Source organism: Sphingomonas sp. RS6 (assembly GCF_054489705.1).
Genome location: NZ_JBTMWM010000005.1, coordinates 227,632 through 283,480, shown reverse-complemented (window position 1 = coordinate 283,480; position 55,849 = coordinate 227,632). Strand labels below are relative to the sequence as shown.

Genomic DNA, 55,849 nt, shown 5'->3' with positions numbered 1-55,849 from the left:
CTCGGCGGGGCGCTGACCCTGCTGATGATCTTCGGGTTGGGGCGCGAGCTGTTCTCGTCCGGGCTGGGCGGGCTGACCCGTGCGCTGCCCGTCAATCCGATCTTCTACGTCGCCTTCGCGGCCTATTATCTGGGGCCGCCGACGTTCGACTATATCATCTTCCGGCGGCTCTGGCGGATCCCGCTGGGCGGCATGGCCGCGCTCCACAAGAAGCGCATCTCGAACGAAGTGCTGCTCGGCTATTCGGGCGAGGCCTATTTCTACGCCTGGGCGCGCCAGCGGACGCAGATGGTGGCGGCACCGTTCGGCGCGGTGAAGGACGTGACGATCCTGTCGGCGATCGCCGGCAACGCGATGACGCTGGCGGTGGTCGCACTCGCGCTGCCGTTCGGCGTCGACCTGCTCAAGCCATCCGAATTCAACACGCTGATGGGATCGATCGCGGTCATCTTCGGCATGTCGCTGCCGTTCCTGATCTTCTCGAAGCGAGTGTTTTCGCTCCCGCGCGCGCAGCTCTGGTGGGTGTTCTTCATCCATTGCCTGCGCATCCTGTGGGGATCGGTGCTGATCGCATTCGCGTGGCATTTCGCGATGCCGCAGATTTCGATCGGCGTCTGGCTGTTGCTCGCGGCCGGCCGTCTCCTCGCCTGGCGTCTGCCGCTGGTGCCGAACAAGGAACTGCTGTTCGCCAATTTCGCCATCATGGTGATCGGGCAGGGCGAGGCCTTGTCGGAACTGATGGCGCTGATCGCGGGTCTGACGCTGGTGGCGCACGTCGCGCTGATCGCGGGCTTCAGCCTGCACGCCCTGATCAAAAGGAAAGAAGCATGAAGTGTATCGCCCTTCTGACCCTGTCGGCGCTGCTCGCGTCGACGCTGCCGATGGCCGCGAGTGCCCAGATCCTGGGGGAAGACGCCGCCGCTTGCGCCAACCGCGCCGGCCCCGCCATCCAGGTCAACGTCACCGGCCTCAAGGATCGCAGCGGGCGCCTGAAGCTCGAACTTTATCCGGCGACCGAGGCGGATTTCCTGAAGGACGACCGCGACCTGATCAAGGAAGGCAAGACGTTCCGCCGGATCTGGGCGAACACGCCGATTTCGGGCCCGGTGGTGATGTGCATCAAAGTGCCGGCCCCCGGCACCTATGCGCTGCTGTTCACCCATGACCGCGACGGCAAGAACAAGTTCAACTTCTGGTCCGACGGCGCCGGCTTCGCTTCCGACCAGCGGCTCGGCCGCAGCCGTCCCAAATTGCGTCAGGCGATCGTCAAGGTGGCCGGCGACGGGGTTACCATCGTGAACATTCGGGCGCAGTATCTGCGCGGCTTGGGTGGATTCGGCCCGCTCAATTGAGGGGCAGGCGCATGCGCATCGTCGACGTCAACGAATTCTATTCGCCGACCGGCGGTGGCGTGCGCACCTATCTCGATCGCAAGATGGGGATCATGGCCGATCTGGGCCATGAACTGATCGTCGTCGCGCCCGCGCTGGAGGGCGGCATCGAAGAGCGGCCCGGCGGCGGCCGCATTCACTGGGTCAAGGCGCCGCCGCTGGTGCTTGACCGGAACTACTGCATCTTCGTCAAGGACGAGCCGGTGTGGGAACTGCTCGACCAGCTGGCGCCCGACATCGTCGAGACGAGCTCGCCCTGGCTGCCGGCATGGACGGTGGCGCGGTGGAAGGGCGACGCGCTGAAGGTCTATTTCGCGCATGGCGATCTGGTTGGCGCCTATCCGCAGCGCTGGCTCGACAGCGTGGCGACGCCGCTGCAGGTCGAGCATGCCTTTGCCTGGTACACGCGCTACATGGCGCGGTTCCTCCAGCATTATGATGCGTTCGTCACCAACGGGCCGGCGCTGGCCAAGCGGTTCAGCCGGCGCGGTCTCAAGGTCGATGCGTCGATGCCGCTGGGAATCGAGCGCGGCTGGTTCTCGCCCGAGCTGCGCGACGAGCGGTTGCGCGTGTCGATGCTGGCGCAGCTCGGCCTGCCGCCCGAGGGGCATTTGCTGCTGGGGCTGGGCCGCCATCACAAGGAAAAGCGCTGGCCGCTGGTGATCGACGCGGTCGAGGCGGCCGCCAACGATTTGCCCGTCGGGCTGATGCTGATCGGCGACGGGCCGCAGCGCCGCCGGCTGGAGGAGCAGATCGCCGGCAGCCCGCACATCCGCATCTTCCGCCCGGTCTATGACCGTGTTCGCCTGTCGCGGATCATGGCGAGCTGCGATGCGCTGATCCACGGATCGGATGCCGAGCCGTTCGGGCTGGTCGCCTCCGAAGCGCTCGCATCGGGGCTGCCGCTGATCGGCCCGGACGAAGGGGGCTTCGTCGAGATCGCCGATCCGCTGTTCGCCGAAACCTATGTCGCGCGCGACACGCTGTCCGCCGCCGACGCGATCCGCCGCTTGTTCAGTCGCGACCCGGCGATCCTGCGCCACGCCGCCCGGGTCGCCGCCGGACGGGTGCGCAGCGACGCCGACCACGCGGTCGAGCTGATGGCCTATTACGAATCGCTGCTCGAACGCCGCCGTACCGCAACCGAGGCATCCGCGGGGGCGGCATAGACCGAGATCAGGTCGTCGCCGAGCGGATAGCGGCCCCGCAGCCGATAGCCGCCGCGCTGCATCAGCCGCATCACCCGCTCGCGCACGGCGATTCGCTCGCCCGAAAAGGCGCGTCGCATCACCACGACCGCGGGGTGGCGGCTGAAAATCCGGTCAACTTCATCGATCTGGTCGACGCCGACCGCCCCGTTCTCGCGCTCGCGCGAAAGATGGCTCGGGAACAGCCGGGACGAAAGCGCGCAGCGGCCGGAATAGCCGTAGAACATCGAGTCGCCCGAATAGACGTAGAGACAGCCCGGGCCGCGGCCGATCGCAGCAACGATCGTCTTAAACTGCGCGGGGCTGCCGCGATGCCAGGCGGCCGTGACCAATGCGACCTCGCCCCCCACCAGCGCCAGTATGAGCAGCAACGGCGCGACGACGCGGCGACCGATCGGCGACAGAGCGAAGAAGCCGGCACAGCACAGGCTGGCGGGCGCCATCACCGGCAGCGCATAATGGTTGAACCAGGATCCGAACAGGATCAGGCCGATCACGGCGCTGGCAAGCCAGCCGAACAGCAGCGTCCGTCGCTGCCGCGCAAGGGCGCCTTCACAGGGAAGCCGCAGCGACAACAGGCTGACGACGAGCAGCGGCGCGAGGAACAGCACCAGCTTCAGAAACGATTCGATCAGTTCGGCGGGCGGGTCGCTCCCGCGGTTCAGCACCGACGCGAAGTTGGCGAAGAACCAGGCGTCGAAATGGCCGGCGGCGGCATAGGCGAGCCCGGCCGCCACGGTCGGCAGCAGCGCCGCCGCCGCATAGCCTGCGCCGCGCATCAGCAGCGTCGCCCGCGCCGTGCCCAGTCGCCATTCGCGCGCAAGCAGCCACAGGCCGAGAAACAGCCCCTCGAACACCGCCGAATATTTGATCTGCATCGCCAGCCCGACGAGCAGCATCGCGGCCAGGGCGCGGCCCACGCGCCAGCGATCAGAGATGGCGTCGGCGGCGCGCGGCACCAGCAACGCGATCGCCGCGACCATCGGCAGGTTGTAGAAGACGGGCGCCTGGCCGCCCTGTCCGTCGGCGACGTTGAGCATGAAGAGATAGAGCAGCGCCGCCGGCAGCGCGCCCCGTGCCCAGCCCGCCCGATCGGCGATCCGCGCGATCAGAACGGCGGTCAGCACCGCGCTGGCCAGCGCCATCAGCTGATAGGCGATGATCCCCCACGGCACGCCCAGCGCGGCGGCCGGCGCATAGACCAGGAAGAGGCCGATCGGCTTGCGGTCGAAAATGTCGACGAACGGCAGCGCGCCCTGCAGCATGCGCTGCGCGGTGACGAAATAGAATTGCTCGTCATAATGAACGATCGGATTGCCGAAGGTGGCGCAGCGCACGAGCAACGCCGCGACCAGCAGGGTCAGCCAGCGCGGCGCCGCCGCCAGCCCGGCGATCAGCGACGTTTCCGATCGTGCCCATCGCGGTCCGGCGGCGGCTTCGACGCTAATGGCTGCGCCGCGCCCGTGCGGCGGCGATGATCGATCGTTGAGCAAAGCCGGACCCGTACCCTCGTTTGGCAAGGCCATCGTGCGTAGAGGAGCGTCGCGTTAACGGCAACCTGCGGGGCTTTACCGAGCGACGGCCGTTGGCGCTTGTAACGCAGGTGCCACGAAGTGGCGGCAAGTGCCGTTCGACCAGAAAAGGGACACCGCCCATGACCGTTCGTATCGACCGCCGCTCGCTCCTGATTTCCGCCACGTTCGGCATCGGCGCGATGGCGGTGCCGCAGATCGCGCTGGCGCAGGCGGCGGCGCGCGGCTTCACCCACTCGGTCGCCAGTGGCGAGCCCGGGCCGGACACGATGCTGCTGTGGACGCGCTACGTCCCCGCCGATCGCGGCGCGGTGACGCTGCGCGCACAGATCGCGACGACCGAGGATTTCGCGAAAATCGTCGCCGAGGGCGAGCAGATCACCGGCCCGTGGCGCGACCATACCGCCAAGGTGACGGTGGACGGGCTTTCGCCCGACACGCGCTATTTCTATCGCTTCGTCGCGCCGGACGGCAGCATGTCACCGGTGGGCCGCACCAAGACGCTGCCGGTGGGCGATGCCAGCCGCTTTGGCATCGCGATCTTCTCGTGCTCGAACCTGCCGTTCGGCTGGTTCAATGCCTATGGCCATGCGGCGGCGCGAGACGATATCGACCTGTGGATCCACCTCGGCGACTATCTCTACGAATATGCCAAGGGCGGCTATGCCCCCGCAGGCGGCGCGATCGGCGGACGCTGGCCCGAGCCGGCGGGCGAGATGATCCACCTCGCGGATTATCGCCTGCGCTACGCCAGCTACCGCGCTGATCCCGACCTGCAGGCGCTGCACGCGGCCAAGCCGATGCTGATCCAGTGGGACGACCATGAAAGCGCGAATGACAGCTGGGAAGGCGGCGCGCAGAATCACCAGCCGGACAGCGAGGGCGACTGGAGCACGCGCAAGGCGGCGGCGATGCAGGTGTTCCGCGAATGGATGCCGGTTTCCGAAACGCCCTGGGGCACCTATGACATCGGCACGCTGGCGACGTTCTTCCGCACCGAGAGCCGGTTGCTCGGCCGCACCCTGCAGCCCGATCTGGCGCCGCTGTTCCAGTCCGCCGATCCGATCAAGGCACTGACCGCATTCCGCGACGGCGCGTGGCACGATCCGGCGGCGACGATGCTCGGCAGCGAGCAGGAAGTGTGGCTCGACCACGCGATGCGCCGCTCGGTCAAGGCGGGGCAGCGCTGGCAGGTGGTCGGCTTCGGCACGATCATGGGCAACACAGTGACGCCTGCCGATGCGATGGGCTGGCTTGCGCCCGATGCCGCGCCGCGCGCCAAGGCCTATGTGCAGGCCGGCGTCACGGCGGCGAAGCTGGGCCTGCCGATGAACTTCGACAATTGGGGCGGCTATCCAGCGGCGCGCGAGCGCTTCCTGAAGTCGTCGCAGGCGATGGGCGCCAATCTGCTGGTCGTGTGCGGCGACAGCCACAATGCCTGGGCGTTCGATCTGGGCCAGGACGGCAAGCCCGCCGGCGTCGAATTCGCCGGCCAGGCGGTGACCTCGCCGGGCTTCGAAAGCGCGACCAGGACCGATCCGAAGGTCGTCGCGGCGGCGCTGGTCAAGGCCAATCCCGAGCTGAAATGGTGCGATACCAGCCGTCGCGGCTATATGGCGCTGACGCTCACGCCCGATCAGGCGCGCAACGACTGGGTGTTCGTCGAGACCGTCGCCGAGCGCAACCTGAAGGCGAGCATCGGCTACAGCGCGATCGTGCAGCGCGGGCGCAACGTGATGGCGTGAGCCGCGATCCCCGCCCGGCGACGGGCGGAGGCTTTTGGCTCAGTCGAGTGACTTGGTCGCCTGCTCGAACATGTCCTTGCTGAGGCCGGGCACTGCGACGATCCGCTCCAGCTCGCCCCGCATCAGCGCGGCGCGGGCGGGATCGAAGCGCTTCCAGCGGCCGAGCGGCGGCACCAGCTTGGCGGCGGTCTGCGGGTTGAGCTTGTCGAGCGCGATCAGCCGGTCCGCGACGAAGCGATAGCCGCGTCCCGAAGGATCGTGGAACGCCCGCTGGTTGATGCTGAACGCGCCGACCAGCGCGCGGGCGCGGTTGGGGTTGGCAAGGGTGAAGTCCGGGTGGCGGGCCAGCGTCTCGACGGCGGCGAGCGTGTCGTCGCGTGAGGAGAGCGCCTGGGTCTGGAACCATTTATCCAGCACCAGCGCGTTGCCGGCATAGCGCTGGTAAAAGGCCTCGAGCGCCTTTTCGCGGAACGACGAGGTGCCGTTGACCAGCGTGGCGAGGCCGCCCTGCCGATCGGTCATGTTGTCGGCCGCCTCGAACTGGCCATAGGCAAGGTCCGCCGCATCGGCCGCGCCGCTCGCCGCGATATAGCCGAGCGCGACATTCTTCAGGCGGCGCGCGCCCTTGGCGGCCGGCGAATATTCGAAGCGGTTGGCCCGCGCGCCCTCGTAAGCCGCGCGCCATTCGGCTTCGAGCGCCTTGCCGAGATCGGCGCGCAATGCCTCGCGGGCATGGAAGATCGCCTCGGGATCGACGATCGCCATCTGATCGCCGATGAAGCTGTCCGAGGGGAGCAGCACGGCTTCGGCGATGAAGGCGCGGTCGAGCGACGGGTCGGTCAGCGTGTTGCGGACGGCGTCGATCAGCGCAGCGTGGTCGCCCTTGCCGGTGGTCACCGCGGCGACCAGCGTGTCGAGCATCAGCTGCTGCATCGCTTCGTAGCGGGCGAACGGATCGTCGTCATGCGCCGAGAGGAAGGCGAGGTCCGCCGCGCTGCGATTGGCGTCGACGATCACCGGCGCCGAGAAGCCGCGGTTGATCGACAGCACCGCGCGCTCGGGCAGGTTCTCGAAACGCAGTTCCTGCTCGGTCTTGTCGAGCAGCACCAGCTGTTCGTCGGTCAGCGGCGCGCCGCTCTTCTCGCCGAACAGGCGGATCTTGAGCGGGAGCACCATCGGCTCCTTGACCGGCTGGCCGGGCGTGGGCGGCACGGTCTGGGCGAGCGCGAGGCGGGTGGTGTCGCCGTCCTGCACGATGTTGGCCGAGACGCGCGGCGTGCCCGCCTGGCTGTACCAGCGGCGGAACTGGCCGAGGTCGACGCCGCCGGCTTCCTCCATGCTCGCGACGAAATCCTCGCAGGTCGCAGCCTTGCCGTCGAAGCGATCGAAATAGAGGTCGGTCGCGGCACGGAATTTCCGGGGCCCGAGGATGGTGGCCATCATCCGGATCAGCTCGGCACCCTTGTTGTAGATGGTCGCCGTGTAGAAGTTGGAGATCTCGATATATTCGTCCGGGCGCACCGGGTGGGCGAGCGGGCCGGCATCCTCGGGGAACTGGCTGGCGCGCAAGCTGCGCACGTCCTCGATCCGCTTGACCGCCGCCGAGCCCTGGTCGGCCGAGAAGCTCTGGTCGCGGAAGACGGTGAAGCCTTCCTTCAGGCTCAGCTGGAACCAGTCGCGGCAGGTGACGCGGTTGCCCGACCAGTTGTGGAAATATTCGTGGGCCACCACGGCGGCGATCGCGTCATAGTCCCAGTCGGTTGCGGTATCGGGGTCGGCGAGGATGTAGCGGCTGTTGAAGACGTTCAGCCCCTTGTTCTCCATCGCGCCGAAATTGAAGTCGTCGACCGCGACGATGTTGAACACGTCGAGATCATACTCGCGGCCATAGACGTCCTCGTCCCACTTCATGCTGAGCTTCAGCGCGTGCAGGGCGTGATCGGTCTTGGGCAGGTCGGGCGCGCGGACATAGATGCCCAGCTGCACCTCACGGCCCGACATGGTCGTGAAGCTGCCGGTGTTGGCGACGAGGTCGCCCGCGACCAGCGCGAACAGGTAGCTCGGCTTGGGGAAGGGATCATGCCACTCCGCCCAGTGGCGGCCGCCCTCGGCGGGCCCTTGCGCGATCGGGTCGCCATTGGCGAGCAGCACCGGGAAGCGCGCTTTGTCCGCGGTCATGCGCACCTTGTACTTCGAGAGCACGTCCGGGCGATCGGGGAAGAAGGTGATGCGGCGGAAGCCCTCGGCCTCGCACTGGGTGCAGAGCATGCCCGACGAGGCATAGAGCCCCTGAAGCTGGGTGTTGCGCTCGGGCGCGATCACCACTTCGGTTTCGATCACATGGGCATCGCCGGTGAGCGGGAGCACCAGATCGGGCCCGTCCATTCGCCAGCCCTGCGCATCGGCGCCATCGACCTTGACCGACACGGCTTCCAGCCCGTCGCCGTTCAGCACCAGCGGGCGATCATGCATGCCGTTGCGGGTGACGTGGAGCATCGTGCGAACGCGCGTCTTCGACGGATCGAGATCGAAATCGAGCGCGATGTCAGGGACCAGCCAATCGGGTTGGCGATAATCCTCGCGGCGAATGGCCTCGGGCGTTGCGGCGGCGATACGGGCGTCACTCATAGGCGCTGGATATAGGAGGAGTGGCCCGTCCCGCCACACTATTCTGTCGATTAGCTTTGTGCGGAAAATTGATGGCGGCATTGCCGCGGTGATCGGCGGCGAAAATGCTGCATGTCCATGCTGCGCGGGGAATTGACCGCGGAAACGCCGCTGCTAGGCTTGAAATATTCTTACGATTTTCAGGGAAACCCGATGCTTCGATCGACTGCGCCGCTTGCTCTTTTCCTCGTTGCGGCGTCGCCCGCGCTCGCCCAGACCGCTGCCGAGCGGAACGCGATCATCACCGCGCCGCTGCCGGCCGATCAGGCGGCGCTCAAAAGCCATGTGATGTTCCTCGCCTCCGACGCGCTGAAGGGGCGCGAGGCCGGGACGCCGGAGTTCGAGATCGCGGCCAACTATGTCGCGTCGCAATTCTACGCGGCCGGGCTGAAGCCGGCGGGTGACGATGGCGGCTATCTGCAGAAGGTGCCACTGATCAGCTACAAGCTGGACGGGACGCCGACCATGGTGATCAGCCGCGGCAAGGCGGCGCCGGTCGTGCTCGAGGCGGGCAAGGATTTCATCGTCGGGGCGAACCCGGAAAAGCCCGAATACAGCGTCACTGCGCCCGTGGTGTTCGTCGGCTATGGCATCGAGGGGCTCGGCCGCGATGACTATAAGGGCGTCGATGTCCGCGGCAAGATCGTCGCCTTTTTCGGCGGCGCGCCGTCGAGCTTCCCGGGCGAGGAAGGCGCGCATTTCCAGAACCCTGCCGCCAAGGCGGAGATCGCCAGGAAGCACGGCGCGATCGGCTATATCACGCTCGAGTCGCCGCTGACCGCGAAGACGCGGCCGTTCGCGATGCTGGCCGCCTATGCCGGCCGGGCGCGCGTCACCTGGGGCAATGCCGACGGCACCGGCCATATCGCAGCACCCGGCACGCCCGGGATCGGCTATCTGAGCCTGACCGGGGCCGAAAAGCTGTTCGCCGGCGCGAAGACGCCCTGGGCCAAGATCGCGAAGGCGGCCGAAGTCGATGGTGCGTCGTTCAAGCCGTTCCAGCTTCCCGGCACGGTGACGATCGCCAGCAAGACCGCGCTGACGCCGATGCCCAGCTTCAACGTGATCGGCATGATCGAGGGCAGCGATCCCAAGCTGGCGAGCGAAGTGGTGGTGCTTTCCGCGCATCTCGATCACATCGGCGTCGGCCGCGCCGATGCGAAGGGCGACACGATCAACAACGGTGCGCTCGACGATGCGATTGGCATCGCCTCGCTGATCGAAGAGGCCAAGCGTTTCAAGACGGCGGGCACGCGCCCGCGCCGCTCGGTGCTGTTCCTGGCGGTGACCGCGGAAGAGAAGGGCCTGGTCGGCTCGGATTACTTCGCCAACAATCCGACGGTGAAGGGCACGATCGTCGCCGACGTCAATCTCGACATGCCGATCATCACCTATCCGTTCGAGGATATCGTCGTGTACGGCGCTAATCATTCGACGCTCGGGCCGATCGTCGAGAAGGCGGCGGCCGAGATCGGCGTGAAGATGTCCGACGATCCGCTGCCGGGCGAGAATATCTTCGTGCGCAGCGATCATTACAACTTCGTGCGCAAGGGCGTGCCGTCGGTGTTCCTGTGGCCGGGCGCGGGCGGGCCGGGCCGCGCGGCGATCGACGATTTCATGAAGAACCATTATCACCAGCCGTCGGACCAGATCGACCAGCAGCCGGCAATCAACTGGCAGTCGGGCGTGCGCTTCGTCGACGTCAATTTCCGCATCGCCAATGCAATCGCCAATGGCGACGAACGGCCGGTGTGGAACAAGGGCGATTTCTTCGGCCTCACCTATGACGGCCCGGGTGCGAAGTAATCATCGGATGAAGCGATGGCAGACGCGCGGGCCGCTGATCGCGGCGATGCTGCTCCTCGGCGCCCCGGCCGGGGCGCAGCAGGCCGCGCTGACGCCGGAACAGACGAGCCTGAAGGCGCATGTCCAGTTCCTCGCCGCGGATTCGCTGCGGGGGCGCGAGGCCGGGACGCGCGACTATGACGTCGCGGCTGATTATGTCGCTGCGCGGATGCTGGCGATGGGCCTGAAACCGGGCGGGGCGGATGGCGGCTGGTTCCAGCCCTTTCGGCTGGTCAGCTATCGTCCCGCCGAGCCGGCGAGCTGGACGCTGACGCGCGGCGGCGCGGCGGTGCCGTTCGCGTTCGGCAAGGATTTCATCAATGCGCCGGTGGCCGATCAGGCCGATTTCGCGGCGAGCGGCGAGATCGTGTTTGTCGGCTATGGCATCGTCGACGCGCAGGAGGCGCGCGACGACTACAAGGGGCTCGACGTCGCCGGCAAGATCGTCGCGATCCTCGCCGGAACGCCGACCGGGCTGCCTAGCGACATCGACGCGCATTATGGCGACGACGATCAGAAGGCGCGGCTGGCGGCGGCACATGGCGCGCGGGCGGTGGTGATCCTGGAAAGCGCGGCGCGGCGCAAGGATTACACGTTCGACATGGTCGTGCCGGCCTATGCCTATCCGCGCACGACCTGGGCGCCGATCGAGGGGCCGGCGCATGACCCCGCGGGCGGGGCGCCGGTTATCGGCTATGTCAGCCAGGCAGGGGCGGCCAAGCTGTTTGACGGCGGGGCACTGCGCTGGTCGGCCGTTCAGGCCGCCGAGGCATCGGGCGGGCGGATGCCGCGCGGCGCGCTAGCGGGCACGCTGGCGGTGGCGGGGCGCACCCGATCGTCGGTTCGCGAGACCCGCAACGTCGTCGGCGTGATCGAGGGGAGCGATCCGGCGCTGCGGCACGAATATGTCGTGCTGTCGGCGCATCTCGATCATGTCGGCGTCGGCAGCGCTGTGAAGGGCGACCGGATCTATAACGGGGCAATGGACAATGCGATCGGCGTCGCGATGATCCTCGACGTGGCGCGGAGCATCCGGGAATCGGGCAGGCGACCGCGCCGCTCGCTGCTGATCGTCGCGCTGGGGGCGGAGGAAAAGGGGCTGATCGGCTCCGGCTATTTCGCGGCGCTGCCGACCGTGCCGAAATCGGCGATCGTCGCCGACATCAATCTCGATATGCCGATCCTGACCTATCCGCTGGTCGACCTGGTCGTGCTTGGCGGCGGCCGCTCGACGCTGGGGCCGGCGGTGGCGGCGGCGGCGCGCGGCGAGGGGCTGGCGGTGGTGCCCGATCCGGCGCCGGAGGAAGCGTTCTTCGTCCGATCGGACCATTACAGCTTCGTCCAGGCAGGCATCCCGGCGGTGTCGATCGACACCGGCCCCGGCGGCACCGGCGCGGTTGCGGCCCGCGCCTTTCTGGACGAGCATTACCATGAGCCATCGGACCAGATCGACCTGCCGTTCGACTGGACCTCGGCCGTCAAGTTCAAGCGGGTGGCGCTGGCGACCGCGCTGGCGGTGGCCGATGCGGATGAACGACCGCGCTGGAACAAGGGCGATTTCTTCGGGCAGATGTTCGGCGGGAACGCTGGTCATCCGAGCCGGTAGGCGCCGTGCGGCTGCTCGTCTTCGGTCCCGGCTATAGCGGATCGCGGTTGCTGGCGGCGGTTGCGGCGCGGGGCGGCGAGGCGCGGGGCGTCGGGCGGGCCGGCTTTGCCGACGCGGCGGCGACCGAGCGGGCGATCGGCGAGGCGACGCACATCGTTTCCACCGTGCCGCCCGGTGATGTCGATCCGGTGCTCGACCGGTTCGGGGCGGCGCTGGCGGCGAGCGGGGCGTGGCTCGGCTATCTGTCCTCGACCGGCGTTTACGGCGACACCGCCGGCGGCTGGGTCGACGAGAGCGCGCCGCTGCGGGGCCGGCGGGGGGCGCGGATGGCGGCGGACCAGGCCTGGGCGGCGCTGCCCAAGGCCAGCGTCTTCCGGCTGCCCGGCATCTATGGCCCCGGCCGCTCGGCGCTGGAGCGGATGGCGGCGGGCGCCGTCCGGGTCCATGTGCCCGGCCAGGTGTTCAGCCGGGTGCATGTCGACGACCTGGTCGACGGCGTGATCGCCGGGTTCGACGGACCGCCCGGCATCTACAACCTCGCCGACGACCTGCCGGCGCCGCAGAGCGAGGTGCTGGCCTATGCCGCGGCGCTGCTCGGCGTCGATCCCGGCCCGGTCCTCTCGCCCGACGAGGCGGAACTCAGCCCGGCGTCGCGCGCCTTCTTTGCCGAGAACCGCCGGGTCGCCAATGGCAAGGCGAAGCGGCTGCTCGGCTGGCGGCCGCGCTACGCCGACTATCGGTTGGGCCTGCGCGCCCTGAGCGCCAGCACCAGCCCGACCAGCACCAGCGCCGCACCGGCCCCGGCAAGCGGCGACCAGCGATAATCCTCGTACAGGGTCGACAGCAGCATCGCGACGACCGGGATCAGCACGCTGGTATAGGCGGCCTTGGCGGGGCCGATGGTGCGGATCAGCTGGAAATAGATGCTGAAGGCGAGCGCGGAGCCGATCATGCCGAGATAGACGATCCCGGCGAGATAGGGCCAGCGCGTCTCGATCGTCGGCGCACCCACCGTCGCCCAGGCATAGCCGGCGTCGATCGCGGCGCCGATCAGCATCGCCCAGCCGAGCGTCGTCGCCATCGGATAGAGTTTGGCGGTGCGGGTGGCCTGCATCACATTGGCGACCGAAGCCGAAAGCACGCCGGCGAGCGCAATGCCGATACCGAGCCGCGCCGCATTCGCACCGAGCGGGTTCAGCTGCGCCTCATGGACGAACAGCAGCGCGACGCCGGCGATCGCCACCACCGAGCCGAGCAGCAGCTGGCGCCCCATCTTCTGGCCGAGGAACAGCCGCGCGAGCACCGCATTGGGGACGAGCAGCAGCGCATAGACGATCGCGACGACACCCGAGGTGACATAGCCCTCGGCACGGTAGACAAAGTTGAAGTTGAGGACGAACTGGGCGAGCCCGAGCGCGGCGGCGAAGACGATGCCACGCCCGTCGAGCGACAGCCGCTCGCGCCGCAGCGCCGCCCAGACGAGCATCGTCACCCCGGCGACGAGGAAGCGATAGCTGACCGACCAGCTGGGCGGCACCACCGCGATCTGATCCTTGATGACGAGCCAGGTCGAGCCCCAGATCAGCGTCACCAGCAGGAACGGGAGGAGGACCGTCAGCCGGGTCGAGCGCGGCGGGGGCGGCGCACCGATCACAGCGCGGCGATCGCATCGGCGAGCGGACGGATCGCGTCGGCCTGCTGGTCCCAGCTCGTCACCAGCCGGATCTCGCCTTCCGCCCAGTCGTAGAAATCGAAGCCGAGCGCGCGCAGCCGGGCGGCCTCGTCGGGCGTGGCGCGCAGAAACACCTCGTTCGCCTCGACCGCATGGACCAGCCGGTCGCCGGCCGCATCGGCGAGCAGCCGCGCACCGGCATTGGCGGCGCGGGCATTGGCGAGCCACAGATCGCCCTCCAGCATCGCCAGCAACTGGGCGGCGAGATAGCGGCCCTTGGAAAAGAGCAGGCCGGCGCGCTTGCGGCGATAGAGCGTGACGTCGGCAAGCTCGGGGCGGAAGAAGACCAGCGCCTCGGCGCTCATGCCGCCATTCTTGACGAAGCCGAAGCTGAGCGCATCGACGCCGGCGCGCCAGGTGACATCGCCGGGATGGCAGCCGAGATGGGCGACGGCATTGGCGAAACGTGCGCCGTCCATATGGAGGCCGAGCCCTCGCGTCCGGGCCAGATCGCCGATCGCCGCCACTTCGTCGGGCGTATAGGCCAGGCCATATTCGGTGGCGTTGGTGATCGAGACGGCGTGCGGCTGAACCTGATGCACGTCGCGGCGGATCGGATCGATCACGGCGCGGATCGCATCGGGCGTCAGCTTGGCGCCGGGGCCGGTGGCGGCGAGCAGCTTGGCGCCGTGGGTGTAGAATTCGGGGGCGCCGCCCTCGTCGCAATTGATGTGTGCGTCGCGGTGGCAGACGATGCCGCCATGCGGCGGGCAGAGCGCGGTCAGCGCGAGGCAGTTGGCGGCGGTGCCGGTGGGCACCCACAGCGCCCGCACCGCCGTGCCGAACACATCCGAAAACGCGCCGTCGAGCCGCCGCGACCAGGCATCGCCGTCATAGGCGGTGTCGAGCGTGTTGGCATCGGCCAGTGCCTGAAGCACGGGCGGGCAGACGGCGGCGGCATTGTCCGAGAAGAAGCGCATGGGCGGGAGCCTTGGGGGTTCCTTTTGCGGGGGTCAATCGGCTCGTCTCGCGGAGGTTTTTTATTCGCGCAGAGGCGCAGAGGACGCAGAGCGCGTGTCGCTGCCTGATATCGGCATAGCCGCCTCCATCGCCTTTATACGCCCTGCGGGCGCGGTGAGAGACTTGCCCGCTGCGATCGAACCCATGTTTTCTCCCCCATCGCTCAAGGTGCGCGGCGGAGCGGCTGGGCTTCGCAGAGGATCAGCGCGAACCAGTCATTGGGATCGGTCCATTCGGCGATCGGCGTCCAGCCGCCTGCGCGAAGCAGCTGGCGGGCGCCGTGCGGCGCATATTTGTGGCTGTTTTCGGTGTGGATCGTCTCGCCCGCAGCCATCGAGAAGGGCTGGCCGTCGACCGTGAAATCGACGTCGCGCTGCGCCTCGAGGTGCATTTCGATGCGGGCAAAGCCGTCGTTCCAGACCGCGCGGTGGCGGAACGCATCGACCGGGATCGTGCCGCGCAGCTCGCGATTGATCCGTTCGAGCAGGTTGAGGTTGAACGCGGCGGTGACGCCCTGGGAATCGTCATAGGCGGGGACCAGCACATCGGGTGACTTGACCCGATCCATGCCGATCAGCAGCCGCGCGCCTTCGCCCAGCCATTCGCGCATCGCCCGCAGCAGATCGACCGCGTGCCAGGCATTCATGTTGCCGATCGTCGAGCCGGGGAAGAAGCCGAGCTTCGGCATCTTCGCCACCTGATCGGGCAGCGGCACCGGCCGCAGGAAATCGGCCTCGACCGGATGGACCGGCAGGCCGGGGAATGCCTGTGACAGCTGGCGCGCGGAATGGCGGAGAAACTCGCCCGAAATGTCGATCGGCACATAGGCGACCGGATCGATCGCGCGCAGCAGCAGCGGCGTCTTGGTCGACGAGCCCGAACCGAATTCGACGACGGCGGCGTTCGGCGCGGCGAGATCGCCCAGCGCTCCGCCGATCGATTCGAGCAGCGCGGTTTCGGTGCGGGTGGGATAATATTCGGGGAGATCGGTGATCGCTTCGAACAGTTCCGAGCCGCGCCGATCATAGAACCAGCGCGCCGGAATCGCGCGCGGACGCAGCGCCAGGCCAGACAGCACATCGGCGCGGAAATGGGGATCGGCCAGTCGCACCTGACCGTCTTCGAATTCCTGCTTCAACATGCTCAGAGATCCTTCGCCAGACGGATGCCGGTGAACTGCCAGCGCTGATGGGGATAGAAGAAGTTGCGATAGCTGGCACGGAGATGGCCGCGCGGCGTGGCGCAGCTGCCGCCGCGCAGCACGAACTGGCCGCTCATGAACTTGCCGTTATATTCGCCGATCGCGCCTTCGGCGGCGCGGAAGCCGGGATAGGGACGATAGGCGCTGCCGGTCCATTCCCAGACATCGCCGAACCACGCCGGCCCGCCGGCGGACGGGCGCGGCTCGACCGCGCCGGCGGCATCGAGCTGGTTGCCGCCGAGCGGATCGGCGCCGGCCGCCGCCGCCTCCCATTCGAATTCGGTGGGCAGGCGCGCCCCGGCCCAGGCGGCATAGGCATCGGCCTCATAGAGGCTGACATGGGTGACGGGCGCCGCCGGATCGATCGGGCGGCGGCCATCGAGCCCGAAGCGCGTCCATACGCCATCCAGTTTCCGCCAGTAGAGCGGCGCATCGATCGCGTTGGCCTGAACCCAGGCCCAGCCATCGGAGAGCCAGTGGCGCGGATCGGCATAGCCGCCATCGGCGATGAACGCCGCCCATTCGCCATTGGTGATCGTGCGATCGGCAATCGCGTGCGGGGCGAGCAGCGCATCGTGGCGCGGCCCTTCGCAATCGAAGGCGAAAGGTTCCGAAAGTTCCGGGAAAACGACATCACCGCCGGTTCCCACCCGAACGATGCCGCTGCGCCCCTCGATCCAGTTCAGCGGGCCGGGCATCGCCACCGGCACCTTGGCCGCGCCCGGCCAGACCGCCGGTTCGAGCGGGTTGACCGAGAAATGATGAAGGATGTCGGTGAGCAGCAGTTCCTGATGCTGCTGTTCGTGCTGGCAGCCCAGTTCGACCAGCGCCAGCACGGCGGGCGAAAGCGCGGGGAGCGCATCGATCAGCGCGGCATCGACGGCGCGGCGATAGGCGAGCACTTCATCGAGGCTGGGGCGCGACAGCATGCCGCGCCGGGGGCGGGCATGGCGTTGCCCCTCCGCCTCGTAATAGCTGTTGAACAGGAACGGGAAGCGTTCGTCGATCAGCGCATAACCGGGCACATGATCGCGCAGGATGAAGGTTTCGAAGAACCAGCTGGTATGCGCGAGATGCCATTTGGCGGGCGAGGCGTCGTCCATCGACTGGATCGTCGCATCGGCATCGGAAAGCGTGCCGACCAGCGCGACGCTGAGATCGCGGACGTGGAGGAACTGACGAGCCAGCGCCGGCGGCGTGCGATCCAAGGCTGGCTGTGTTCGCATTATGTTCTCCTAGTCGATGGTCTCCCGAAAGTCAACCATCGCCTCGGGCGCGTGACGCCGTTCAGCTGCCGCGAGACCCCCCGGGCACCCATAGAACGTCGCTTTCCCCATTTTGGTTCATCACGCGCGCGGCGACGAACAGAAAGTCGGACAGGCGGTTGAGATAGATCAGCGCGGGCGTGCTGAGCTGGCCCTGATCGTTGGCGGCGACGGCGGCGCGTTCGGCGCGACGCGTGATCGCGCGGGCGAGGTGCAGCGCGGCGGCGGTGGGCGATCCGCCGGGGAGCACGAAGCTCTTGAGCGGCGACAGCAGCGCGTTGCAATCGTCGATCGCGGATTCGATCCAGTCGATCTGCGCCGGCTGGATGCGCAGCGCGCCTTCGCGATCGCCGGGGGTGGCGAGATCGGCGCCGAGATCGAACAGATCGTTCTGGATGCGCGCGAGCCTGGCGGCGAGCGAAGAATCGGCGTCGAGCAATGCGCGGGCAACGCCGATCGCGCTGTTTGCCTCGTCGACATCGCCGATCGCTTCGAGCCGGGCGGATGCCTTGGAGACGCGCGAGCCGTCCGCCAGACCAGTGGTGCCGGCATCGCCGGTGCGGGTGTAGATCTTGTTGAGCCTTACCATGCCCGGAGGCTTACGGCCGAAAAGCGGCCCGGGCTAGGGGCAGCGGATCGAATGCTCAGCCCTTGGCCGAGGCGACCATCAGGATCAGCGCGCCGATGCCGATCGCGATCGCCTGAAACAGGATTCGCTTCTGCATCATCTTGTTCGAGCGGATCGCGCGTTCGCTGGGACCGTCGCCTTCCAGATCCTGCGTCGTCGTGCCGGCCATGTTGACCAGCCCCTTGATGAGGAAAAACAGGGTCGCGAGCATCGCAGCCAGGAAGAGGATCGCGAGAAACAGCATCGGTGCAGCCTACGCTTCTATTTGGCCAAAGCCAACCGGTAGCTTGCCGGCGCGCAACTGATCAGCGAGCGCGGTGCCGTCGACGCCCGAATTTCGCAAGCTTTCCAGGCTGGGGGCGCCGTGGCGCTTGGCGAGGCGGGTGCCGTCGGGGCCGGCGAGCAGCGCATGGTGGCGATAGACCGGCGTAGGCAGGCCGAGCAGCGCCTGGAGCAGCCGGTGGACATGCGTGGCGGCGAATAGGTCCACGCCGCGCACGACATGGCTGATGCCCTGTGCGGCATCGTCGACGGTGACGGCGAGGTGATAGCTGGCGGGCGCATCCTTGCGCGCGAGGATGACGTCGCCATGCGCGAGCGGATCGGCGGCGATGGTGCCGGCACGTTCGTCCTGCCAGTCGAGCGGGCCGGCGAGCGCGACGGCGGCGGCCATGTTCAGGCGCCAGCTGTGCGGCTGTGACAGGTCGGGCGCGGTGCGGTTGCGGCAGGTGCCCGGATAGACGGCGCCGTCGGGGCCGTGCGGCGCCGACAGGCTGGCGGCGATGTCGGCGCGGGTGCAGGTGCACGGATAGAGCAGGCCTAGGCCGCGCAGCCGATCGAGCGCGGCCTGATAAAGCGGCAGGCGCTGCGACTGGAACAGCGGCGGGCCATCCCAGGCCAGACCGAGCCATTCGAGATCGGCGAGGATCGCATCGACATGCTCGGGGCGCGAGCGGGTGCCGTCGATATCCTCGATCCGCAGGCTGAAGCGGCCGCCGCGCCCGCGGGCGACATCATGCGCCTGCAACGCCGAAAAGGCGTGGCCGAGATGGAGGCGGCCGCTGGGGCTGGGGGCGAAACGGGTGTGGATAATCATGCTGGCAGGCCTTGACCGTGAGTCGCGGCATATGCTGTCATGCCTACGTCACGCTTCTGCGCAAGAGGCGGGGCACCGAAATCGAGGGTGAGGGTCCGAATGTACCATCCCGATCTGATCCGCCATCCGGACGGGTGCCCGGCACTGGTGTTGAATGCCGATTATACGCCGCTCAGCTATTATCCGCTCAGCGTGTGGCCCTGGCAGACCGCGATCAAGGCGATCTTCCTCGACCGGGTCGACGTCGTCTCTTATTATGAAAGAGAGGTGCGAAGTCCCAGCGCGAGGCTGAAGCTGCCTTCGGTCATCGCGCTCAAACAATATGTGAAGCCTTCGCAATTCCCCGCCTTTACCCGGTTCAATCTGTTCCTTCGCGACAAGTTCGCCTGCCAATATTGCGGCTCCAACCGGGACCTCACCTTCGATCACGTCATTCCCCGCGCCCAGGGCGGGCGCACCACCTGGGAAAATGTCGCCACCGCCTGCGCCCCCTGCAACCTGCGAAAGGGCGGGCGGACGCCCAAGGAAGCGGGCATGCCGCTCCACATCCAGCCGATCCGGCCGACCAGCTGGCACCTGCAGGAACATGGCCGGCGCTTTCCACCGCATTATCTGCACGAGACCTGGCACGACTGGCTCTATTGGGACGTCGAGCTCGAGGCCTGAGCCGGGACCGGGCGCGCGAACGATATTCGCGGCGAGGACCTGGTGTGTTATTGTGATAACACGGATACTGCGCTAGAAGCCTTCGCCTATGGCGCGTGAGCCCGGTTCCTTCGAAAGTCGTTTCCCGTTGCGGCGTGAGGCCGACGACGCGCCCCCCGCTGCCGAGGCGCGCTGGCGGCCCGATCGGGCGCGCGAGCGGCAGGAGCCGGTCTGGCGGCCGGGCATGGCCGACAACGCCGAGCCCGCGCCGCGCCGCGCGCGCGGCTGGGGGTTCGGCCCGCCGGCGCCGCCACCCGATGACCGCGCGCCCGACGGGTTCGAGCCCGGGGCCGGCGCGATCGGGGTGCGGCGGGTGCGCTGGGGCCGCTGGATCGTCCGCGGGCTGGCGGTGCTGATCCTGCTGTTCATCGCGACGATCGCCTGGCTGGCGATCACCGCGCCGCTTTCCAAATCGCTGCAGCCGCCGGCGCCGCCGTCGATCACGCTGCTCGCCGCCGACGGCACCCCGATCGCGCGGCGCGGCGCCGAGATCGGCGCGCCCGTCGACGTGACCAAGCTGCCCGATCATGTCGCGCAGGCGTTCATGGCGATCGAGGACCGGCGCTTCTACAGCCATTGGGGCGTCGATCCGCGCGGCATCGCGCGCGCCTTCTTCCACAACCTGACCTCCGATGGCGGTTCGCAGGGCGGCAGCACGATCACCCAGCAGCTCGCCAAGAACGCTTTTCTCGATTCGCGGCGCACCTTTGGCCGCAAGGGGCAGGAGGTGCTGATCGCGTTCTGGCTGGAGGCCTGGCTGACCAAGGACGAGATCCTGTCGCGCTATCTGTCGAACGTCTATTTCGGCGACAATGTGTACGGCCTGCGTGCTGCGGCCGAGCATTATTTCTCGACGCGGCCCGAGCGGCTGACGCTGAGCCAGGCGACGCTGCTCGCCGGGCTGGTGAAGGCGCCGAGCCGGCTGGCGCCGACCGGCAATCTGAGCGGCGCGCGCGAGCGGCAGAAGCTGGTGATCGGCGCAATGGTGGAGGCCGGGTTCCTGACCGAGGCCGAGGCGAAGCGCATCCGCCCGGCGGTGCTGCGCGTCAGCAGCAGCGACGATCTGCCCAACGGCACCTATTTCGCCGACTGGGTGCTGCCGCAGGCGCGCGACCGCGCCGGCGGCGTGGCCACCGAGCAGACCGTGACGACGACGCTCGATTCGGACCTGCAGCGCGCCGCCGAGCGCGTGGTGAAGGCGTCCGGGCTGGGCAAGGCGCAGGTGGCGCTTGTGGCGATGCGGCCCGACGGCCGGGTGGTCGCGATGGTCGGCGGGCGCAACTATGCCAAGAGCCCGTTCAACCGCGCGACCCAGGCCCGGCGCCAGACCGGATCGGCGTTCAAGCTGTTCGTCTACCTCGCCGCGCTGCGATCGGGCATGTCGCCCGACACGATGGTGGACGACGAGCCGGTGACGATCGGCGAATGGAAGCCGACCAACAGCGACGGCCGCTATGCCGGCCGCATCACGCTGCGCCAGGCGCTGGCCAAATCGAGCAATGTCGTCGCGGCGCGGCTGATCCAGCAGCTCGGCGTCGGCCGGGTGACGCAGGCGGCGCGCGACCTGGGCATCTCCACCCCGATCGGCGACGACGCCTCGATCGCGCTCGGCACCTCGACCGGATCGCTGCTCGAACTGACCGCCGCCTATGCCGCCGTCGCGAACGGCAGCTATCCGGTGCGGCCGCGCGGGCTGGACGAGGACGAGTCGGCCGATGACTGGCTCGCCCGCCGGCTGGGCGGCGCGCGCAGCTTCGACAGCCAGACGCTCGACGACCTGCGATCGATGCTGGCGACCGTCGTCGAATCGGGCACCGGCCGCGCCGCTGCGCTGCCGATCCCGGCCTATGGCAAGACCGGCACGACGCAGGACAATCGCGACGCGCTGTTCATCGGCTATGCCGGCGACCTGGTGGTGGGCGTGTGGATCGGCAATGACGACAACAGCCCGGTGCCGGGTGCCGCGGGCGGCGGGCTGCCGGCGCATATCTGGCGCGACTTCATGGTTCGCGCGCTCAACCTGACGCTGCCGCCCGAGCCCGAGGCGATCGACGAAAGCGACAATGGCATCGAGCTGGGCGACCCGCTGGCCAATGCGGGAATCGGGATCGACGAGGACGCCCTGCAACTCGATCTGGACGGGGTTCGCCAGCTGGTGCCCGAGGGCGAGGTGCGCGACGCGATCCCGCGCAACGTCCGCATTCCGATACAGGCGCCCGATGCCGACCGGCGAAGGCGCGACCCGCAGACCGCGCCGGACGGGGAGAATTAAGCGCGCCCGCGCTCAGCGGCGAAGCGCGGCGCGCCAGATCGTGAGCCATTCGATCGAGCCGCGGCATTCGCCCATGCTACGGACATGGATCGCGCGGAAGCGGGTGCCGTCCCACGCATAGTCGGCCGCCGTGCCGCAATCGCCGATGCCGCGGCCGAGCGCATAGGTTCGCAACAGGCCGCGTTCGGCGTCCCAGCGCGCATTGACGAGCAGCGCAGGGCCGCCATCGGGATTGCGATCGCCGAAATCGAGCTGCGCGCGCACCGGCTTGCCGCCGCGCAGCACATAGGGCGCGGTGAGCGCGTTGTAGGCGCCCGAACCGCACGGGATCAGCACCAGCGTCGCCCCGCCGCCGAGCGCCGCCGTCTCGGGTGCGGGCTGGGGGCGATCGGCATCATATTCGACGCCGCAGCCGGTGGCGCGGTTGATCCGATCAAGCGCGGCGCGCGGCAGCGGCGACGGCTTGCCGCCGGGCGTGATGCCGCGCACGAGGGGGAGCGGGGCAGGGGCGGGCACGGCGGCGGCGGGCTTTGGCCCGCGCGCGACGAGCGCGGTGACGCCGCCAGCGCGGCCCTGCTCGGCGTCGATGAAGCGCAGCGCCGCCGACGAGCCGGTGAGCGAGACGCCGGCGCCCCGATTGCCGAAGGTCGCGCGTGCGCCGTTCGCCAGCGCGCGGGCAATCCGAAGCGCGTCGGCGCCCGCAAAGCGGACCTCGCCCTGTTCCCCGCGCCCGCTGGCGAGGCGGGTGTCGTCGATCGCCAGGTCACCGGCCTCGGACCCGTCCGAATGCGTCGCCACGATGACGACGACCTGCCCGGCGGGGCCGGGATCGCGTTCGACGGTCAGCGCCAGCGCATTGCCGTCCATATCGCCTTCGGGCTGGAGCGAGGTCATCGCGCACCGGCGGACATTGTCGCAGGCGACCGCCCAGTCGCCGAAACTCGCCATCGGGCCGGGCGTGGTCTGGGCGAGCGCGGCGGGCAGCAGGAGCAGCATCATGCGAGGGGTGCTAGCCGAGCCCCGCCGGGTTGACTAGGACAGCGGCAACAGCGTTTCAGGAGATGGACATGAAGACGGTTGGCGTGATCGGTGCGGGCCAGATGGGGGCGGGGATCGCCCAGGTGTCGGCGCAGGCAGGCTATCAGGTGCTGCTTTCCGACGTCGATCAGGCGCGGGCCGAAGCGGGCAAGGCCGGCATCGGCAAGCAGCTGGCGCGTGCGGTGGAGAAGGAAAAGATCACCGCCACCGATGCCGAGGCGGCGCTGGCGCGGATCACGCCCGTGGGCGAGCTGGCGGCGATGGCGCCGTGCGACCTGGTGATCGAGGCGGCGACCGAGCGCGAGGCGATCAAGCGCCAGATCTTCGAGACGGTGGGCAAGGCGCTGGGCGACGAGGCGATCCTGGCGAGCAACACATCGTCGATCCCGATCACGCGGCTGGCCCAGGCGGCGCCCGATGCGGGCCGCTTCATGGGGGTGCATTTCTTCAACCCCGTGCCGGTGATGGGGCTGATCGAGCTGATCCGCGGGCTGGCGACCAGCGACGCGACGGTGGCGGCGGTCGAGGCGTTCGGCCAGTCGCTCGGCAAGCGCATCGTCCATGCCAATGATGCACCCGGCTTCATCGTCAATCGCGTGCTGATGCCGATGCTCAACGAGGCGTGCTTCGCGCTGGGCGAAGGCGTGGCGACGATTCCCGATATCGACGCGGCGTGCCAGCTGGGGCTCAACCACCCGATGGGGCCGTTTACGCTGGCCGATTTCATCGGGCTCGATACCTGCCTGGAGATCACCCGCGTGCTGTTCGAAGGCACGGGCGATCCCAAGTTCCGGCCAGCGCCGCTGCTGGTCAAATATGTCGAGGCCGGCTGGTATGGCCGCAAGACCAAGCGCGGCTTTTACGATTATAGCGGCACGGAGCCGGTGCCGACGCGCTGAGCGGGGCGGCGTGGAGGCGACGTGTTTCCACCCCGGTTTGCGTTTACCTGCGGCGGCGATCGCATTTGCCGAGATGTCGGGGAAAGAACCGACTCTCCAGTGCCAATGGATCCCCGCCTTCGCGGGGATGACGGCGTTTCCGGCCGTCCTGCGCGATTCCGATCGCGACGCCCCGATCAGGGGCGGTGGCGGCGGACGTAATCGAGGATGTCCTGCGGCGAGCTGAACAGCGCGTCGGGCGCCATCGAGCGCAGCAGATCCTCCGCCGCATAGCCCCAGAGCACCGAGCCGGCGCGGATGCCGACTTCGCGCGCGGCATCGACATCGCGGGTCTCGTCGCCGATCGCCAGCGTGGCGTGCGGCGCGACCCCCATCTTGCGCAGCACGCGGCGAAACTTGGGCGCCTTGCCGAACAGCGACGAGCCGCAGGCGAAGAAATCGATCCGCGCCGCATGCTGCGGCCCGAGGATGCGGCGGGCATTGGCCTCCGAATTCGAAGTCACCAGCGCGAGCTTGACGCCGGTGGCGGCGAGCCGTTCGAGCAGATCGGGGGTGCCGGGGAAGAGCTCGATCCGGTGCGCCTCGCGGCTGACGAGGCGGCGGACATGGCGCGCGATCATCGGCATCTTCCACCGCGAGATGCCGAGAAACTCGATCACCTCGCGCGACGATTTGCGCCGCAGCATCTCGACCTCATGGCTTTCGACGCGGCGGAAGCGGAAGCGTTCGGCAAGCTGGTTGGCGACCGAGACGAACCAGTCGCCGCTATCCGACAGCGTGCCGTCGAAATCGAAGATGACGAGATCGAGCGGCGCGCCGCTTGTGCCCGGCTCAGCCATGCGGCGCCCGCGTGCCGTGCAGCCGGCAGGTCGCGCCGTCGCCCAGCTCGATCTGCACGGTGCTGTGATCGATGCCGAAATCATGCGCCAGCCGGTGCTGGAGATCGACGAGGAATTCGTCGCCGGGATGGCCATCCGGCATCACGAGATGCGCGGTGAGCGCAGATTCGGTGGTGCTCATCGGCCAGACATGGAGATCGTGGACGCGCGCGACGCCGGGCAGCGCGGCGAGCGTCGCTTCCACCCGCGTCGGATCGATCCCCGCGGGCACCGCCTGAAGCACCATCCCCAGCGATTCGCGCAGCAGGCCCCAGGTGCTCCACAGCACCACGGCGACGACGACGAGGCTGATCACCGGATCGATCCAGCGCGCGCCGGTCCACCAGATCAGCGCCCCGGCGACGACGACCGCGGCCGACACGGCGGCATCGGCGGCCATGTGGAGATAGGCGCCACGGATGTTGAGATCGCCCTCGCGGCCGCGTGCGAACAGCAGCGCGGTGCCGAGATTGACGACGATGCCGGCGGCGGCGACGAGCATCACCGGCACGGCGGCGACATCGGGCGGATCGGCAAGGCGCTGAACCGCCTCCAGCGTGATCGCGCCGACCGCAACGAGCAGCAGCAGCGCATTGGCGAGCGCGGCGAGGATCGACGATGCGCCGAGGCCATAGGTGAAGCGCGGCGTGGCGGGGCGCTTGCCGAGTTCGGCGCCGACCCAGGCGATCAGCAGCCCGAGCACGTCCGACAGATTGTGCCCGGCATCGGCGAGCAGCGCCATCGACTGGACCCAGATGCCGACGCCGCCTTCGATCAGCACGAAGCCGATGTTGAGCGCGGTGCCGATCGCGAAGGCGCGGCCGAAATCGGCGGGCGCATGGGAATGCCCGTGACCATGCCCATGCCCATGCCCGTGGCCATGATGGTGGCCGTGGGCGTGAGCGCGATCGGAAGCGTGGTGTACGGACATCCCGCCGTTCCTAGCGGTGGATCGTCATGAGATGCTAGTACCCCGGCGGATCAACGCCGGTTTCCCCGGCGCTTGCGATCGATCGGGGCGAAGGCGGGCGGCCGGATCGTGACGAGTTCGGTGCGGACGAGCACGCCGTCACGATCCTTGTCGAAGCGGGCGAACACCTGCTCGAAGCGATCGTGGAATTCGTCCCAGCTGATCCGGTTGTCACCGTCGCGATCGATTTCGAACGGGCTGGGCAGCGTGTTGCGATCGCCCATCCAGCGTTCGGACCAGTCCGAATAGGCTATATAGCCGATCGCGCCGCTGTGCGCGCTATCGGCGCTGTCGAAGCTGCGGCGCAGGCCGGCCTCGAACTCGGCGCGGGTGACGCGCGCATCGCCATCGCTATCCAACCCGGCGATCATCAGCGCCACCGGCTCGGCGATGACGGTGGCGGGCGGCTGGGCATCGGTGCTGATGTCGATCGGATTGTCGCCGCCGCCGGGCGGCGTCGGAATGCGCGTGCGATCCTGCGCCAGCGCCGGCGTCGCGAGAAGGGGGGCGAGCAACAGGGCGGGCAGCAGCAACGACAGGCGCATCGGATCCCTTTCAGCCGGCGGGCAGCAACAGGCTGGAATCGCCATAGCTGTAGAAACGATAGCCGGTTTCGATCGCATGGGCATAGGCCGCCTGCATGCGATCGAGCCCCATCAGCGCGGACACGAGCATGAACAGGGTCGAGCGCGGCAGATGGAAGTTGGTGACGAGGCCGTCGACGCCCTTGAAGCGATAGCCGGGCGTGATGAAGATCGCGGTGTCGCCCTCGAAGGGCTGGATCACGCGATTGTCGTCGGCGGCGCTTTCGAGCAGGCGCAGGCTGGTGGTGCCGACCGCGATGATGCGTTTCCCGGCGGCGCGCACGGCGTTGAGGCGATCCGCCACCTCGGGGGTGATGCGGCCCCATTCGGCGTGCATCTGGTGATCGGCGGTGTCCTCGGCCTTGACCGGCAGGAAGGTGCCGGCGCCGACGTGGAGCGTGAGCGTGGTGTGGCCGATCCCGGCCGCTTCCAGCGAGGCCATCAGCGCGGGCGTGAAGTGCAGCGCGGCGGTGGGCGCGGCGACGGCGCCGGGCTCGGCGGCGAACATCGTCTGGTAATCGTCGGCGTCGCGTTCGTCGGTCGGCCGCTTCGAGGCGATATAGGGCGGCAGCGGCATCCGGCCGCAGCGTTCGAGCAGCAGCTCGACCGGCTCGTCGCCCTGGAAATCGAGCGCGAAGCTGCCATCCTCGGCGCGGTCCGAGGCGATGGCGACTGCATCGGGCCCGAAGTCGATCGCGTCGCCGTCGCGCAGCCGCTTGGCGTTGCGGATGAAGGCGCGCCAGCGGCGCGGCCCTTCGCGCTTGTGGAGTGTCGCGCCGATTCGCGCCTCGCCGCGCGTGCCCTCCAGCTGGGCGGGGATCACGCGCGTGTCGTTGAACACCAGGCAGTCGCCGGGGCGGAGCTGCGCGGCGAGATCGCGAACGATCGCGTCGTGGGTCTCGGCACCGTCGAGCACCAGCAGGCGGGCGGAGTCGCGCGGGGCCGCAGGGCGCAGCGCGATCCGATCGTTCGGCAGTTCGAAATCGAAAAGATCGACGTTCACGGGCGCCTGCGCAGCGTCACTTCTTCGGCGGGGCGGGGACGACCGGGATCAGCGACGGGCCGGCGGGCACCTGCGGCGCGGCGGCGAGCGGCGCATAGGGCGGCGGATTGTCTGATTCGATATAGGCGTGGATGATGACGGTGGGGTTCTGCGGCGGCTCGCCCCGCTCGATCCTGTCGACCCACTGCATGCCCGAGACGACGCGGCCGAACACGGTATAATCATTGTCGAACGCCAGCTTGGGCTGGAGCATGATGAAGAACTGGCTGTTCGCGCTGTTCTCCGCCTCGGTCTTCTGCTCGGGCGTCGCATTGTCCGGCGCGCCGCGGCGGGCGGCGGAGACGGTGCCGCGGACATGCGGCAGCGAGCTGAACTCGGCGGGGACGTTGGGCAGATCCGAATCGCCGGTGCCGTCGCCCTTGGGATCGCCGCCCTGGGCGATGTTGTAGGGATCGTCGATCACCCGGTGGAAGGTGAGGCCGTCATAGAAATGCTGGCGGGTGAGCGTCTTGATCCGCTCGACCATCTTCGGCGCGACATCGGGGCGCAGGCGGATGAGCACGCGGCCGCCCGAACTGAGATCGAGCACCCAGGTGTTCGCCGGATCGGCGCCGACGACCACCGGCGGGCGCAGCGACGCGAGGGCGGCAACGCCCTTGAGCGGCTCGGGCTCGGCTTTCGGGGGGGCACCGCCGCCGGCCTGTGCCAGCGCGGGCACGGAGAACAGCGTGGCGGCCATGAAGGCCAGCGCAGCAACGAAACGCATCAACTTCCCCAACTCGATCCCGGTGAAGCCGGGGCTTTAGACCAATCGGCAGGCGCCGCAAAGCCCGGCGCGGGCAGGGCGATCAGCCGGTGCCCTTGCGGCCAAGCTCATAGACGCGGCGGGTGACGTCGCCCTCGACCGCCGGCGTCACGAATTTGTGGATCGCGCCGCCATAGAGCGCGATTTCCTTGACCAGCCGGCTGGCGATCGGCTGGAGCGAGACATCGGCCATCAGGAAGACCGTTTCGATCCGGTCGTTGATCTGCTGGTTCATGCCCGCCATCTGATACTCATATTCGAAATCGGCGACCGCGCGCAGGCCGCGGATGATGACCGAGGCGCGCTCGCGCTCGGCAAAGTCCATTAGCAGCGAATCGAAGCTTACGACCTGGATCTCGCCGGCGATGTCCGCGACCTCGCGCCGGACCATCGCCAGCCGCTCCTCGATCGAGAACATCGGCGATTTGGACGGATTGGTGGTGACGCCGATCACCAGCCGGTCGACGAGCTTCGCGCCGCGCCGGATGATGTCCATATGACCCCGGGTGATCGGATCGAACGTGCCCGGGTAAACGCCGATACGCGCGTGCATGCGGCTTTCTCCTTTGCGAGTCGGAAATCAGCGATCACGTTCGAGGGTGAAGCGCGCAATGTCGCGCAGGAGATCGGCCTCGCTGCCATAGGCGTGGAGGTGCGACACCGCCTGATCGACCAGCATCCGCGCCTGTTCGCGCGCGCGATCGATGCCGAGCAGCGAGAGGAAGGTCTCCTTGCCCGCCGCGCCGTCCTTGTGCAGCTTCTTGCCGACCAACGCCTCGTCGCCCTCGGCATCGAGGATGTCGTCGGCGATCTGGAAGGCGAGGCCGACATCGCGGGCATAGCCGCGGAGCCCCGTGCGCCCCTCCGGCGCGACGCGGCCGAGGATCGCGCCGCATTCGACCGCGCAGGAAATCAGCGCGCCGGTTTTCATCGCCTGAAGCCGGGTGACGGTGGCGAGATCGAAGCTCGACTTCTCGGCCTCCAGGTCCATCATCTGCCCGCCGGCCATGCCCGACGGGCCGGACGCGCGCGCGAGTTCGGCGGCAAGCTCGATGCGGACATAGGGATCGGGATGCGTCGCATCGTGCGTCAGCAGTTCGAAGGCGAGCGCGTGGAGGCAATCGCCGGCCAGGATCGCGGTCGCTTCGTCGAACGCCTTGTGCACCGTCGGCTTGCCGCGGCGAAGATCGTCATTGTCCATCGCCGGCAGATCGTCGTGGATCAGCGAATAGACATGGATGCACTCGATCGCGGTGCCGGTGCGGATCGCGCAGGTGCGATCGACGCCGAACAATTGCGCGGTAGCATAGACGAGCAGCGGCCGCAGCCGCTTGCCGCCGCCGATCGCGGCGTGGCGCATCGCCCGGTAAAGCTCGCGGCGGGGATCGTCGGGCACCTCGAGCAGCCGATCGAACTGATCGTCGACCAGGCCCGCGACCTGGCGGAGCGCCGATTGCAGCGCGAGCGACGCGTGCGTCACGCTCGCCACGCCTCAGCCGGCCGCGAAGGGCGTGGTGCCGGCGGCGCGGCCGTCGGCATCGCTGCGGATCGCCTCGATCCGGGCCTGCGCCGCATCGAGCCGGGCAGCGCATTGCCGCCGCAGCCGATCGCCGCGTTCGTAAAGATCGATCGCCTCCTGAAGCGCGGCGTCGCCGCTTTCGAGCCGGCCGACGATTCGTTCGAGTTCCTTGAGCGCCTCTTCGAAGGAAAGGTCGCTGATGTCCGCTTGATCCGCCATGACGCTGCTATGCGGCACGGGGCGGGGCGATGGCAACCGGCTTGGATGCGATTCGTGGCCGATCGGCTGCGTTGCCGCCGCAATCGTTCCGGGCGCAAAAAGAGCCGCGTGCCCGGCCGCCACTGCATCGCAATCCCGATTGCCACGTTGGGCATGCAAAAGGAGAAGAATCGCGATGTTCGAGATCATCAATCCCGCCACCGGCGAGACCGTCGACCGGATCGCCGAGATGGACGATGCCGGCGTGGAAGCGGCGCTGGCGAATGCCCATGCCACCTATCGCGAATGGCGCGACACGCCGATCCAGGCGAGGACCGACCTGCTGAGCGCGATCGCCGACAAATGGGCCGCGAACAAGCAGGTGCTGGCCGAACTGGCGGTGCGCGAAATGGGCAAGCCGATCAGCGGCGCGCTGGCCGAAGTCGAGAAGTGCATCGCCGGCTTTCGCCATTATGCCGAGCACGGCCCGGCCTATCTGAAGACCGAGCGGGTGACGACGCCGGCGGGCCATGCCGAGGCGCGATGGCTGCCGATGGGGCCGGTGCTGGCGGTGATGCCGTGGAACTTCCCCTATTGGCAGGCGGTGCGCTTTCTGGCGCCGACGATTTTGGCGGGCAATGTCGGGCTGCTCAAACATGCGTCGAGCGTGCAGGGCTGCGCGGCGGCGATGGAACGGATGATGCGCGAGGCGGGCGCGCCCGAGGGGTTGTTCCAGAACCTGCCGATCAAATCGGACAAGGTGGCGGGCATCATCGCCGATCGCCGCGTGGTGGCGGTGACGCTGACCGGCAGCGAAGGCGCCGGCGCCAAGGTGGCGCAGGCGGCCGGGCGTGCGCTGAAGAAGGTGGTGCTCGAACTCGGCGGATCGGACCCGTTCATCGTGATGCCGTCCGCCGATATCGATGCGGCGGCGAGGACGGCGGTGACGGCGCGCGTGCAGAATGCCGGCCAGAGCTGCATCTGCGCCAAGCGGATGATCGTCCATGCCGATGTCTATGACGCATTCCTCGACAGGTTCGTCGCGGGCATGAAGGCGGTGAAGATCGGCGATCCGATGGACGGCGATACGCAGATGGGGCCGCTGTCGAGCGTGCAGCAGCGCGATACCGTGCTGAAACAGGTCGAGCGGGCGACCGCATCGGGCGCAAGGCTGCTGGCCGGCGCGGAGAAGATCGATCGGCCGGGCGCGTGGATGACCGCGGGCGTGCTCGTCGACCTCGATCCCGAATCGGATGTCGCCAAGGAGGAAGTGTTCGGGCCGGTGGCGGCGGTCTACAAGGTCGCCGATATCGACGAGGCGATCGCGCTGGCCAACGATACGCCCTATGGGCTCGGTTCGTCGGTGTGGACGCAGGATGCGGATGAAGTCGAGCGCTTCGCCCGCGACATCGAATCGGGGATGACCGCGGTGAACGCGATGCTCGCCTCGACACCCGAGGCGCCGTTCGGCGGCGTCAAGCTATCCGGGCATGGCCGCGAGCTCGGCCCCTGGGGGCTGCACGAGTTCATGAACCTGAAGGCGGTGATGTTCGGCGGCAGCGGCAAACCGGGCGATTGAGCGCGATGCTCGGCGGCTCGCGATGGCTCGCGGGGCGCGGGGCAGGCGGGCAGCGACACGCGACGCGCTCAATCAAAAAGGCGAGGCCTCGCCCGCCCCGCGGTCGTTCGCCACCGCGCCAATCGCCGTCATTCCCGCGCAGGCGGGAATCCATTCGCCGTTGCGCCGGGGAAAAGAGCCGCGAAGCCAGCGTCAATAGATCCCCGCCTTCGCGGGGATGACGGCGCTTGGTGGTGGAATCCGGACAGAAGCGATTGTTGTGAACAATTAGCGGCCCCGCTGGTTCAGGAAGCGAGGGCCAGGGAGCAACTTACCCATGGATGATCACAATCAGCAAACCATGGGCATGGGCTGGGGTCGCTTCGCAGCGATGATCGCGACCTCAACCGTCATTATGTTCTTCCTGATGTACCAACTCGTCTACAGTTGGGATCACGCGCTCTTCAGTCTCACCCGTCTTGTCTCCTCGTTAGTCATGGGATGCGTGATGACGGCAGTGATGCTGGCCTTCATGTGGAGCATGTACCGTCCCCAGGCTGCGAAAATGGTTGTGCTCGCCGGAGCGATCCTAGCGGGGATCGCGCTGCTGGCGGTGAACCGCAGTCAAGCCCTGATTGGTGACACAGCGTTTATGAAAGCGATGATTCCCCATCACTCCATCGCCATCAACAACGCGCGGAAGGCTGACATCCGCGATCCTCGCGTGCGGTATCTCGCTGATCGGATCACTCGCGATCAGGTGAAGGAGATCGCCGAAATGAAGATGCTCATTCGCGACATCGAGGACAACGGCAGGCGCGCCAATAGCCCCCTTCCCGCTGGTCCTGCTACTTTGAGTCCTGAAGGGGCAAGGGAAGCTCAAGATCTGTTGAGCGGCAAGTTGCTGGTGGAAGAACCGCTTTAGTCGCGACGGCAGGCAGGGGGTCGTCTCCTGCCAGTCCGCTTCTCGCGCTAGAAGCAGTCGAAACCGCGCAAAGCTGCGACTTTGCCCGCAATTCTTCAGTTTACATGCGTTACAGGCTTGACCAACGTGGTGTTAACCATGAACCACTCACAGCGTCCGAAAATGGGTGGTTAGCCGCCGTTGCGTAGCCTGCGTAGAGCTGCGTATTTTTCGGGTGTCGATTGTGATCGGTAGCGACCGCTTGGACGGTAAGGTGGCAGGCGGTCAACCAACGCGAACAGGACCCGAATGAGTAAGCGATAGAGGAAGATATACGCACCAAGCAGCGCCATGAGAACAGCCGCACCGATCGTTATGAAAACTGCCTCGTTCAAGGTTGTTCTCCCGCTATCACCCCCTCATACCGCCAAATCGCGACGGCCGCTATTGGGGCGTAAGCCGCCGTATCCTCACTCAGCGGCGGGCCATCACCTCTGCCAGCAGGTCCTTGCGGCTGAGCTTGCCGATCATCGTCTTGGGCAGAGTTGTGCGGATCACCACTTCGGCGACGCGCTCGTGCTTGCCGAGCTGGCGGTTGAGCCAGGTGGCGAGTTCGGCCGGGTCCGCGCTCTGCCCCTCGACCAGCGTGACATAGGCGTGCGGCAGTTCGCCGTGATAGGCGTCGGGCAGGCCGAGCACGAGCGCCTCCTTCACCGCCGGGTGCGTGTAGAGCACCGATTCGATCTGGCTGGGGAACACCTTGAACCCGCCGACCGCGATCATGTCCTTCAGCCGATCGACGATGCGGATATAGCCGTCCTCGTCGATCAGCCCGACATCGCCGGTGCGCAGCCAATGGCCGGTGCCGTCGAATTCGACGAACACGCCGGCATCGGCATCGGGCCGGTTCCAATAGCCCTTCATGATCTGGGGACCGGAGACGATGATCTCCCCCGGCACGCCCGGCGCGGCGGGGCGATGCGGGTCTTCCTTGTCGACCAGGCGGACGCGCGTGCCGGCGAGCGGCTGGCCGATCGTGCCCGGCTTGTTGAGCCCGACATAGGGATTGGTACAGACCACGCCCGAGCTTTCCGACAGGCCATAGCCTTCGATCACATGCGCGCCGGTGGTGCTTTCCCAGTTGTTCTTGAGCTGTTCGGACAAGGGCGCGCCGCCCGAGATGCAGAAGCGCAGCGAGGCGAAATCGTCCGGCGTCATGCCCGGCGCATCGAGCAGCGCCTGATACATGGTCGGCACGCCCGGCAGCGCGCGCGGGCGGGTGCGGCGCAGTTCGGCGAGCGTCTGCGTGGCGTTGAAGCGCGGCAGCATCACGATCTGGCCGCCGGCGATCACCGTGCGGTTGAGCACGCAGGTGTTGGCGAAGACGTGGAAGAAGGGCAGCACGCCGAGCACCTTGTCTTCCACCTTGCCGAGATCGGGATCGAGTTCGGCGACCTGGCGGGCATTGGCCGACAGGTTCTGATGGGTGAGCATCGCCCCCTTGGGCGTGCCGGTGGTGCCGCCGGTATATTGGATCAGCGCGAGATCGCGTTCGGGATCGATCGGGTGCGTGGTGCAATCGCCGTCATTGGCGATCAGCTCGGAAAAGGCGATGACGCGCGGATCGTGCGGGCGCGGCGCGACCTCGGCGCTGCGGAACCAGCGGTAGAAGAGCGACTTGGCGGGGGGCAGGGCGCCGGCGACCGAGCCGACCACCAGCTGTTCGAGCGCACTGCGTTCGAGCACTTCGAGCGCGGTCGGCAGCAGCGCGCTGGCCGAAAGCGTGAAGAGCAGGCGCGTGCCCGAATCGGCGACCTGTGCCGCGAGTTCGTCGACCGAATAGAGCGGCGAGAAATTGACGACCGTCGCGCCGAGCTTGAGGATGCCGTAATAGGCGGCGACATAATGGGGGGCGTTGGGCAGGAACAGGCCGATCCGGTCGCCCGGCCCATAGCCGAGTTCGCGCAGCCCGCAGGCGACGCGATCGACGCCGTCCTGCGTTTCGCCATAGCTGTAGATGCGACCCATGAAATCGAGCAGCGGCGCGCGCGGATGCGCGGCGGCGCTTTCCTCGAACAACTCGACCATCGACCGCGGCGCATACGCCCGGTCCCACTCTCCTGGATGCCGATAAGCGGTCTTCCAGACCTGTTCGGGCTCGTTCATTGACATCAGCGTAAGCAGGCCCGGCGGCGCATGCAAGCGCGCTTTCCGGTGGCCGGCCGCGCGTTACTTCGCGAAGTCACGGCTCCACGTGACGAGGATCGAAATCGCGATCCCGCCGAGATCGACCGCCGCCTGGACGCGCTGAGGGGCCAGATCGTCGGGCCGGTGCGCGTGGATTTCAAGCGCGGCATGGGGCGGCGCGACGACGAGCGTGGCGAGCCCGAGCGCAGCGGCGCCCGCGATCCACATCCTGCGCTTTTGCAGCGTCGAGGGGCCCCGGTCGTTCATCGCGCGCAGCATATGCCGGACGCGCGCCCGCGGCAAGCGGATCACGCGGCGCTTTCCAGCGAACCGCGGGCGCGATCGCGGCCGGCGGCCTTGGCCTCGAACAGCGCGGCGTCGGCGGCGCGGTACAGCGCCTTCCACTCGGCGAGATCGGTGAGCGGGCCGGCACTGGCGCCGATGCTGGCGGTGACCTTCAGGTCGAACGGCATCCGGGCGGTGCGAAGCCGCGCGAGCAGCGCGTCGGGCTCGATCGACTGCGCGGCGCTCGCCACCAGCGCGAATTCCTCGCCGCCCATCCGGGCGATCAGCGCATCGGGCGCGGCGCTGCGCAGCGCCCGCGCGAACAGGCGCAGGACATCGTCGCCGCCGTCATGGCCGATCGTGTCGTTGATGCGCTTGAAATGATCGATGTCGATCAGCAGCAGCCGCTGCTCGCCGGCGCGGCCGAGCGCTTCGGCCAGGAAGGCGCGGCGGTTGAGCAGGCCGGTGAGCGGATCGGTGTCGGCGAGGCGGCGGGTGAGCACTTCGCGCAGGATCGCGTCGTCGCGCTCGTCGCGGAGCGCCTTGATGCGATAGGCGACGGCGAGCGCCGAGACCTGCGCCTCGAACACCATCGCGATGATCGTCGAATTGTCGATCCAGAAGTTCCACGGCAGCAGGTGCAGCGCCGCCATCACCCGCACCAGCGTGAGCACGATCGGCGCGCTCCAGGCCAGCGCGAACAACCAGAGGAACGGCGAGCGCCGGCGCCATGCGCCGAGGATCACCGGCACGACGATCGCGATCAGCGCGGCGACGGTGGCGGTGTAGAACAGGTCGGCCAGGCGCAGGTCGACCGCGCCGAACAGCGCGACCGTGAGGCTCGACAGCGGCAGCATCGCCGCGAGCACGAGCACGGTGCGATCGAGCCAGGGCGGCATGGTGCGCTGTTCGAAGAAGCTGCGCGTGAACAATGCCGCCGCGCCGCCGGCGAGACCGACGAACAGATAGTTGAGCCGCAGCCGATCGTTGTTCGCCATCGCCGGCGCGAACCAGGCGAGCACGCCCGACGAGGAGGCGGTGTAGCCGAGCAGCGCCGTGAGCAGCACGCAGTAATGCAGCTGGAAGCGGTGTCGCATCGCGCACCACAGCGCGAAGTTATAGACGATCAGCGCGATCGCGATGCCGGCAAACCCGGCATAGAGCGCGGCGAGCCTGAGATTGGCGGTGACGCCGTCGTGCAGCGGGCCGACGCGGACGCCGGTGACGATCGCGCGGGCGTTGGCGGCACCCTGAACATGGAACAGCACGCGCACCACCGCCGGATCGCGCGGCGGCAGCGGCAGCTGGGCGATTGCGCCGAGCTGGAGCAGGGGGGTGATCCCCCGGGCGTCGCTGTGCCAATTGCGGATCGAACCGTCGGCATAGAGGATATGGATCGAAAGACCGCGCTGCCACAGGCTGGCGAAGCGCAGCGCGAGCGGGGTGTTGAACGTCGAGCGAAGATCGATGTCGCGCGTGACCGCCCAGAAATCGCCGCTGCCGAACCGATGCTGCGGCGTGGTGCAATCGAAGCCGGCAGGCCGGCGGACCAGGCGCGCCGCATCCTGCCCGGTGTCGCGCATCACGCACACGTCGATCGGTTGACCGGCCACACCGGCTTGGGCATGGGCCGGGATCGTCGCGCAGCCGAACGCGACGAGCGCGAGGCAGAGCCAACGAAGCCAGACGCCGATCATGGCCTTGTCGCTAGCCATCTATGACAAACAACCCGTAAAGATGGCTGGCGCGGCACGGTTTTTCGGGGGTCGGCCAGGCGCGTGCGGCATGTGCGGCGGCGGAGAGAATAAGGGTTCGAATGTCACAGAAAGCCGACAAACCAGCCTCCCCGGCGTCGCGCCTCGAAGTCGTCGACGTGCTGCGTGGCTTCGCGCTGATGGCGTTGTTCCTGGTCCACATCATCGAGAGCTATGAGCTGTTCTGGGCGACCGAGCAGCCGGGACTGGTTTCCGACATCGTGTTCGGCCTTTTCATGGGCAAAAGCTTCTCGCTGCTCGCGCTTTGCTTCGGGTTCAGCTTCTTCATCCTGATGGACCGTGCGGCGGCGCGCGGAATCGATTTCAGCGCGCGCTTCGCATGGCGCCTGCTGGTGCTTGAAGCAATCGGATTTGCGCATGCGATCATCTATCGCGGCGACATCATCCAGATTCTCGCCGCGACGGGCTTCCTGCTGCTGATCGCGCATCGCGTGAAGAGCAACCGCGTGCTGATCGGCGCCGCGCTGTTCTGCCTCGCCGGGCCGACGCTGATCCTCCAGATGGTCGCCGCCGCCGCGGGCGCGGCCTGGGCGAACCATCCGCCGATGTCGTCGATCGATCCGGGCATGCCGGTCTATCTGCACGGCAGCTGGTGGGAGGCGGTGAAGGTCAATCTGTGGGCCGGGCAGCAGTCGAAATACTGGTTCTTCCTCGAATATGGCCGGCTGGTGCAGATTCTGGGCCTGTATCTGGTGGGCATGGTGCTGGGGCGGATCGGCTTTTTCGGCGATCTGGCCGCCAGCCGGCGCTGGCGGGCGGTGGCGCTGCCGCTGGCGGCGGCGGTCGCGCTGGGCCTGTTCTGGTGGCGCGACGACCTTCGGCTGTGGTTCGCGCATCTGGGGTACGGCGCCGCGTCGGCCCGCGCCTTCTGGACGATCGTCAACCTGTGGCTGGAACTGGCGGGTACCGCGTTCTGGACGCTGCTGCTGATCGCGCTGTATGACGGCCCGGCGCGGCGGATCGTGCATGTGCTGGCTGCGCCGGGGCGGCTGACGCTGACCTATTACATCCTGCAATCGGCGGTCTTCGTGCCGGTCTTCTATGGCTATGGCCTGGGGATGTACGACAAATGGGATGCGCCGACGCGGCTGATGGTCGGCCTGGTGGCGATCGTGATCCAGATTGTCGCGGCGCATCTGTGGCTCGCGCGTTTCCAGTACGGGCCGATCGAATGGGTTTGGCGCGCGCTGACCTATATGCGCCGCGATATCCCGTTCCGCCGCCGCCCGCCGCGCGCGGCCGTCGCGGCGGCCTGATCCGCCAACGAAAAACGGCCCGGGCACAAGTCCCGGGCCGTCCATCATCGCGGGGAGGCGATCGCGTTCAGGCTTTTGCGGCTTCGGCCTTCTTGCCGCCCTTCTTTGGCTTCTTCGGTGCGGCCGGCACGATCTGGAACGCCAGCGCGCCGTCCTTGAGCTTCACGCTCACCTCGCCGCCGTGGACGAGCTTGCCGAACAGCAGCTCCTCGGCCAGCGGCTGCTTGATCTTCTCCTGGATCAGGCGACCCATCGGCCGCGCGCCATAGAGCTTGTCATAGCCGCGATCGGTGAGCCACTGGCGTGCCTCGTCATCGAGCTGGATATGGACGCCGCGATCCGACAGCTGCAGTTCGAGCTGGAGGATGAACTTGTCGACCACGCGGGCGACCACCTCCGGCGGCAGATAGCCGAACGGCACGATCGCATCGAGGCGGTTGCGGAATTCGGGGGTGAAGAGGTTCTTCACCGCTTCCTCCTGCACGTCCTCGCGGCTGATATTGCCGAAGCCGACGCTTTCCTTCGCCATGTCCGACGCACCGGCATTGGTGGTCATGATGAGGATGGTGTTGCGGAAATCGACGGTCTTGCCGTGGTGATCGGTCAGCTTGCCGTTGTCCATTACCTGCAACAGGATGTTGAACAGGTCCGGGTGCGCCTTCTCGATCTCGTCGAGCAGCAGCACCGAATGCGGATTCTGATCGACCGCGTCGGTGAGCAGGCCGCCCTGGTCATAGCCGACATAGCCCGGAGGGGCACCGATCAGCCGGCTGACCGAGTGGCGTTCCATATATTCGGACATGTCGAAGCGCTGGAGCGGGATGCCGAGCAGCTCGGCGAGCTGCTTCGCCACCTCGGTCTTGCCGACACCGGTCGGGCCCGAGAACAGATAGTTGCCGATCGGCTTGTCCGGGTCGCGCAGGCCCGCACGGCTCAGCTTGATCGCCGAGGACAGCACCTCGATCGCCTTGTCCTGGCCGAACACGACGCGCTTCAGATCCTGCTCGATGCTGGCGAGCACGCGGGTGTCGTCCGACGAGACGGTCTTCGGCGGGATGCGCGCCATCGTCGCGATGACCTGTTCGATCTCCTTGGGCGTGATCGTCTTCTTGCGCTTGGACGGCGCCACCAGCATCTGCATCGCGCCGACTTCGTCGATCACGTCGATCGCCTTGTCGGGCAGCTTGCGGTCGTTGATGTAGCGCGCCGACAGCTCGACCGCCGACTTGATCGCATCGGGCGTGTACTTGACCGAATGGTGCTGCTCGAACGCCGACCGCAGGCCGGCGAGGATCTTCACCGTATCCTCGACCGACGGCTCGTTGACGTCGATCTTCTGGAAGCGGCGGAGCAGCGCGCGGTCCTTCTCGAAATGGTTGCGGAATTCCTTGTAGGTGGTCGAGCCGATGCAGCGGATCGTGCCGCCCGACAGCGCCGGCTTGAGCAGGTTCGACGCATCCATCGCGCCGCCGCTGGTGGCGCCAGCGCCGATCACGGTGTGGATCTCGTCGATGAAAAGCACCGCGTGCGGCAGCTTTTCGAGCTCCGAGACGACCTGCTTGAGGCGTTCTTCAAAGTCGCCGCGATAGCGGGTGCCGGCGAGCAGCGCGCCCATGTCGAGCGAATAGATCACCGCTTCCTTGAGCACGTCGGGCACTTCGCCCTCGACGATCTTGCGCGCGAGACCCTCGGCGATGGCGGTCTTGCCGACGCCGGGATCGCCCACGTAGAGCGGGTTGTTCTTGCTGCGCCGGCAGAGGATCTGGACGGTGCGGTCGACCTCGGCCGCGCGGCCGATCAGCGGATCGACCTTGCCGATCTTCGCCTTTTCGTTGAGGTCGACGGTGAACTGCTTGAGCGCGCTCTCACCCTTGCCCGTCTTCGCCTCCTGCTTGTTCGCCTTGTCTTCCTCGGCAGCGCCCTTGGGCGTGCTCGTCTCGGCAGGCGTGGCCCCGCCCTTGCCAACGCCGTGGCTGATGAAGCTCACGGCATCCAGCCGGCTCATATCCTGCTGCTGCAGGAAATAGACGGCATAGCTTTCGCGTTCGCTGAACAGCGCGACGAGCACGTTGCCGCCGGTCACCTCGTCGCGGCCCGAAGACTGGACGTGCAGGATCGCACGCTGGACGACGCGCTGGAAGCCGCTGGTGGGGGAGGGATCGGTCGCGTTGTCGACCTTGAGCGCCTCGAGCTCGGTATCGAGATAATGCGCGACGGTGGTCTTGAGTTCACCGAGATCGACGCCGCATGCGCTCATCACCTTCGACGCGTGTTCGTCGTCGATCAGGGCGAGCAGCAGATGTTCGAGCGTCGCATATTCGTGGCGCCGCGAGGACGCGGCCTCGAGTGCCTTGTGCAGCGTGGATTCGAGGGCGGAGGCGAAACTAGGCATCGGAATACAACTCCAATCGGGCCCAAGGGGCGCAGGGCCCGTCTTCCCCAATGTCGGGAGGGCGGTGGCCTGCATCAAGCGCTACGGCCCTGCACCGGCAATTTATGGCGTGTTGCGCCAGCCCCGGTGCATTGACGCTCATCTCTTAAATAGAGCGTCCGCGCTTGCGCGGTGGTGTACGGCGCGATGAATCTTTTCGCGACAGCGGGTAATCTCCGCTTCGAGGAGCTTGATACGCGCTTCGAGTTCCGCGACCGAAAACGGATCGAGATCCTGTCGCCCCAGCAGCGCGGCGGGATCGTCGGAACGACGCGGAAGATTTTCATCGGCGTCCATTTACCAAACGTTGACCCTGGCAGAGGCGATGTCAATAAGGCGCCGGGAATCCCCTTAGGTCGAAAAGCGACGAACCGAATGATCGCACCCGAAAAGATGCTGGCCATCGATCCCGATGCGCCAGGTGGCCCCGAAGTGCTCGTCCCGGTGGAACGTCCGGTGCCGCGGCCCGGCGCGGGCGAGGTGCTGATTCGAGTCGCGGCCGCGGGCGTCAACCGGCCGGAGGTGCTCCAGCGCAAGGGCAGCTATCCGCCGCCGCCGGGCGCCCCGTCGATCCTGGGCATGGAGATTGCCGGCACGGTGGTCGCAGCGGGTGAGGGCGCCGATCCGTCGCTGATCGGGCAGCGCGTGTGCGCGCTGATCGCCGGGGGTGGCTATGCCGAATATGCGGTTGCCCCCGCCGGCCAGTGCCTGCCGGTGCCCGGTGCGCTGACGATGGTGGAAGCCGCGGCGATGCCGGAGACGCTGTTCACCGTGTGGTCCAACCTGTTCCAGCGCGCCTATGCCCAGCCGGGCGAGACGGTGCTGGTGCATGGCGGGACGAGCGGCATCGGCACGATGGCGATCGCGCTGGCCAAGCTGTTCGGAATGACGATCATCGTCACCGCCGGCTCGGACGAGAAATGCGCCGCCGCCCGCGCGCTGGGCGCCGACTTGGCGATCAATTACCGGACCGAGGACTTTGTCGACGCGGTGAAGACGTTCACCGACGGGCGCGGCGTCGAGGTGGTGATCGACATGGTGGGCGGCGATTATGTGCCGCGCAACCTGCAATGCCTGGCCGATGACGGCCGCCACGTCTCGATCGCGGTGCAGGGCGGGGCGAGCGCCACGGTGCCGCTGTTCGAGATCATGCGCCGCCGGCTGACGATGACCGGGTCAACGCTGCGGCCCCGTTCGGTCGAGTTCAAGTCGCTGCTGGCCGACGAGATCCATCGCAATATCTGGCCCGACGTTGCCGCCGGGCGGCTGAAGCCGGTGATCGACATGCACTTCCCGCTTGCCGACGCCGCCGACGCCCATCGGCGGATGGAGGCCGGCGAGCATATCGGCAAGATCGTGCTGACGATCGGCGACGCCGGCGCCTGACCGCCCGGGGCCGCGATCAGGCCGCCTGGGCGCGCGCGGCGAGCGCCTCGCGCACCATCGGGAACACCACCTGTTCCTGATAGGCGGCGCGGCGCTGGATCATGCGCAGGATCTGGCGAACGATCTTCTGATATTCGCGCGGATGGCGCCGGATCGCGCAGATCGTCCATTCGGCGCGGTGCGCCTCGGCAAGCTGGCGCCCCTCCAGATCCTCGAGCGCGCAGCGGCGCGCCATCGCGCGGTGGGCGCAATCATCGCTTTCGCGCAGGGGGGCGATGACCAACGCCTCCTTATGAGCGAGATAATGGGCGATCGCCGCGTGCACCATCGCCCGCGCCTCGTTGAGCGCGTCCGTGGGTTCGCCGCGTTCGCAGACGGCGGCCAGCCGGTGAACGAGCGAGATGATTTCGCGATGCATGTCGCGAAGCTGGTTGAATGTCATTTGCGATCCCTTTCAGCCTTCATTGTAGAGCGATCGACGAGCCGGCGGTCGCGATCGGGCAAGGCCGCCGAAATCGGTTCCGGCGCATCCGATTTCGCTTCAAGTGCACCCGCCAGGTCGCTAATCTGCAAGGACTGTTGGGGGATGTGACGTGTGGGGGGTAATCGCGGCGCCGGAGAACTTCGCGTTCGTCTCGGCGATCCTGCTGATGCTGCTGATCGGCGCTGCGCAGGTGATCGGGCTGGGCGGCGACTGGGCGCATGCGGATGCCGATCTGGACGTCGATGCCGATGCTGGTGTCGACCTGCTCGGCTGGCTGGGCATCGGGCGGCTGCCGCTGCTGATGCTGCTCGTGCTGTTCCTCGCGATCTTCGGCGTGCTGGGGCTGATCGCCCAGCAATTCGCGCATGACTGGACCGGCGCGGCGCTGACGCCGTGGATCGCGGTGCCAGGCGTCGCGGTGGCGACGCTGCCGCTGACCGGGCTGGCGGCGCGCGGGCTGGCGCGGGTGCTGCCGCGCGACTTCACCACCGCGGTGCCGCTGGAGGTGCTGGTCGGCACCACGGCCGAGATCGTCACCGGCCGCGCGCGGATGGGCTCACCGGCGCGCGCGCGGGCGCAGGACGGCTTCGGCCAGGTCCATTACGTGATGGTCGAGCCCGACGGCAGCACGCAGGTTTTCGAGGAGGGCGAACGCGTCCTGCTCGTCCGCCGCGAAGGCGAGTGCTTTCGCGCGGTTTCCTGGGGCGATTATCATCTGCCCCGTCTTTGAAGGCTGAACGGTCATGAATGCACTCGTTCCACAAGGAGCTTCTTCGGTGATGCCCTATCTGATCTATGCCGGGGTGGCGTTCGCCGCGCTGATCATCATCGGCGTGCTGTTCGCCAAGCTGTACCAGCGCGCGTCGAAGGAAGTCGGCTTCGTGCGAACGGGCGCGGGCGGCGAAAAGGTCGTCATCAACGGCGGGGCGCTGGTGCTGCCGGTGTTCCACGAGACGATGCCTGTGAACCTCAACACCGTGCGGCTGGCGGTGGAGCGCAAGAACATGGACGCGCTGATCACGCTCGACCGGCTGCGGATCGACGTGAAGGCGGAATTCTATGTCCGCGTGCGCCCCGATGCGCAGGCGATCGCGACCGCCGCGCAGACGCTGGGCATGCGGACGATGAACCCGGATGCGCTGAAGGAACTGGTCGAGGGCAAGTTCGTCGACGCGCTGCGTTCGGTGGCGGCGGGGATGACGATGGCGCAGCTCCACGAGCAGCGCGCCGATTTCGTGCAGAAGGTACAGCAGGTCAGCTCGGTCGATCTGGCGATGAACGGGCTGGAGCTGGAGAGCGTGTCGCTCACCGGGCTCGACCAGACCTCGATCGAGCATTTCAACGCCAACAATGCGTTCGACGCCGAGGGCCTGACCAAGCTGACCGAGCAGATCGAGCTGCGCAAAAAGGCGCGCAACGATATCGAGCAGGATACCCGCGTCCAGATCGAGACCAAGAATCTGGAGGCGCAGCGCCAGTCGTTCGTGATCGGCCGCGACACCGAATTCGCCCGGCTGGAGCAGGAGCGCGAGGTGGAGATGCGCCGCGCCGCGCAGGCCGCCGAGGTGGCGCGCGAACAGTCGCTGCGCCAGCAGGAGGCCGATCAGGCACGGATCGAAGCGAAGAAGCTGGTCGACGCGCAGCAGATCGAGGCCGATCGCGCGATCCAGGAGGCGAAGATCGCCCAGGCCCAGGCGCTCGAACTCGCGCGGCAGGAACAGCAGATCGCGGTGCAGAACAAGAGCCGCGAGGAGAGCCAGGCGCGCGCCGAGGCGGACAAGGCGCGGGCCGGTGCGGTGGTCGCCGAGGAAAGCGTGCGGACCGCGCGCGAAGCCGAGGTGGCCGAGCGCCAGAAGCGGATCGAGCTGATCGACGCCGCGCGTGAGGCCGAGCGCGCCGCGATCGGGATCAAGGTGCAGGCCGAAGCCGAAAAGGCGGCGGCGGCCGACCGGGCCGAGGCGGCGCGGCTGGCGGCCGAGGGCGAGGCCGAGGCGGCCAAGCTGCGTGCCGACGCCGATCGGGTCCGCTTCGAGGTGGAAGCGGCGGGCCAGCGCGCGGTGAACGAGGCGGCGAACCTGCTATCCTCGGACCAGGTCTCGCTCCAGACCAAGCTGGCGCTGCTCAAGGTGCTGCCCGAACTGGTGCGCGAGGCGGCCAAGCCGCTGGAGGCGATCGATTCGATCAAGATCGTGCAGGTCGACGGGCTCACCGGGCGCGGCGGCGGCGGCGCGGCCGGGGCGGCAAACGACGGCGAGGGCGATCGCAACCTCGCCAGCTCGGCGGTGTCCGCGGCGCTGCGCTATCGTGCCCAGGCGCCGGTGATCGACGGGCTGATGCGCGAGCTCGGCTTCGACGGCGGTACGCTCGACTCGCTCGTCGCCGGCGCGACCGAGCAGGTCGCCGCGCCCGCCAAGCCGGCGGCCGACGCGGCCGAATGAACGATTACGAGCCGCCGCCGCCGGCGGCGGCGGGGGCTCCGTGACGGTTTCGCGGCGCGGCCGGCCCGACTGTGACACTGCGGTGAAATTGCGCCGCGACGAAATGTAACAATGCCGCGCCATAGGCTGACCCCGGGCAAAGGATGGCTCAACGGGGATTTGGCCATGGCTACGATCACCAGGCTTTCGTTCGATGTCGCCGGTCTGGCGGACTTCCACGCGTCTGCTCCGGCGATCCCGGAGCGCGCGATCACGACGCGGCGCAAATATCGCACGGTGTGGATTTCGGACGTGCATCTCGGCACGCGCGGCTGCAACGCGGCGATGCTGATCGATTTTCTCGACCATGTCGACAGCGACATCATGTATCTGGTGGGCGACATCATCGACGGCTGGGCGATGAAGAAGCGCTTCTACTGGCCCGCCACGCACAACGACATCGTCTGGCGCGTGCTGAAGCGTGCCAAGCGCGGCACCGAGATCGTCTATATCCCCGGAAACCATGACGAGATGTTCCGCCAGTTCACCGGGCTCGATTTCGGGGGCGTGAAGATCAAGCGCCAGGCGATCCACACCACCGCCGACGGCCGCCGCCTGCTGGTGCTGCACGGCGACGAGTTCGACGCGATCACGCTGTCGCATCGCTGGCTCGCGCATCTGGGCGACGCCGCCTACGAGATGATGATGACGCTCAACCGCTGGGTGAACCTGGTTCGCCGCTGGATGGGTCTGCCTTACTGGTCGCTGAGCAAATACGCCAAGCAGAAGGTGAAGAACGCCGTGTCCTTCATTTCCAAGTTCGAGGAGATCGTCGCGCGCGAAGCCGGTTCGCGCGGCGTCGACGGCGTGATCGCGGGCCATATCCACAAGGCGGAGATCCGCGCGATCGAGGGCATCGCATATTATAACGACGGCGACTGGGTAGAGGGTTGCACCGCGCTCGTGGAGCATTACGACGGTACCATGGAAATTCTCCACTGGGCCGAGGAGATGGCAGCACGCGAGGCGTGCCCGGAGACCGAGGCGAGACTGGCGGCGGCGTGACGGCAGCGGCGGAGGCCGAGACCGTGCGGATCGCAATCGTAACCGATGCCTGGGAGCCCCAGGTCAACGGCGTCGTCCGCACGCTGCAATCGGTTCGCCGGGTGCTGGAAGCGCAGGGCCACAAGGTCCTGGTGATCTCGCCCGACAAATTCTATTCGCTGCCGTGCCCCACCTATCCCGAAATCCGGCTGGCGATCACACGCGTCGCCAGCGTGGGGGCGATGCTGCACGACTTCGCCCCCAATGCGATCCACCTGGCGACCGAAGGGCCGCTGTGCGTGGCGGCGCGGCGATGGTGCCTGCGCCAGGGGCGGCCGTTCACCACCGCCTATCACACGCAGTTTCCCGACTATGTCTCGGCGCGATCGGGCGTGCCTGCCGAATGGATCTGGCGATATATCCGCTGGTTCCACGCGCCGAGCGCGACGATCCTGGCGTCCACCGCGTCGATCCGCGAGTCGCTGGTCGCGCACGGGCTGCCGCAGGTCCGGCACTGGGGCCGCGGCGTCGACCTCGCCCATTTCGGGCCGGGCCTCGCGCCGCATCCGGCGATGGCGTCGCTGGCGGGGCCGGTGCAGCTCTATGTCGGCCGAGTCGCGGTCGAAAAGAATCTCGAGGCATTCCTGCGCACCGAGCATCCGGGCACCAAGGTGGTGGTGGGCGACGGCCCGGCGCGGGCGATGCTGGAGGCGAAATATCCCGAAGCGCTGTTTCTCGGCGCGCAATTCGGCGCCGACCTCGCCAGCGCCTATGCCGCCGCCGACGTGTTCGTCTTTCCCAGCCGCACCGATACGTTTGGGCTGGTGATGATCGAGGCGCTGGCCTGTGGCACGCCCGTTGCCGCCTATCCGGTGACGGGTCCGATCGACGTGCTGACGCCTGAAACCGGGGCGATGGACGAGGATCTGGGCACCGCGATCGGCCGTGCGCTGACGCTCGATCGCGCGGCCTGCGCCGCCTATGGCCGCAGCTTCACCTGGGAGGCGAGCGCCCGGCAATTCCTGAACGCGCTGGTGCCGCTCGACGACGAACAGGTGGCGGCGTGACCGCATCGGCAGGCGGCTCGACTCGGGAAACGCTTGCCCCGGGGCGCATCCTACCCTAAATCACAGCGGTTACGGCCGCCCGTGAAGGGCGGCCCTTATTGTTTCAAGTTCCGGAGATTTCCCGTGGCCCAGCCGCTGATGCCGCACGCGACCGCTTCCTGGCTGGTCGACAACACGTCGCTCTCCTTCGAGCAGATCGCCGAATTCTGCGGTCTCCACATCCTCGAGATCCAGGCGATCGCCGACGATACCGCAGCGACCAAGCTGACCGGGCGCGATCCGGTGCGCGCGCACGAATTGACGATGGACGAGATCGAGAAGGGGCAGAAGGACCCGAACTACGTCCTGAAGATGCAGAAGGGCCCCGAGCAGGTCCGCCGCACCAAGGGCCCGCGCTACACGCCGGTATCCAAGCGCCAAGAAAAGCCGGACGGCATCGCCTGGATCCTGCGCAACCATCCCGAGGTGTCCGATGGCGCGATCGGCAAGCTGATCGGCACCACCCGCACTACGATCGCCGCGATCCGCGACCGCACGCACTGGAACATCGCCAACATCGTTCCCAAGGACCCGGTGACGCTGGGCCTGTGCTCGCAGCGCGAGCTCGACGCGCTGGTCGCCAAGGCGGCGAAGTCGGCAGGCATCGAGGCGCCGACCGACACCCGGCTGGAAGGCGACCGCGAGGCGCTGATCGAGCAGCTGCGCGCCGAGCGCGAAGCGGCCAGCCATGCGCATGACGAGCCGGCGCCCTCGCGCCCGGCCGAGCCGACCGCCGAAAGCCTGTTCAAGCGCTGATCCCCGGCGCGTCCGGGCGATCCCTTTCCGTCGTCCCTTCCGTGCGCTAGACAGCGTTCCGGAGAAGGGCCGGGTGAAAGGATCGCCATGTGTGACGAATGGACCGCCGCCGACAATGAACGCCATCTCGCCGCGACGATGACGCGGCGCGGCTTCGGCGCCGCCACCGCCGCGATCGGTGTCGCGGCGCTGCTGCCCAGCCCGGCCAACGCCGCCGAAGTTCGCGGGCGCGACGTGACGATCGAAACGCCTGCGGGCACCGCCGACGCCTATTTCGTCGCGCCGGTGGGCGGCAAGCATCCCGCCGTGCTGGTGTGGCCCGACATCATGGGCCTGCGCCCCGCCTTTCGCCAGATGGCGGATCGGCTCGCCCAGTCGGGCTATGCGGTGCTGACGGTCAACCAGTTCTATCGCTCGACCAAGGCGCCGTTCCTGAAGCCGGGCCAGTCGTTCGACCAGCCCGAGGTGCGGGCGATGATCATGCCGTGGCGCGAGCCGCTGACGCCGGAGGCGATCGTCACCGACGCGCGGGCGTTCGGCGCGTGGCTGGACAAGCAGCCCGAAACCGACGCCAAGCGCGGCATGGGCAGCACCGGCTATTGCATGGGCGGGCCGTTCGTCTTTCGCACCGCCGCCGCCTTGGAGGGGCGGGTGCGGGCAGGGGCGAGCTTCCACGGCGCGCCGCTGGTGACCGACGCGGCGGACAGCCCCCATCGGCTGGTGCCGCAGATGCACGGCCGCTATCTGGTCGCGATCGCCGAGAATGATGATGCGCGCGCGCCCGACGACAAGGCAACGCTGCGCACCGCGTTCGCCGAGGCGGACGTGCCCGCCGAGATCGAAGTCTATCCCGGCACAATGCACGGCTGGTGCCCGCCCGACAGCCGCGTCTACAACCCCGAGCAGGCAAATCGCGCATGGGATCGTTTGCTCGCGACGTTCGCCGGTCTCTGAGCGATTGACGCTGCCGCGGTTTCGTGTTCCCTTCTTGTTCTCGGCTGATCGAGTCGGGTGCAGCAGGGGTAAGCGGTCATGGCGGACGAACTGATTCTCTACACCAACCCGCAATCCCGCGGGCGGATCGCGCGCTGGATGCTCGAGGAGGCGGGTGCGACCTATCACGTCGAAACGCTCGATTATGCCTCGACGATGAAAGGCGAGGCGTATCGCGCGATCAACCCGATGGGCAAGGTGCCGGCGATCGTGCACGGCGGCAAGGTGGTCACCGAGTGCGCGGCGATCTGCGCCTATCTGGCGGAGGTGTTTCCCGAGGCCGGGCTCGCGCCGCTTCCCGAGGAGCGCGCCGATTATTATCGCTGGCTGTTCTTCGCGGCGGGGCCGATGGAGCAGGCGATCACGAACCAGCATGCCAAGTTCATCCCCAGCGCCGAGCAGGGGCGGATGTTCGGCTATGGCAGCTATGATCAGGCGGTCGATACGCTCGAGCAGGCGGTCTCGGCGCACGATTATATCGCGGGCGACCGCTTCACCGCCGCGGACGTCTATGTCGGGTCGCAGGTGGGGTGGGGGATCATGTTCGGGACGCTGCCGAAGCGCCAGGCGTTCGACGATTACTTCGCCCGCCTCGCCGGCCGCGATGCCTATCGCCGCGCGACCGAACTGGACGATGCGCTGATGGCCGAGGCGCAGCGGGCGGCCGAGCCGGCCTGAACGACAGGCGCGACCCGGCCGGAGCCGAAAGCAGGCATGAGCGCCCCTTCTGGAAATCCGCCAGGCAAGCGCCTAAATGGGGCCGATCAAGGGGAACCGGCATGCTCCAGCGCCTGATCGCTTATCTCGATTCCATTCGCATGCGCGATCCGGCCCCGCGCAGCCGGATGGAAATCCTGCTCTATCCCGGCGTCTGGGCGCTCGGCTATCACCGCATCGCGAACGCGCTGTTCCGGCGGCGTCTGTTCTTCCTTGCGCGGCTGGTCAATCACTGGTCGCGCTGGATGACGGCGATCGACATCCATCCGGGCGCGACGATCGGCCGCAATTTCTTCATCGACCACGGCTTCGTCGTGATTGGCGAAACCGCGACGATCGGCGACAATGTGACGATCTATCAATGCGTCACGCTGGGCGGCACGAGCCCGGACAATGGCGTCGGCGGCAAGCGGCATCCGACGCTGCTCGACGGCGTGATCATCGGATCGGGCGCGCAGGTGCTGGGGCCGATCACGGTTGGCGAACGCGCGCGGATCGGCGCCAATGCGGTGGTGACCAAGGATGTCGTGCCCGGCGCGGTGATGGTGGGCATTCCCGCCAAGCCGACGCTGGTGGAGGCGGACACGTGGCAGAAGGACTTTGTCCCCTATGGCACGCCGTGCAGCGAGATGTTCGATCCGGCGAGCCAGAAGCTCGAACTGATGCGCTGCGAGTTGGAAACGCTGCGCAAGCGGCTGGATGCGATGATCGCCGAGCGCGAAACCGGCGCGGAGCGGCGCGACCGCGCCTGATGGGAACCGTCACCCCGCTGCCCGTCGGCCGGCCCGAACAGGTCGGCTTCGATCGCCTCGAACTCACCCGGATTCTCGACCTTTATGGCCGGATGGTCGCGGCGGGCCATTGGCGCGACTATGCGATCCAGTTCGACAAGGACGTCGCGATCTTCGCCGCCTTCCGCCGCGCCGCCGAACGCCCGGAGTTCCGCATCGAGAAACGCCCGGCGCTGCGCCACCGCCAGGGCATGTGGGCGCTGGTGAACGAAGGCGGCGCCGTGCTCAAGCGCGGGCAGGAAATGGGGCCGGTCCTCGCCCCGGTCGAGCGGCGGCTGCTGAAGCTGGTCGAGGGCTGACTGCGCCTGGACGAGGCTTGATCCGAACTGACGTCTGGCGCGGCTTACGCTGCCTTTTCTTCACACCCGGCCATTCAGTCTGTAGCGTAGCCCGATGGACGTTTTGGATTGGCTTGCTGACTGGTACAACGCCCAATGCGACGGGGATTGGGAACATGGCTTTGGCGTTTCGATAGGAACGATCGACAATCCCGGCTGGTCCCTGAAAATTGATCTAACGGGAACGGACTGCGATGGGCGGACCCTCGAACGTCTGACGCACAACTATGAACATGAAACGGATTGGTGGATCTGCTGGACCGAAGACAATGTCTTTCATGCAGCGGGCGGTTCCCGACACCTCCGGTCTCTTTTAGATGCTTTCAGAAGTTGGGCTACAAGCGCCGCTTAGGCCGGTAAATGCCTCCGCGCGGATCGGCCCGTTCGATCGACCGGGGAGCAGATGGTCGCTTGCCCCCCGGCGCAGGATCACGCCATCGCGCCCTGTTGCGTGGGCGGCAGGTTGCGGGCGAGGCTGCCCAGCAGGCCGACGACCATGCGGCGCATCGGTTGCCAGAAGGCGGAGAGCGTGAGCAGGGCCGATCCGATCACCAGTCCGGTGAGCGCCGCGCTGAGTTCGACGGCGCCGCTCTGCTGGAACAGCGAATACATCGCCCAGAGCACATAAGCGAGGCTCGACACGAGCAGCGCGCGGCGGTCGACCGCGAGCGCGACGGCGGCGAAGAACAGGTAGAGCGCGAACACCACCAGTGCCATCGGCGCGCCGATCTGGCCGTCGAACACGCCGAGCATGTGGAACACCGGGTGCGCGATCAGTGGCGCGGCGGCGAGGTGGAGCCAGAAGGCCACGTCCGAACGGCGGGTGCGGCGTTCGAGATCGGTCATGTCCCAGCGCATCGCGGCGATGAAGATGCCGATGCCGCCGACCAGCAGCACGGGATTGATCCAGTCGCGCGCGGGCGGCACCGCCGAGGTGATCAGCCCAACCGACACGCCCACGACGGCCAGTGCGCCGGCGGCGACGGTGATCGGCACCATGAAGCGGCGCCAGTGAATCCAGGCGGCGGCGGCGGTGAGCGCACCGGCGACGGCGGCGACGACACCGGCCAGTCGCTCGCGGCCCGCATCGGTGGTGATGTGGAAGGTGGTTTCGAGCCAGGGGATGTTGATCACGAACAGCCCGGCGATCGTCGCGCCCGCCCCGGCGACGAAACCGAGCAGCAGCAGGATCGAGGGCAGCGCGAGCCGCCGCCTGGCGGTGAAATATTCGGCGAGCATCCAGCTTACCGCCGCCGCGGCCGCACCGCCGCCGATCAGGTTCGCGCCGATCACGCGCGGTTCGCTGTCGCCGCCGACCAGCATCTGCATCACCGCGCCGCCAAGCTTCGCCACCGCGAGCAGGATCAGCGCGGCGGCGATCGCGACGAAGATGTCGTTGAAGCCGCTGAGCAGGCGGAAATGCTCTTCATCGACCGCCGGTGTCGCGCGGCTGGCGGCGACATGGTCTCGGAATGCGGCTGCGGCTTGCGGGGTCAGTATCCCGGCGTCTACCGCGGCTGCCAATTCGCTCTCGCTGTACATGGCCATCCTCCTTCAGTTCGCGAAGGCTAACATTGGTGTATTACTGATGCAATACGGCAATGTGCGGAGGTGGCCGAGCGCGTCGATGCCCCTCCCCGGACGGGGAAGGGGCAGGTCGCTCAGCGGCCGCCGCGCTGGCGGCAGTGGTCGGTCACGGTGCGCGTGCACGGGGGATAGCTTGCCGGCGCGGGCGGGGGCGGCGCGGCTGCCGTCATCGGCGCGGGCGGCGGCGGAGGAGGGGGCGGAGGCGGCGGAGGCGGCCCCACATCCGGGTTGGGGGGCGGCGGTGGGGCCGGCTGTGCGCCGGGCGGCGGCGGGGGCGGGGGTGGTGGCGGCGGCGCGGGGGCCGCCTGAGGTGTTGTCTGGCCGGGCACCGGCGGCGGTGGCGCGGGCATGTCCTGCGCGATCGCGGTTCCGCTCAGCGCGAGGGCCGAGGCAAGAAGCATCCATTTCATCGGGCTTACTCCTTCTTCAACGAAAGGAGCGGTTCAAACCTTCGCAGCAATGAAGCGTTGCCCGCGAAAGCCGGAAACGGGACGGACGGAGTGCGGCGGCGGGCGAAGCGCGCCGCCGCATCGGCGAGCGGTCAGCGGCCGCCGCGCTGCATGCATTCGTCCGTCTGGCCGCGCTTGCACAGCGGATAATGCGCGAGCGGCGCGGGCGCCGGGAATGCTTCGCTCGGGGTGAGCTTGCTGGGTTCGAACACGACCTTGTCGCCCGGCTTGGGGGCGCCGTTCACCCACATGCTGCCGGCGGGTCGATAGCCGCCAGGGCTGGGGTGGTCGTTGGTCTGGGCAAAAGCCGGGCTGGTCAACAGCAGGGCGGCAGCAAGTGCAAACGCCTTCATCAGCGGTACTCCTGCAATGGTACACGGGTACGCACTTGCGCACCCGTGCAGCAAACGCATCGGCCGCCGGAAGTTTCCGCTCAGTTACCCGAATCGAGCGCGTAGCCGGCCGAACGGACGGTACGGATGATGTCCGGCCGGTCGCCCTTGTTGATCGCCTTGCGCAGGCGGCGGATATGGACGTCGACGGTGCGCGATTCGATGTCGCTGTCATGCCCCCATACCGCGTCGAGCAGCCGCTCGCGCGAGAACACCCAGCCCGGATGCTCGAGGAAATGCTTGAGCAGGCGGAACTCGGTTGGCCCGAGCGAGATCACCTCGCCGCCGCGGCGGACCTTGTGGCCCACCGTGTCCATTTCGATGTCGCCATAGGTCAGCGCCTCGCCCGCCAGCGCCGGCCGCACGCGGCGCAGCACCGCGCCGACGCGCGCCACCAGCTCGCGCGGGGAGAAGGGCTTGGTGACATAATCGTCGGCACCGGTTTCGAGCCCGCGCACGCGATCCTCCTCTTCGCCGCGCGCGGTGAGCATGATGATCGGCACGTTTGCCGTCTCCGGCATGCGGCGCAGCCGGCGGCACACCTCGATGCCCGACAGCCCTTCGACCATCCAGTCGAGCAGGACGATGTCGGGCGTGGCCTCCTTGGCGAGCAGCAGCGCTTCCTCGCCATCGGGGGTGTGCTTTACCTCATAATCTTCGCGCTTGAAGTGCCAGGTGACGAGCTCTGCAATCGCGGCATCGTCTTCCACCAGCAGCATTTTGACCCGTGCCATGTCGTCCCCTTAATTCCCGCTGACTTCAACCGCTTCGCGATCGGCGAGATAGCGGCCGGTCGCGGCGAAATAGACCATTTCGGCGACGTTGGTGGCGTGATCGCCGATCCGCTCCAGATTCTTGGCCACGAACAGCAGATGTGCCACCTGGCTGATCGTGCGCGGATTTTCGACCATGAAGGTCACCAGCGTGCGAAAGATCGAATCGTAGAAATCGTCGAGCGCATTGTCGCGCTCGCAAACCTCCGCCGCGCTTTCGGCGTCGCGCGCCGAAAAGGCGTCGAGCGCGTCATGCACCATGTCCGCGGCGAGCTGGCCCATTGCGGGCAGCAGCGAGATCGCCTCGATCCGGTCCTCGCCCTCGTTGTGGATCATCGGCACGCGCTTGGCGATGTTCTTGGCATAGTCGCCGATGCGTTCGATTACCGCGGCGATCTTGAGCGCGGCGATCACCTCGCGCAGGTCGTCGGCCATCGGCGCACGCAGCGCGATGACGCGGACGATCAGCTTTTCCAGCTCCGCCTCGATCGCGTCGATCTGCTTGTCCTTCTTGCGGACCTCCTTTGCGAGCGAGAGGTCGCCGCGCTGGAGCGCCTTCATCGCGTCGTAGATCGCCTGTTCGGCCAGCCCACCCATCTGCGAGATCAGCGCGCGCAGCTGGCCGATGTCCTGATCGAATGCCTTGACCGTATGTTCGTGGCCTGTCGCCATCAGCCGTACCTTCCGGTGATATAGTCCTTCGTACGCTCCTCGCGCGGGGCGGTGAAGATGTTGTCGGTCTCGCCATATTCGACCAGCTGGCCGAGGTGGAAAAAGGCGGTGCGCTGCGAGACGCGCGCCGCCTGCTGCATGTTGTGCGTGACGATCACGATGGCATAGCGGCCGCGCAGTTCGTGGATCAGCTCCTCGATCTTGGCGGTGGCGATCGGATCGAGCGCGCTGGCCGGCTCGTCCATCAGGATTACCTCCGGGTCGACAGCAATCGCGCGGGCAATGCACAGCCGCTGCTGCTGGCCACCCGACAGCGCGGTGCCGCTGTCCGACAGGCGATCCTTCACCTCTTCCCACAGGCCGGCGCGGCGCAGCGAGCGCTCGACGATGCCCTCAAGATCGGTCTTCGAGCCGGCAAGGCCGTGGATACGCGGGCCATAGGCGACATTTTCGAAGATCGACTTGGGGAACGGGTTCGGCTTCTGGAACACCATGCCGACGCGGGCGCGCAGCTGCACCACGTCCATGCCCGAGGAATAGATGTCCTCGCCATCGAGCATGATCTCGCCGGTCACGCGCGCGCTGGCGATCGTGTCGTTCATGCGGTTGAGCGTCCGCAGGAAGGTCGACTTGCCGCAGCCCGACGGGCCGATGAACGCCGTCACCTTGTCCATGTCGATATCGATCGACACGTCCTTCACGGCCTGTTTCTCGCCATAGAAGACGCTGACGCCGCGCGCGGACATCTTGTGCGGGGCGGGGGAGGGGGCGGTGGTCATTACCAGCGGGTCTCGAACTTGTTGCGGAGATAGATGGCGAGCCCGTTCATCGCGAGCAGCACGACCAGCAGCACGATGATCGCGGCGCTGGTCTTTTCGACGAAGCCGCGGCTGACCTCGTCCGACCAGAGGAAGATCTGCACCGGCAGCACGGTGGCGGGATCGGTGACGCCGGAGGGCGGCGTGACGATGAAGGCGCGCATCCCGATCAGCAGCAGCGGCGCGGTTTCGCCGAGCGCGCGCGCCATGCCGATGATCGTGCCGGTGAGGATGCCGGGCAGCGCCAGCGGCAGGACATGATGGAACACCACCTGGATCGGGCTGGCGCCGATGCCGAGCGCGGCGTCGCGGATCGACGGGGGCACGCCCTTGATCGCGTTGCGTCCGGCGATGACGATCACCGGCATGATCATCAGCGCGAGCGTGAGACCGCCGACCAGCGGTGCCGATCGCGGCAGCAGCGGGCCATAGGTGGTGCCGTCGATCTGCCAGGTGCCGAGGAACACCGCGAGGCCGAGCAGGCCGAAGATGATCGAGGGCACCGCCGCGAGATTGTTGATCGACACCTCGATCAGGTCGGTCCAGCGGTTCCGGGGGGCATATTCCTCGAGATAGATCGCCGAGAGCACGCCGACCGGGAAGGCGATCAGGAACGTGACCACCATCGTCAGCAGCGAGCCCTTCAGCGCGCCCCAGATGCCGACCGCCATCGGATCGGTGGAATCGGAATCGCTGAGGAAGGTCCAGTTGAACCCGCGCGAGACGGCACCAGCCTTTTCGAGCCGGTCGACCGCCGCCGCCATTTCGGGGGTGCCGTTGCCGCTGACCGCGAGATCGAAATCGGCCGAGGCCGGCACCTGGAACACGTGCCGCCGTTCGAGCAGGCCGGGATCGCGCTTCAGCGCGTCGCGCACGCTCACCCAGGCATTGGCGGCGATGAAGCTGCCGCCATCCTTGCCGAACGCGGCGACCGCGGCGTCGCTGACCTTGTCGTCGAGGCCAGCCCCGGCCAGCGCCAGATC

54 protein-coding genes (2 of these 54 running past the window's edge) are annotated in these 55,849 nt (G+C 67.7%); 24 read left to right on the top strand and 30 right to left on the bottom strand.

Going from position 1 to position 55,849, the window contains the following annotated elements; translation table 11 throughout:
- The 3 genes in view from ACX40Y_RS12030 to ACX40Y_RS12020 are tightly spaced (at most 11 nt apart) and all read left to right on the top strand, a layout consistent with a single transcriptional unit that may run on beyond the window.
- A protein-coding gene (locus tag ACX40Y_RS12030; RefSeq protein WP_459119805.1) for a hypothetical protein crosses the window boundary here: on the top strand, window positions 1-831 show its 3' portion. The gene continues 96 nt to the left of window position 1, outside the view; the window shows 831 of its 927 coding nt (coding positions 97-927); the start codon falls outside the window, past its left edge; the stop codon is at window positions 829-831.
- Window positions 828-1,352: a DUF2141 domain-containing protein gene (locus ACX40Y_RS12025; RefSeq protein WP_459119804.1), complete on the top strand. Its 525-nt coding sequence runs from the start codon at window positions 828-830 to the stop codon at window positions 1,350-1,352. Before ACX40Y_RS12030 ends, ACX40Y_RS12025 begins: the two co-directional genes overlap by 4 nt.
- 11 nt (window positions 1,353-1,363) lie before the next feature.
- A complete protein-coding gene (locus ACX40Y_RS12020) occupies window positions 1,364-2,560 on the top strand; it encodes a glycosyltransferase (protein WP_459119803.1) in 1,197 nt (398 codons plus the stop codon).
- Here ACX40Y_RS12020 and ACX40Y_RS12015 read toward each other — a convergent pair.
- Window positions 2,500-4,125 (bottom strand): hypothetical protein, encoded by a 1,626-nt coding sequence (locus ACX40Y_RS12015; protein WP_459119802.1) that lies wholly within the window; start codon window positions 4,123-4,125, stop codon window positions 2,500-2,502. The two genes, ACX40Y_RS12020 and ACX40Y_RS12015, sit on opposite strands and share 61 nt — an antisense overlap.
- 128 nt (window positions 4,126-4,253) lie before the next feature.
- Here ACX40Y_RS12015 and ACX40Y_RS12010 point away from each other — a divergent pair, with 128 nt between their 5' ends.
- Window positions 4,254-5,876, top strand: a complete 1,623-nt coding sequence (locus ACX40Y_RS12010; protein ID WP_459119801.1) for an alkaline phosphatase D family protein — start codon at window positions 4,254-4,256, stop codon at window positions 5,874-5,876.
- Window positions 5,877-5,915: 39 nt separating this feature from the next.
- On the opposite strand, the gene pepN is transcribed toward ACX40Y_RS12010, so the two are convergent.
- Window positions 5,916-8,504, bottom strand: a complete 2,589-nt coding sequence (pepN, locus tag ACX40Y_RS12005; RefSeq protein WP_459119800.1) for an aminopeptidase N — start codon at window positions 8,502-8,504, stop codon at window positions 5,916-5,918.
- 192 nt (window positions 8,505-8,696) lie between these two features.
- Between pepN and ACX40Y_RS12000 the strand changes: the two genes are divergently transcribed.
- The 3 genes from ACX40Y_RS12000 to ACX40Y_RS11990 are packed head-to-tail and all read left to right on the top strand — an operon-like array spanning window position 8,697 to window position 12,818.
- Window positions 8,697-10,349 (top strand): M28 family metallopeptidase, encoded by a 1,653-nt coding sequence (locus ACX40Y_RS12000; RefSeq protein WP_459119799.1) that lies wholly within the window; start codon window positions 8,697-8,699, stop codon window positions 10,347-10,349.
- 7 nt (window positions 10,350-10,356) lie between these two features.
- Window positions 10,357-11,994 (top strand): M28 family peptidase, encoded by a 1,638-nt coding sequence (locus ACX40Y_RS11995; protein ID WP_459119798.1) that lies wholly within the window; start codon window positions 10,357-10,359, stop codon window positions 11,992-11,994.
- A 5-nt stretch (window positions 11,995-11,999) separates the two neighbouring features.
- Window positions 12,000-12,818: a Rossmann-fold NAD(P)-binding domain-containing protein gene (locus ACX40Y_RS11990; protein WP_459119797.1), complete on the top strand. Its 819-nt coding sequence runs from the start codon at window positions 12,000-12,002 to the stop codon at window positions 12,816-12,818.
- Here the strand turns inward: ACX40Y_RS11990 and ACX40Y_RS11985 are convergent.
- From ACX40Y_RS11985 to gluQRS, 7 genes are all read right to left on the bottom strand, one after another.
- The gene (locus ACX40Y_RS11985) at window positions 12,728-13,648 is read right to left on the bottom strand and encodes a DMT family transporter (RefSeq protein ID WP_459119796.1); all 921 of its coding nucleotides are present in this window, start codon (window positions 13,646-13,648) and stop codon (window positions 12,728-12,730) included. The two genes, ACX40Y_RS11990 and ACX40Y_RS11985, sit on opposite strands and share 91 nt — an antisense overlap.
- The gene (locus tag ACX40Y_RS11980) at window positions 13,645-14,646 is read right to left on the bottom strand and encodes a threonine aldolase family protein (RefSeq protein ID WP_459119795.1); all 1,002 of its coding nucleotides are present in this window, start codon (window positions 14,644-14,646) and stop codon (window positions 13,645-13,647) included. Before ACX40Y_RS11980 ends, ACX40Y_RS11985 begins: the two co-directional genes overlap by 4 nt.
- Window positions 14,647-14,849: 203 nt before the next feature.
- On the bottom strand, window positions 14,850-15,827 hold the full coding sequence (gene egtD / locus ACX40Y_RS11975) for an L-histidine N(alpha)-methyltransferase (RefSeq protein WP_459119794.1): 978 nt from the start codon (window positions 15,825-15,827) through the stop codon (window positions 14,850-14,852).
- Window positions 15,828-15,829: 2 nt separating this feature from the next.
- Window positions 15,830-17,113, bottom strand: a complete 1,284-nt coding sequence (egtB, locus tag ACX40Y_RS11970) for an ergothioneine biosynthesis protein EgtB (RefSeq protein ID WP_459119793.1) — start codon at window positions 17,111-17,113, stop codon at window positions 15,830-15,832.
- 61 nt (window positions 17,114-17,174) lie between these two features.
- Window positions 17,175-17,741, bottom strand: coding sequence for a cob(I)yrinic acid a,c-diamide adenosyltransferase (locus ACX40Y_RS11965; protein ID WP_459119792.1), 567 nt, complete (start codon window positions 17,739-17,741; stop codon window positions 17,175-17,177).
- 55 nt (window positions 17,742-17,796) lie between these two features.
- On the bottom strand, window positions 17,797-18,024 hold the full coding sequence (locus ACX40Y_RS11960) for an HIG1 domain-containing protein (RefSeq protein WP_459119791.1): 228 nt from the start codon (window positions 18,022-18,024) through the stop codon (window positions 17,797-17,799).
- 9 nt (window positions 18,025-18,033) lie between these two features.
- The gene (gluQRS, locus tag ACX40Y_RS11955) at window positions 18,034-18,876 is read right to left on the bottom strand and encodes a tRNA glutamyl-Q(34) synthetase GluQRS (RefSeq protein WP_459119790.1); all 843 of its coding nucleotides are present in this window, start codon (window positions 18,874-18,876) and stop codon (window positions 18,034-18,036) included.
- 99 nt (window positions 18,877-18,975) lie between these two features.
- On the opposite strand from gluQRS, the gene ACX40Y_RS11950 reads away from it, so the two are divergent.
- Both ACX40Y_RS11950 and ACX40Y_RS11945 read left to right on the top strand, forming a co-directional pair.
- On the top strand, window positions 18,976-19,542 hold the full coding sequence (locus ACX40Y_RS11950; RefSeq protein WP_459119789.1) for an HNH endonuclease: 567 nt from the start codon (window positions 18,976-18,978) through the stop codon (window positions 19,540-19,542).
- A gap of 223 nt (window positions 19,543-19,765) precedes the next feature.
- A complete protein-coding gene (locus ACX40Y_RS11945; RefSeq protein ID WP_459119828.1) occupies window positions 19,766-21,853 on the top strand; it encodes a transglycosylase domain-containing protein in 2,088 nt (695 codons plus the stop codon).
- Between the two features lie 12 nt (window positions 21,854-21,865).
- Here ACX40Y_RS11945 and ACX40Y_RS11940 read toward each other — a convergent pair whose 3' ends face one another.
- Window positions 21,866-22,852 (bottom strand): DUF1176 domain-containing protein, encoded by a 987-nt coding sequence (locus ACX40Y_RS11940; RefSeq protein ID WP_459119788.1) that lies wholly within the window; start codon window positions 22,850-22,852, stop codon window positions 21,866-21,868.
- 68 nt (window positions 22,853-22,920) lie between these two features.
- On the opposite strand from ACX40Y_RS11940, the gene ACX40Y_RS11935 reads away from it, so the two are divergent.
- Window positions 22,921-23,790, top strand: a complete 870-nt coding sequence (locus ACX40Y_RS11935) for a 3-hydroxyacyl-CoA dehydrogenase NAD-binding domain-containing protein (protein WP_459119787.1) — start codon at window positions 22,921-22,923, stop codon at window positions 23,788-23,790.
- Between the two features lie 176 nt (window positions 23,791-23,966).
- Here ACX40Y_RS11935 and ACX40Y_RS11930 read toward each other — a convergent pair whose 3' ends face one another.
- From ACX40Y_RS11930 to ACX40Y_RS11895, 8 genes are all read right to left on the bottom strand, one after another.
- The gene (locus ACX40Y_RS11930; protein WP_459119786.1) at window positions 23,967-24,629 is read right to left on the bottom strand and encodes an HAD hydrolase-like protein; all 663 of its coding nucleotides are present in this window, start codon (window positions 24,627-24,629) and stop codon (window positions 23,967-23,969) included.
- Window positions 24,622-25,599 carry a cation diffusion facilitator family transporter gene (locus tag ACX40Y_RS11925; RefSeq protein WP_459119785.1) on the bottom strand — a complete coding sequence of 326 codons (978 nt, stop codon included), beginning with the start codon at window positions 25,597-25,599 and terminating at the stop codon, window positions 24,622-24,624. Before ACX40Y_RS11925 ends, ACX40Y_RS11930 begins: the two co-directional genes overlap by 8 nt.
- Window positions 25,600-25,649: 50 nt before the next feature.
- Window positions 25,650-26,183: an EF-hand domain-containing protein gene (locus tag ACX40Y_RS11920; protein ID WP_459119784.1), complete on the bottom strand. Its 534-nt coding sequence runs from the start codon at window positions 26,181-26,183 to the stop codon at window positions 25,650-25,652.
- A gap of 10 nt (window positions 26,184-26,193) precedes the next feature.
- Window positions 26,194-27,225, bottom strand: coding sequence for a tRNA preQ1(34) S-adenosylmethionine ribosyltransferase-isomerase QueA (gene queA, locus ACX40Y_RS11915; RefSeq protein WP_459119783.1), 1,032 nt, complete (start codon window positions 27,223-27,225; stop codon window positions 26,194-26,196).
- 16 nt (window positions 27,226-27,241) lie between these two features.
- Complete coding sequence (locus ACX40Y_RS11910) at window positions 27,242-27,991, bottom strand: peptidylprolyl isomerase (RefSeq protein WP_459119782.1); 750 nt, start codon at window positions 27,989-27,991, stop codon at window positions 27,242-27,244.
- An 82-nt stretch (window positions 27,992-28,073) separates the two neighbouring features.
- Window positions 28,074-28,583 (bottom strand): pantetheine-phosphate adenylyltransferase, encoded by a 510-nt coding sequence (coaD, locus tag ACX40Y_RS11905; RefSeq protein WP_459119781.1) that lies wholly within the window; start codon window positions 28,581-28,583, stop codon window positions 28,074-28,076.
- Window positions 28,584-28,610: 27 nt separating this feature from the next.
- Window positions 28,611-29,519: a polyprenyl synthetase family protein gene (locus tag ACX40Y_RS11900; RefSeq protein WP_459119780.1), complete on the bottom strand. Its 909-nt coding sequence runs from the start codon at window positions 29,517-29,519 to the stop codon at window positions 28,611-28,613.
- A gap of 3 nt (window positions 29,520-29,522) precedes the next feature.
- Window positions 29,523-29,768 (bottom strand): exodeoxyribonuclease VII small subunit, encoded by a 246-nt coding sequence (locus ACX40Y_RS11895; RefSeq protein WP_459119779.1) that lies wholly within the window; start codon window positions 29,766-29,768, stop codon window positions 29,523-29,525.
- A 175-nt stretch (window positions 29,769-29,943) separates the two neighbouring features.
- Between ACX40Y_RS11895 and ACX40Y_RS11890 the strand changes: the two genes are divergently transcribed.
- Window positions 29,944-31,326 carry an NAD-dependent succinate-semialdehyde dehydrogenase gene (locus ACX40Y_RS11890; RefSeq protein ID WP_459119778.1) on the top strand — a complete coding sequence of 461 codons (1,383 nt, stop codon included), beginning with the start codon at window positions 29,944-29,946 and terminating at the stop codon, window positions 31,324-31,326.
- A 316-nt stretch (window positions 31,327-31,642) separates the two neighbouring features.
- Window positions 31,643-32,230 (top strand): DUF305 domain-containing protein, encoded by a 588-nt coding sequence (locus tag ACX40Y_RS11885; RefSeq protein WP_459119777.1) that lies wholly within the window; start codon window positions 31,643-31,645, stop codon window positions 32,228-32,230.
- Between the two features lie 453 nt (window positions 32,231-32,683).
- Here ACX40Y_RS11885 and ACX40Y_RS11880 read toward each other — a convergent pair whose 3' ends face one another.
- From ACX40Y_RS11880 to ACX40Y_RS11870, 3 genes are all read right to left on the bottom strand, one after another.
- On the bottom strand, window positions 32,684-34,375 hold the full coding sequence (locus ACX40Y_RS11880) for an AMP-binding protein (protein WP_459119776.1): 1,692 nt from the start codon (window positions 34,373-34,375) through the stop codon (window positions 32,684-32,686).
- Between the two features lie 63 nt (window positions 34,376-34,438).
- A complete protein-coding gene (locus ACX40Y_RS11875; protein WP_459119775.1) occupies window positions 34,439-34,663 on the bottom strand; it encodes a hypothetical protein in 225 nt (74 codons plus the stop codon).
- A 41-nt stretch (window positions 34,664-34,704) separates the two neighbouring features.
- Complete coding sequence (locus tag ACX40Y_RS11870) at window positions 34,705-36,396, bottom strand: sensor domain-containing diguanylate cyclase (protein ID WP_459119774.1); 1,692 nt, start codon at window positions 36,394-36,396, stop codon at window positions 34,705-34,707.
- Between the two features lie 101 nt (window positions 36,397-36,497).
- Here ACX40Y_RS11870 and ACX40Y_RS11865 point away from each other — a divergent pair, with 101 nt between their 5' ends.
- On the top strand, window positions 36,498-37,712 hold the full coding sequence (locus tag ACX40Y_RS11865; RefSeq protein ID WP_459119773.1) for a DUF418 domain-containing protein: 1,215 nt from the start codon (window positions 36,498-36,500) through the stop codon (window positions 37,710-37,712).
- Window positions 37,713-37,779: 67 nt separating this feature from the next.
- On the opposite strand, the gene clpA is transcribed toward ACX40Y_RS11865, so the two are convergent.
- Both clpA and ACX40Y_RS11855 read right to left on the bottom strand, forming a co-directional pair.
- A complete protein-coding gene (gene clpA, locus ACX40Y_RS11860) occupies window positions 37,780-40,104 on the bottom strand; it encodes an ATP-dependent Clp protease ATP-binding subunit ClpA (protein ID WP_459119772.1) in 2,325 nt (774 codons plus the stop codon).
- A 138-nt stretch (window positions 40,105-40,242) separates the two neighbouring features.
- Window positions 40,243-40,440 carry a DUF1192 domain-containing protein gene (locus ACX40Y_RS11855; protein WP_459119771.1) on the bottom strand — a complete coding sequence of 66 codons (198 nt, stop codon included), beginning with the start codon at window positions 40,438-40,440 and terminating at the stop codon, window positions 40,243-40,245.
- Between the two features lie 78 nt (window positions 40,441-40,518).
- Between ACX40Y_RS11855 and ACX40Y_RS11850 the strand changes: the two genes are divergently transcribed.
- Window positions 40,519-41,529: an NAD(P)H-quinone oxidoreductase gene (locus tag ACX40Y_RS11850; RefSeq protein WP_459119770.1), complete on the top strand. Its 1,011-nt coding sequence runs from the start codon at window positions 40,519-40,521 to the stop codon at window positions 41,527-41,529.
- Between the two features lie 16 nt (window positions 41,530-41,545).
- Here ACX40Y_RS11850 and ACX40Y_RS11845 read toward each other — a convergent pair whose 3' ends face one another.
- A complete protein-coding gene (locus tag ACX40Y_RS11845) occupies window positions 41,546-41,971 on the bottom strand; it encodes a hypothetical protein (protein WP_459119769.1) in 426 nt (141 codons plus the stop codon).
- Window positions 41,972-42,122: 151 nt separating this feature from the next.
- Between ACX40Y_RS11845 and ACX40Y_RS11840 the strand changes: the two genes are divergently transcribed.
- The 10 genes from ACX40Y_RS11840 to ACX40Y_RS11795 all read left to right on the top strand — a co-directional run bounded on the left by ACX40Y_RS11840 (window position 42,123) and on the right by ACX40Y_RS11795 (window position 50,527).
- Window positions 42,123-42,743: an OB-fold-containig protein gene (locus tag ACX40Y_RS11840; protein WP_459119768.1), complete on the top strand. Its 621-nt coding sequence runs from the start codon at window positions 42,123-42,125 to the stop codon at window positions 42,741-42,743.
- Window positions 42,744-42,792: 49 nt separating this feature from the next.
- Window positions 42,793-44,451 carry a flotillin family protein gene (locus ACX40Y_RS11835; protein ID WP_459119767.1) on the top strand — a complete coding sequence of 553 codons (1,659 nt, stop codon included), beginning with the start codon at window positions 42,793-42,795 and terminating at the stop codon, window positions 44,449-44,451.
- A 165-nt stretch (window positions 44,452-44,616) separates the two neighbouring features.
- Entirely contained in the window at window positions 44,617-45,495 is an 879-nt protein-coding gene (locus tag ACX40Y_RS11830; protein ID WP_459119766.1) for a UDP-2,3-diacylglucosamine diphosphatase, read from the top strand.
- Window positions 45,496-45,518: 23 nt separating this feature from the next.
- Window positions 45,519-46,541, top strand: coding sequence for a glycosyltransferase family 4 protein (locus ACX40Y_RS11825; protein WP_459119827.1), 1,023 nt, complete (start codon window positions 45,519-45,521; stop codon window positions 46,539-46,541).
- A gap of 138 nt (window positions 46,542-46,679) precedes the next feature.
- Window positions 46,680-47,336 (top strand): DUF1013 domain-containing protein, encoded by a 657-nt coding sequence (locus ACX40Y_RS11820; RefSeq protein WP_459119826.1) that lies wholly within the window; start codon window positions 46,680-46,682, stop codon window positions 47,334-47,336.
- 87 nt (window positions 47,337-47,423) lie between these two features.
- On the top strand, window positions 47,424-48,290 hold the full coding sequence (locus ACX40Y_RS11815; RefSeq protein ID WP_459119765.1) for a dienelactone hydrolase family protein: 867 nt from the start codon (window positions 47,424-47,426) through the stop codon (window positions 48,288-48,290).
- A gap of 78 nt (window positions 48,291-48,368) precedes the next feature.
- Complete coding sequence (locus tag ACX40Y_RS11810; RefSeq protein WP_459119764.1) at window positions 48,369-49,007, top strand: glutathione S-transferase family protein; 639 nt, start codon at window positions 48,369-48,371, stop codon at window positions 49,005-49,007.
- A gap of 101 nt (window positions 49,008-49,108) precedes the next feature.
- Window positions 49,109-49,798 (top strand): serine O-acetyltransferase EpsC, encoded by a 690-nt coding sequence (gene epsC / locus ACX40Y_RS11805; RefSeq protein ID WP_459119763.1) that lies wholly within the window; start codon window positions 49,109-49,111, stop codon window positions 49,796-49,798.
- Window positions 49,798-50,136, top strand: coding sequence for a DUF2794 domain-containing protein (locus ACX40Y_RS11800; protein ID WP_459119762.1), 339 nt, complete (start codon window positions 49,798-49,800; stop codon window positions 50,134-50,136). Before epsC ends, ACX40Y_RS11800 begins: the two co-directional genes overlap by 1 nt.
- 94 nt (window positions 50,137-50,230) lie before the next feature.
- On the top strand, window positions 50,231-50,527 hold the full coding sequence (locus tag ACX40Y_RS11795; RefSeq protein ID WP_459119761.1) for an immunity 53 family protein: 297 nt from the start codon (window positions 50,231-50,233) through the stop codon (window positions 50,525-50,527).
- A gap of 77 nt (window positions 50,528-50,604) precedes the next feature.
- Here the strand turns inward: ACX40Y_RS11795 and ACX40Y_RS11790 are convergent, their stop codons facing one another.
- From ACX40Y_RS11790 to pstA, 6 genes are all read right to left on the bottom strand, one after another.
- On the bottom strand, window positions 50,605-51,717 hold the full coding sequence (locus ACX40Y_RS11790; protein WP_459119760.1) for a hypothetical protein: 1,113 nt from the start codon (window positions 51,715-51,717) through the stop codon (window positions 50,605-50,607).
- A 586-nt stretch (window positions 51,718-52,303) separates the two neighbouring features.
- Window positions 52,304-52,564: a hypothetical protein gene (locus tag ACX40Y_RS11785; RefSeq protein ID WP_459119759.1), complete on the bottom strand. Its 261-nt coding sequence runs from the start codon at window positions 52,562-52,564 to the stop codon at window positions 52,304-52,306.
- 80 nt (window positions 52,565-52,644) lie between these two features.
- Window positions 52,645-53,337 (bottom strand): phosphate regulon transcriptional regulator PhoB, encoded by a 693-nt coding sequence (gene phoB / locus ACX40Y_RS11780; RefSeq protein ID WP_459119758.1) that lies wholly within the window; start codon window positions 53,335-53,337, stop codon window positions 52,645-52,647.
- Between the two features lie 9 nt (window positions 53,338-53,346).
- Window positions 53,347-54,048: a phosphate signaling complex protein PhoU gene (gene phoU, locus ACX40Y_RS11775; protein ID WP_459119757.1), complete on the bottom strand. Its 702-nt coding sequence runs from the start codon at window positions 54,046-54,048 to the stop codon at window positions 53,347-53,349.
- A complete protein-coding gene (gene pstB, locus ACX40Y_RS11770) occupies window positions 54,048-54,827 on the bottom strand; it encodes a phosphate ABC transporter ATP-binding protein PstB (protein WP_459119756.1) in 780 nt (259 codons plus the stop codon). The genes phoU and pstB overlap by 1 nt, the downstream gene beginning before the upstream one ends.
- A protein-coding gene (gene pstA / locus ACX40Y_RS11765) for a phosphate ABC transporter permease PstA (protein ID WP_459119755.1) crosses the window boundary here: on the bottom strand, window positions 54,827-55,849 show its 3' portion. The gene runs 285 nt beyond the window's last position; the window shows 1,023 of its 1,308 coding nt (coding positions 286-1,308); its start codon lies beyond the right edge, outside the window; the stop codon is at window positions 54,827-54,829. Before pstA ends, pstB begins: the two co-directional genes overlap by 1 nt.

Coding starts and splice junctions, on each gene's coding strand:
- ACX40Y_RS12025 (WP_459119804.1), top strand. CDS start 828: ATGAAGTGTATCGCCCTTCTGACCCTGTCGGCGCTGCTCGCGTCGACG.
- ACX40Y_RS12020 (WP_459119803.1), top strand. CDS start 1,364: ATGCGCATCGTCGACGTCAACGAATTCTATTCGCCGACCGGCGGTGGC.
- ACX40Y_RS12015 (WP_459119802.1), bottom strand. CDS start 4,125: ATGGCCTTGCCAAACGAGGGTACGGGTCCGGCTTTGCTCAACGATCGA.
- ACX40Y_RS12010 (WP_459119801.1), top strand. CDS start 4,254: ATGACCGTTCGTATCGACCGCCGCTCGCTCCTGATTTCCGCCACGTTC.
- pepN (WP_459119800.1), bottom strand. CDS start 8,504: ATGAGTGACGCCCGTATCGCCGCCGCAACGCCCGAGGCCATTCGCCGC.
- ACX40Y_RS12000 (WP_459119799.1), top strand. CDS start 8,697: ATGCTTCGATCGACTGCGCCGCTTGCTCTTTTCCTCGTTGCGGCGTCG.
- ACX40Y_RS11995 (WP_459119798.1), top strand. CDS start 10,357: ATGAAGCGATGGCAGACGCGCGGGCCGCTGATCGCGGCGATGCTGCTC.
- ACX40Y_RS11980 (WP_459119795.1), bottom strand. CDS start 14,646: ATGCGCTTCTTCTCGGACAATGCCGCCGCCGTCTGCCCGCCCGTGCTT.
- egtD (WP_459119794.1), bottom strand. CDS start 15,827: ATGTTGAAGCAGGAATTCGAAGACGGTCAGGTGCGACTGGCCGATCCC.
- egtB (WP_459119793.1), bottom strand. CDS start 17,113: ATGCGAACACAGCCAGCCTTGGATCGCACGCCGCCGGCGCTGGCTCGT.
- ACX40Y_RS11965 (WP_459119792.1), bottom strand. CDS start 17,741: ATGGTAAGGCTCAACAAGATCTACACCCGCACCGGCGATGCCGGCACC.
- ACX40Y_RS11960 (WP_459119791.1), bottom strand. CDS start 18,024: ATGCTGTTTCTCGCGATCCTCTTCCTGGCTGCGATGCTCGCGACCCTG.
- gluQRS (WP_459119790.1), bottom strand. CDS start 18,876: ATGATTATCCACACCCGTTTCGCCCCCAGCCCCAGCGGCCGCCTCCAT.
- ACX40Y_RS11950 (WP_459119789.1), top strand. CDS start 18,976: ATGTACCATCCCGATCTGATCCGCCATCCGGACGGGTGCCCGGCACTG.
- ACX40Y_RS11945 (WP_459119828.1), top strand. CDS start 19,766: ATGGCCGACAACGCCGAGCCCGCGCCGCGCCGCGCGCGCGGCTGGGGG.
- ACX40Y_RS11940 (WP_459119788.1), bottom strand. CDS start 22,852: ATGATGCTGCTCCTGCTGCCCGCCGCGCTCGCCCAGACCACGCCCGGC.
- ACX40Y_RS11935 (WP_459119787.1), top strand. CDS start 22,921: ATGAAGACGGTTGGCGTGATCGGTGCGGGCCAGATGGGGGCGGGGATC.
- ACX40Y_RS11930 (WP_459119786.1), bottom strand. CDS start 24,629: ATGGCTGAGCCGGGCACAAGCGGCGCGCCGCTCGATCTCGTCATCTTC.
- ACX40Y_RS11925 (WP_459119785.1), bottom strand. CDS start 25,599: ATGTCCGTACACCACGCTTCCGATCGCGCTCACGCCCACGGCCACCAT.
- ACX40Y_RS11920 (WP_459119784.1), bottom strand. CDS start 26,183: ATGCGCCTGTCGTTGCTGCTGCCCGCCCTGTTGCTCGCCCCCCTTCTC.
- ACX40Y_RS11910 (WP_459119782.1), bottom strand. CDS start 27,991: ATGCGTTTCGTTGCTGCGCTGGCCTTCATGGCCGCCACGCTGTTCTCC.
- coaD (WP_459119781.1), bottom strand. CDS start 28,583: ATGCACGCGCGTATCGGCGTTTACCCGGGCACGTTCGATCCGATCACC.
- ACX40Y_RS11895 (WP_459119779.1), bottom strand. CDS start 29,768: ATGGCGGATCAAGCGGACATCAGCGACCTTTCCTTCGAAGAGGCGCTC.
- ACX40Y_RS11890 (WP_459119778.1), top strand. CDS start 29,944: ATGTTCGAGATCATCAATCCCGCCACCGGCGAGACCGTCGACCGGATC.
- ACX40Y_RS11885 (WP_459119777.1), top strand. CDS start 31,643: ATGGATGATCACAATCAGCAAACCATGGGCATGGGCTGGGGTCGCTTC.
- ACX40Y_RS11880 (WP_459119776.1), bottom strand. CDS start 34,375: ATGAACGAGCCCGAACAGGTCTGGAAGACCGCTTATCGGCATCCAGGA.
- ACX40Y_RS11875 (WP_459119775.1), bottom strand. CDS start 34,663: ATGAACGACCGGGGCCCCTCGACGCTGCAAAAGCGCAGGATGTGGATC.
- ACX40Y_RS11870 (WP_459119774.1), bottom strand. CDS start 36,396: ATGGCTAGCGACAAGGCCATGATCGGCGTCTGGCTTCGTTGGCTCTGC.
- ACX40Y_RS11865 (WP_459119773.1), top strand. CDS start 36,498: ATGTCACAGAAAGCCGACAAACCAGCCTCCCCGGCGTCGCGCCTCGAA.
- clpA (WP_459119772.1), bottom strand. CDS start 40,104: ATGCCTAGTTTCGCCTCCGCCCTCGAATCCACGCTGCACAAGGCACTC.
- ACX40Y_RS11855 (WP_459119771.1), bottom strand. CDS start 40,440: ATGGACGCCGATGAAAATCTTCCGCGTCGTTCCGACGATCCCGCCGCG.
- ACX40Y_RS11850 (WP_459119770.1), top strand. CDS start 40,519: ATGATCGCACCCGAAAAGATGCTGGCCATCGATCCCGATGCGCCAGGT.
- ACX40Y_RS11845 (WP_459119769.1), bottom strand. CDS start 41,971: ATGACATTCAACCAGCTTCGCGACATGCATCGCGAAATCATCTCGCTC.
- ACX40Y_RS11835 (WP_459119767.1), top strand. CDS start 42,793: ATGCCCTATCTGATCTATGCCGGGGTGGCGTTCGCCGCGCTGATCATC.
- ACX40Y_RS11830 (WP_459119766.1), top strand. CDS start 44,617: ATGGCTACGATCACCAGGCTTTCGTTCGATGTCGCCGGTCTGGCGGAC.
- ACX40Y_RS11820 (WP_459119826.1), top strand. CDS start 46,680: ATGCCGCACGCGACCGCTTCCTGGCTGGTCGACAACACGTCGCTCTCC.
- ACX40Y_RS11815 (WP_459119765.1), top strand. CDS start 47,424: ATGTGTGACGAATGGACCGCCGCCGACAATGAACGCCATCTCGCCGCG.
- ACX40Y_RS11810 (WP_459119764.1), top strand. CDS start 48,369: ATGGCGGACGAACTGATTCTCTACACCAACCCGCAATCCCGCGGGCGG.
- epsC (WP_459119763.1), top strand. CDS start 49,109: ATGCTCCAGCGCCTGATCGCTTATCTCGATTCCATTCGCATGCGCGAT.
- ACX40Y_RS11800 (WP_459119762.1), top strand. CDS start 49,798: ATGGGAACCGTCACCCCGCTGCCCGTCGGCCGGCCCGAACAGGTCGGC.
- ACX40Y_RS11795 (WP_459119761.1), top strand. CDS start 50,231: ATGGACGTTTTGGATTGGCTTGCTGACTGGTACAACGCCCAATGCGAC.
- ACX40Y_RS11790 (WP_459119760.1), bottom strand. CDS start 51,717: ATGTACAGCGAGAGCGAATTGGCAGCCGCGGTAGACGCCGGGATACTG.
- ACX40Y_RS11785 (WP_459119759.1), bottom strand. CDS start 52,564: ATGAAGGCGTTTGCACTTGCTGCCGCCCTGCTGTTGACCAGCCCGGCT.
- phoB (WP_459119758.1), bottom strand. CDS start 53,337: ATGGCACGGGTCAAAATGCTGCTGGTGGAAGACGATGCCGCGATTGCA.
- phoU (WP_459119757.1), bottom strand. CDS start 54,048: ATGGCGACAGGCCACGAACATACGGTCAAGGCATTCGATCAGGACATC.
- pstB (WP_459119756.1), bottom strand. CDS start 54,827: ATGACCACCGCCCCCTCCCCCGCCCCGCACAAGATGTCCGCGCGCGGC.